Source organism: Pseudomonas sp. 22515, assembly GCF_052044625.1.
GTDB lineage: Bacteria > Pseudomonadota > Gammaproteobacteria > Pseudomonadales > Pseudomonadaceae > Aquipseudomonas > Aquipseudomonas alloputida.
The window spans coordinates 25,052-74,237 of record NZ_JBQENN010000030.1 but is presented as its reverse complement, the minus strand read 5'-3'; the positions used below and the strand labels follow the sequence as shown (position 1 = coordinate 74,237).

The window sequence follows — 49,186 nt, the reverse complement described above, 5'->3', positions numbered from 1 at the left end:
TGGTGCGCCAGGCATGGCGCGTTGCGCGATAGCGCAACCAGCTTGGCTGTGGTGGCCTCGCTGGTGACTTGGGGGTGAAAGTCCTCTACACACCCGGCAAGGGGAAGTGTTAGCCAGAGGCAAGGGTGTCGTGGGCGACTACGAATCTGAAGGAAGCCCGAGGCAAAATGCTGGCCTGACGAACAGGAAGCGGATCAGGCGGCGCAGCGGGGCAAGACGGCCATAATCGTCAAAGCCCAATACTTGCACGGAACGCTGCGACGTAAATCCGACAGGCATAAGCAGGAAGGTCACGCGAATTACCCTGGGAGATCTGTACGCTTGCCTTGGTGCTACCGAGCGTCGAGAGGCGACGGGATGAGCGTGCAGAAGTCAGCCGAGGCCGTAGTAAGTGGCGGTTAACCGCGTCACCAAGGGCCGAACAGGTTATGCCGCCAGTAGGCGTCACTGTCTCGTTGGTAGCCGCAATGCAGAAATTTCCTAAAACGGAATCTGTCACTCCGAATCCCGGCCAGAAGCCGAGGATGATGCCTGACAGCGCAAAGGTATCGACGGCGTCATCGGCGTGGACGAACGCAGAGCCGGACACGCTGATGGAGCGGGTGCTCGCACCGGCCAACCTCAGACGTGCGTATAAGCGCGTAGTCAGCAATAAGGGAGCGCCGGGTGCCGATGGCATGACGGTCGCCGACCTTGCAGGCTATGTGAATCAGTATTGGCCAATCCTCAAAGGCAGATTGCTGGCCGGTGAATACCATCCCCAAGCCGTACGTGCGGTTGAAATTCTCAAGCCGCAGGGCGGCACGCGGCAACTGGGAATTCCCAGCGTCGTGGATCGCCTGATCCAGCAGGCATTGCTGCAACAACTCACGCCATTCTTCGATCCTTTGTTCTCGGATTTTAGCTACGGCTTCCGTCCGGGCAGGAGCGCGCATCAAGCTGTCGAGATGGCCCGTGCCCATGTGGCATCGGGGCACCGGTGGTGCGTGGAAGTCGATCTGGAGAAGTTTTTTGATCGGGTCAACCACGACATCCTCATGGCCTGTATCGAGCGCCGGGTCAAAGATAAGTGCGTACTTAGGCTTATCCGTCGCTACCTTGAAGCGGGAGTCATGTCAGGCGGTGTCGTCAGTCCACGGCAGGAAGGGACGCCGCAAGGCGGCCCGCTCTCGCCGCTGCTGTCGAATATCCTGCTCGATGAATTTGACCGCGAACTGGAGCGGCGGGGCCATCGCTTCGTGCGCTATGCCGATGACGCGAACATTTATGTGCGCAGTCCTCGGGCTGGCGAACGGGTACTGGCTAGTGTCGAGCGCTTCCTGAGTCAACGTTTGAAACTGACGGTGAATCAGAAGAAGAGTCGAGTCGCGAGAGCCTGGAAGTGTGATTACTTGGGTTATGGGATGAGCTGGCATCAGCAGCCAAGGTTGCGGGTGGCAACGGTGAGCCTGAGTCGCCTGCGCGACCGGCTCGCAGAGCTGCTATGCGGCGCGCGGGGCCGCAAGATGGCAAACACCATCGAGCGGATAAACCCCGTACTACGAGGTTGGGCGGGTTACTTCAAGCTCAGCCAGAGCAAGCGGCCACTTGAGGAGCTGGATGGCTGGATCAGGCACAAACTCCGCTGTGCCATTTGGCGCCAATGGAAACAGCCCTCTACGAGGGCGCGCAACCTGATGCGTCTGGGCTTAAGCGAGGAGCGTGCCTGTAAATCGGCCTATAACGGCCGAGGCCCATGGTGGAACTCGGGGGCGCCACATATGAATCAGGCGCTGCCGAAGAAACTATGGGATCGACTCGGACTGGTCTCGATACTGGATACGATCAACCGGCTTAGCCGCATAGCTTGAACCGCCGTGTACGGAACCGTACGCACGGTGGTGTGAGAGGACGGCGGGTGTGAACCCGCCTCCTACTCAATTGCGTGTTTTAGGCCAGCACATCCAGCGGTGATGCCCCCAGCAGGCGGGCGTCCGTCTCTTCCTCAAGCAATGTGCGCAGCAGCTCTACAGAGGCCTGCTGGCGCTGGGCATCGCGAAATACCAGGCCAACCTTCAATGGCACGCGCGGCTCGCTCAACGGCTTCCACAGCAGCCCCTGATCATCTTCGGCGGCCTCCTTGGCGCGCCCCGGCAGAATGGTAGCCAGCGCCGTGTGCGCGAGGCTATCGAGAATCCCTGCCATATTGTTCATCTCTGCCTGCACCTGCGGCCGTCGGCCTTGGCTGGCCAGCTGCGCCTGCCAGATCTGGCGGATCTGGAACTCTTCGCCCAGCATCAGCATGGGCAATTCGGCGGCCTGACGGATGGACACCTTCTTGAAGTCCTTCAGCGGGTGGGTATCGGGTATGACCAGTTGCAGCTCATCTTCGTACAACAGCAGGCCATGCAGCCCTGGCTGGCGCGGCGGCAAGTAGCTGATGCCGATGTCCAGGTTGCCATTGAGCAGGCGCCGTTCGATCTCTAACCCTGACAACTCGTAAATCTGCACGACCAGGTGAGGTTGAGCCTTGCGCAGCCGTTCAAGCAGCTGCGGTATCAGGCTTGGCCGCACGGTCTGCAATACACCGATAGCCAAGGTGCGCAGCGACTGGCCCTTGAAGTTGCGCATAGCCTCATGGGCACGCTGCAGGCCGTCGAGCAACGGCAGGGCATGGTTGTACAAGGTGTGGGCGGCCAGGGTCGGCAGCAAGCGTTTGTTGCTGCGCTCGAACAGGCTCAGGTCGAGGCTGTGTTCCAACTGGCGAATCTGCTGGGAAAGCGCCGGCTGTGACAGCGACAGGCGCTCGGCGGCACGCCCTACGTGGCCTTCTTCGTACACCGCGACGAAATAACGCAGTTGGCGGAAATCCATAAGTAACACTTATCGAAAATGCTGGAAAAACGAAATGGTCGAAAACCCTGCTGAAGCCTAGTCTATCGCCGTATTCCAAAGGGTTACAGCGATGATTCTGTCGATTGTTACCCCGGATGAAAAACACTTTTGATAGGAAAGGCAAAATATCGAGTGCCGGCACCAAGACCGCACCGTGGCTGCCCTTTACCGTGATTGGTTGGAGCCCTTGATGAACCTGTTCAACCTGCGCCGCTCGGCTCCTGCCGCCGCCGAGCCCAAGCGTGCGCCGGTGATCGTGCCGCACGCGTCTGAGCTGTCGCCCGAGCGCCTGATGCCCGGCGCCGAACGTGCAGCGCAGGTATTCGTGCGTGGCCAGGGCTCGTGGTTGTGGGACAACGAAGGGCATGCCTACCTGGACTTCACTCAGGGCGGTGCGGTCAACAGTTTAGGCCACAGCCCCAGCGTGCTGGTCAAAGCGTTGGGCAACCAGGCTCAGGCGTTGATCAACCCGGGCTCGGGCTTCCACAACCGTGGCCTGCTGGGGCTGGTCAACCGGCTGTGTCAGAGTACCGGCAGTGACCAGGCCTACCTGCTTAACAGCGGTGCCGAGGCCTGTGAAGGGGCGATCAAGCTGGCGCGTAAGTGGGGCCAACTGCACCGCAACGGCGCCTATCACATCATTACTGCCAGCCAAGCCTGCCATGGCCGTAGCCTCGGCGCGCTGTCCGCGTCCGACCCGTTGCCGTGCAATCGCTGCGAACCTGGCCTGCCGGGTTTCAGCAAGGTGCCGTTCAATGACCTCGCGGCGCTGCACGCTGAGGTGGATTCACGCACCGTGGCAATCATGCTCGAGCCGATACAGGGTGAGGCGGGCGTTATTCCCGCTACTCAGGAATACCTCAAGGGCGTGGAAACGCTCTGCCGCGAACTGGGCATCCTGCTGATCCTTGATGAGGTGCAGACCGGTATTGGTCGCTGTGGTGCGCTGCTGGCCGAGGAGCTCTATGGCGTGCGCGCCGACATCATCACCTTGGGCAAGGGCCTGGGGGGCGGCGTGCCGCTGGCCGCCTTGTTGGCAAGGGGCAAGGCATGCTGCGCCGAGCCTGGTGAGCTGGAAGGCAGCCATCACGGCAACGCGCTGATGTGCGCCGCCGGCCTGGCAGTGCTGGACAGCGTGCTGGAACCTGGCTTTTTAGCCCAGGTACAGGACAACGGTCGTCACCTGCGTGAAGGCCTGAGCCGCCTGACCGGGCGCTATGGTCAGGGTGAAGTGCGCGGTCACGGGCTGCTATGGGCCCTGCAACTGAAAGAAAACCTGGCCCGCGAACTGGTGGCTGCGGCCCTGCACGAAGGCCTGCTGCTCAACGCGCCGCAAGCGGATGTAGTGCGCTTTTCACCGGCGCTGACTGTGAGCAAAGGCAACATCGACGAAATGCTGCTGCGCCTGGCGCGCGCTTTCGCCCGCCTGCATGCCCAGCAGCAGGCCCGTCGCGAAGTGCCGGCGTAGCGGCCTGGCAAAGAATTCAACGAACCGTCTGGCGTTCCTGCGCATCGCCCCTGGCCTGTTTCATTCGGCCCGGGGCGTTTTTTTTTGCCTGTGGAACCTCTAAGGCGGGCAGCTAGTCTTTGATGTAACCCTTAAGGAGAGACTCGCATGGACTTTATCCGCATCATCATCGCCATCATTCTGCCGCCGCTGGGGGTGTTCCTGCAGGTCGGGTTTGGTGGGGCGTTCTGGCTTAATATCCTGCTGACCCTGCTGGGGTACATTCCGGGGATCGTGCATGCGGTGTATATCATCGCCAAGCGTTGATACAGGCAGAGATTGGCCCCTACAGGAGCAGCACAAGGTTGCTCCTGCTCGGGGCGTCTGGAACTATTGCGCCAACACCCGGCAATAAAATTTCCACTCTTCTTCCAAGGCATGCGCCAGGTTCTCCGCCTTGCGGAACCCGTGCCGCTCTCCCGCATAAAAGTGCCCTTCAGCGTCGATCCCGTTGGCCTGCAGCGCTGCCAGCATGGACCGCGTCTGTTCCGGCACCACCACTGCATCCAGCTCACCCTGGAAGAAAATCACCGGCACCTTGATGCGCTCTGCATGCAGCAGCGGCGTGCGCTGGCGATAGCGGTCAGCGTCCCGCTGCGGGTCGCCGATCAACCAGTCCAGATAATCACCCTCGAACTTGTGGGTGGCATGGCCGAGGGCTATCGGGTCGCTGACCCCGTACAGGCTGGCGCCGGCGCGAAACACGTCTTGGAACGCCAAAGCGCACAGGGTGGTGTAGCCCCCGGCGCTGCCGCCGCGGATGAACGCCTTGCGTTTGTCGACCACGCCCTGAGCTGCCAGGTATTCGACTACCGCGCAGGCATCGGCCACATCGCTCTCGCCCCAGCGCTGGTGCAGTGCCTGGCGGTATTCCCGACCATAGCCGGTGCTGCCCCGGTAGTTGAGGTCGGCCACGGCAAAGCCGCGCTGGGACCAATACTGGATACGCGGGTCGAGCACGGGATAACAGGCTGAGGTTGGCCCGCCGTGGATGAACACCACCAGCGGTGCGGCGCCTTGCGGCTGCGCTGGCGGGTAGAAGAAACCATGGGCCTGCTCGCCGCCACTGTCGTAATGGATCGGCTGCGGCAGGCTGATTTGCCCTGCCGGCAGCATTTCGGCACCACCGGCCAGCACGCGTACTTCATGGTTGCTGCGGTCAATGGCAATGACTGCCGGGGGGCTGATGGGCGACGCGGCGATGGCATACAGGTGTTCGCTGTCCATGGCCAGGCTGCGAAAGCGTGTGTAGGCACTGGCGAAACGCTCCATACGGCCATCTTCACCACGCAGCCCCAATTGCCCGAAGCCGTCTTCGAACCAGCTGGCCAGGTAGCTTTGCGGGCCCAGTGCCAACCAGGTACAGGTGCCCAATTGCCAAGGCGCAGCAGCATGGTCTGCCGGTGCGGCAGGCAACGCCTGCCATTGGCCATCGACCTCACCCCAGGGTTGCCAGAAACCATTGCGGTCGGACAGGCAGTAGAGCCGACCTTCGGCATCGAAGCGTGGTTGTTGCAGCGATTCTTCTGCGGCGGCTACACATTGCGCCGGCCCCCAGTGGCCGCTGGCATCGCGCGCGCGATACATCAGCCGGGTGACGGTCCAGGGCTGCGCCGGGCGGTCCCATTCGATCCACGCCAGGCGCTGGCCATCGGCACTGACAGCAGGCGAGGCATAGAAGTCGGCGCCCTCGGCGAGCACCTCGCGGCTGCTGTCACCCAAAGCGATCAGGCGGTGCTCTACTTGCTCGGCATGGCGCTCTTCGACGGCCAGTACCTGGCCGTCGTGCCACTGCACATCGCCATAGCGGCAGCTGACATCGTGAGTCAGCGCACGCGGTAGCGAATCGTCCAGCGGCTGGGTGTAGACCTGCTGGTCCTTTTCGTTGACGAACACCAGCCCGTCGCCACCCAGGCAGAAGCTGCCGCCGCCATACTCATAAACCCGGCTGCGTACGCTGAAGCCGTCCGGGGTCAGGCAACGGGCCTGGTAGTGCAGCCAGTGCCAGATACGGCACGCTCCATCGGCCGGGCGGAATTCGTTCCAGAACAGCCCGTCGGCACTGACCTTGAGTTCAGCGAAGTCGGTGCCGGCGGCAACCGCCTGGGCCGCGCTGAACTCAGCCGCGGGCGATGACACGGGAGTTTCGATCATTGCGGAAGGTCATCTGTTCGATCGCGAGCTGGGCGGTTTCTGCCTCCTCGCGGGCCTTGAGGATGATGCCGTGCTCGGTCGATTTGGCGCACACCGGGTCTGCGTTGCTGGCATCGCCGGTCAGCATGAAGGCCTGGCAGCGACAGCCGCCGAAGTCCTTTTCTTTCTCGTCGCAGGAGCGGCAAGGTTCGCGCATCCACTCATAGCCACGGAAGCGGTTGAAACCGAACGACTCATACCAGATATGGTGCAAGTCGTGGTCGCGTACATTCGGAAACTGCACGGGCAGCTGGCGGGCGCCGTGGCAGGGCAAGGCGGTACCGTCCGGGGTGATGGTGAGGAACAGGTTGCCCCAACCGTTCATGCAGGCCTTGGGGCGCTCTTCGTAGTAGTCAGGGGTAACGAAAATCAGCTTGCACGGGTTGCCCTCGGCCTTGAGCTTGTCCCGGTATTCGTTGGTGATACGTTCTGCCCGCTCGAGCTGCGCGCGGGTTGGCAGCAGCCCAAGGCGGTTGAGGTGCGCCCAGCCATAGAACTGGCACGTGGCGAGTTCGACAAAGTCGGCCTCAAGGGCAATGCACAACTCGATGATGCGGTCGATCTTGTCGATGTTGTGCCGATGGGTGACGAAGTTGAGCACCATCGGGTAGCCATGGGCTTTTACCGCGCGGGCCATTTCCAGCTTCTGTGCAAAAGCCTTTTTCGAGCCGGCCAGCAGGTTGTTGACCTGCTCGTCGCTGGCCTGGAAGCTGATCTGGATATGGTCCAGGCCAGCCTTTTTGAAGTCGGCGATGCGCGCCTCGTTCAGCCCAATGCCCGAGGTGATCAGGTTGGTGTAGTAACCCAGGCGGCGGGCCTCTGCGATCAGCTGGGCAAGGTCCTGGCGTACCAGCGGTTCACCGCCGGAAAAGCCGATTTGTGCGGCACCCATTTCCCGCGCTTCAGCCATGACCTTGAACCACTGTTCGGTGCTCAGCTCCTGGCCCTGGGCGGCGAAGTCCAGCGGGTTGGAGCAATACGGGCACTGCAGCGGGCAGCGGTAGGTCAGCTCGGCCAGCAGCCACAGCGGCAGGCCGACCTCGGGCGTAGGTGGCAACTCAGGCGAGGACGATCCAGTGTTCGGCACGGGCCACCTCCATGAACTGCTCGATGTCATCGGCCACTTCCGGGACATCGGGGAATTGCTGTTCGAGTTCGCTGATGATGGCTGCCACGTCACGCTGGCCGTCGATCAGGCCACCGATCAGGCTCGCGCTGTCGTTGAGCTTGATCATGCCTTCGGGGTACAGCAACACATGGCCCTTTTGCGCCGGCTCGTACTGGAAGCGGTAGCCGGGGCGCCAGTTCGGCACTTGGTTACGGTCGAAACTCATAGGGTGATTCCCTTGTGCCACACCCGTTCCTGGGTGACGGAGTGATAGGGTGGGCGGTTCAGTTCGTAGGCCATGCTCATGGCATCGAGCATACTCCAGAGGATATCCAGCTTGAACTGCAGTATCTCCAGCATACGCTCCTGGCCCGCACGGGTGGTGTAGTGCTGCAGGGTAATCGCCAGGCCGTGTTCCACATCGCGTCGAGCCTGGCCCAGGCGGGTACGGAAATACTCATAGCCGGCGGGGTCGATCCACGGGTAGTGCTGCGGCCAGCTGTCCAGGCGTGACTGGTGGATTTGCGGGGCGAACAGCTCGGTCAGCGAACTGCTGGCGGCTTCCTGCCAGCTGGCGCGGCGGGCAAAGTTGACGTAGGCGTCCACGGCAAAGCGCACGCCAGGCAATACCAGTTCTTGCGAGCGCAATTGGTCCGGGTCCAGCCCGACAGCCTGGCCCAGGCGCAGCCAGGCTTCGATGCCGCCATCCTCGCCGGGCGCACCATCGTGGTCGAGCAGGCGCTGGATCCACTCGCGGCGCACTTCGCGGTCCGGGCAGTTGGCCAGGATTGCGGCATCCTTCATCGGGATGTTGACCTGGTAGTAGAAGCGGTTGGCTACCCAGCCCTGGATCTGCTCGCGGGTGGCGCGCCCCTGGTACATCGCCACGTGGTACGGGTGATGGATGTGGTAATAGGCGCCCTTGGCGCGCAGGGCCTGCTCGAATTCGGCAGGGGACATTGGCAGTGCGTCGCTCATTCGGCTGGCTCCTGTAGAACGATTATCTGGCCGGGCACATCCCTCTCCCTTGTGGGAGCGGGCGTGCCCGCGAACACCGGCGAAGCCGGTGTCATGGACCGTGTTGGCTTTTTCGCGGGCATGCCCGCTCCCACAGGGTCTGGTGTCGCCTCACAGACTGTTTTACAACGCGATGCTCATGCCATCGAAGGCAACTTCGACGCCTCGGCGCAGGACTTCGGCGCGCTCGGGTGAGTCTTCGTCGAGAATCGGGTTGGTGTTGTTGATGTGGATAAGTACCTTGCGCTGGCGCGGGAAGCCGTCGAGCACTTCCAGCATGCCGCCAGGGCCGTTCTGGGCCAGGTGACCCATCTCGCGGCCGGTGCGGGTGCCCACGCCACGGCGCTGCATTTCGTCGTCTTCCCACAGGGTGCCGTCGACCAGCAGGCAGTCGGCACCGTGCATCATCGCCAGCAGCTTTTCGTCTACCTGGCCCAGGCCCGGGGCGTAGAACAGCTTGCCGCCGGTGCGGGTGTCTTCGACCATCAAACCCAGGTTATCGCCCGGGTGCGGGTCGAAGCGGTGCGGGGAGTAGGGCGGCGCGGCGCTGCGCAGGGGGAAGGGGGTGAACTTGAGGTTGGGGCAGGCGTCGATCACGAAGCTGCCTTCCAGCTCGATACGGTTCCACTGCAAGCCACCGTTCCAGTGGCTGAGCATGTTGAACAGCGGGAAACCGGTGGTCAGGTCCTGGTGGACCATGTCCGTGCACCACACCTGATGTGGGCAGCCTTCGCGCAGGCTGAGCAGGCCGGTGGTGTGGTCAATCTGGCTGTCCAGCAGGACGATGGCGTTGATACCGGTGTCGCGCAGTGCCCGGGCCGGCTGCATCGGCGCAAAGGCCTGCAGTTGGGCGCGGATGTCGGGCGAGGCATTGCACAATATCCAGTGCACACCGTCGTCGGACAGGGCGATGGATGACTGGGTGCGCGCCGTGGCTTTCAGGGTGCCATCACGGTAGCCCTTGCAGTTGACGCAGTTGCAGTTCCACTGCGGGAACCCGCCACCGGCGGCGGAGCCGAGAACCTGGATGTACATGGCCACTCTCTATGCAGAAACCGGATCTGAAAAACGAAAACGCCCCGGCAGGCCGAGGCGTGAAACCCTAAGCCCGGCTTAGCGGTTAGCGAAGTACATGGTGACTTCGAAGCCGATACGCAGGTCAGTGTATGCAGGTTTGGTCCACATGGAATTACTCCTTCCGAATGAGGGTTGGGTTGTTCAGCTACTACTTGGGTACCGCCATGCGTTGGCAGTTCCGTGAAAACGGGATTGCGCTATCTTACAAGAAAAATTTGAACCGGAAGGTTAATTATTCGAGAAGCGCCGTTGCAGTTCGCGTAATAATCATCGATCTTCACCCAGCCAGGAAGTGTCTGGCGCGGCAGCGTTGGCCAAACATAGCCAAGCGGAACCTGGGTCGAGCAGGTCGCTCAGCAGGTGGTCCAGATCCGTCTGCCGCGTAGTCAGGATAGACCTGCGCAGTACATCCAGCCTATCGGCTTGTGTGCCCAAGTGTGTCTGCCACGCCCATTCGGCGACATCGGCATTGGCCATGGCGGGTTCGTCGAATTGCCCGGCCAACGCCTGGCGAGCGGCCGGGTCAAGGGTGACGCCATGGCGCAGCAGGCTGAGCAGGTGGTCGAGCACCTGTGCCTGACCGGTGTTGGGGGACTGCACACCGAACAGCAGCCCACCGACCCCCTCGACCTGACGAAAGGCGCTGAACACCGCGTAGCCGAGTTGCAAGTCTACCCGCAGGCGCTGGTAAACCGGCCCTTGCAGCAATTGGGCTAACAGGCGGCCTGCGGCCTCTTTTGCTGCCGGCAACGGGCAGAACAGCAGCAGGGCATGTTCGCTGCCTTGCACGTGGGCATGCTGCCAGCGGTGGTTGGCCCATGATGGCAAGGGCCCCGGCCGCGAGCCTTGCCCAGGGCACTGCAACAGCGCGGCGCCCAAGGCGTTTAGCGCGGTATCCTCGAAACCTGCAGCCATGCCATGCCACTCGGTGTGCAGCCACAGGCTGTCGAGCTGCTGCTGGGTCAGCGTGCAGGCAGGCACCGCTGCGGGCAGGCTACCCCGTACCGCGTCTGGCAGTTGCTTGAGCAGTGCCCTGATGGGGATCAGGGCCGGGGGCTGCGCCGTGTCGGGCAGCCAGCAACGGGCAGGTGGCTTGAGCATCAAGGCCAAGGCTTGTTCCACTGCCCGCAGCACTGCTGCTGGCAGGCCGGCGCAGCGCAACTGCCAGTATTCTCCGGCGCTGCTGTACTGCAGTTGCACGGAGGCGCGGTCACAGCGTTCCTGCAGTGGTGCCAGTGCCAGTTCCAGCACACGCTGTAGCTGCTGGCGCAAAGGCGAAGGTACATACCAGCGCAGGTACAGCGCAGCGTATTGGCGCGCCGGCGGGAGCTGGTCACTGATCTTCAGCGCTGCCGGCAGCGGCTGCGCCTTGGCATGGGGCAGGTCAGCCTTCAGCAATGGGTCGACTGGTAAAAGCTGCCAATCGCCATGGTCGCCACCTGGCAGGCTTTCCAGCAGGGCGCCAAGCGCCTGCAACCCTTGGGCATCCAGCTTGGCGAACGGCTGGCCTGTGCTGTCCCGGCGTGCCAGCTCGAGCGCGCTGGCACTGTGCGCACGGCTGTGCTGCAACAGGCCGAATTGGTGGTTCAACTGTTCGCGGTCGGCCTGGCGGATGAACCTGAACCAACCTTGCAGCAGGGCGCTGGCTTCGTCCGGGCAAGCGTCGGCACTGAGCTTCAGGTCAAGGTGCCACAGCAGCTGACCGGCGAACGCATACAACCTTTCGGCCGTGAAACGTTGTAGCCAGCCACGCTCGCGAAGCGCGCCCAGCCAGGTACCTGGGCGGCTGTCCTCCAGGTAAGCGATCAGCAGTTCCAGGGCGTGCTCGGCACCGCTGGGGAGGCTTTGGTGCGTGAAGGTCAAAGCGCTAGCCATTGCTGGCAGTGGCGGCGGCAGCACTTGCGGCACGCGCTCACCTGCGGCGAACAGTTCGGCCTGCTGCCGGGCAAGGCGTTCAAGTTCATCCAGCGGCTGCGGACCGCAAAGGCTCAGGCAGATCTGGCCGCCTTGGTAGAAGCGCTGATGAAAGCCCGCAAGCGCTTGCTGGAAGGCCGCATCGTGCAAGGCCAGGGTGTATCGATTGCCAGCATGAAAAGCGCCCAGTGGATGCTTGGCTGACACTGACTGCAGCAAGGCGAACTGCTGTTGTGCCGATGGATTGCGCGACCAGGCGATGAATTCGGCATGGATCACTTCGCGTTCACGGCGTTGGCGTTCGATGCCCAGATCCGGTTCTGCCAGCATTTGGCACAGGCGCTCGAGACCGCCACCGAGCGTGTTGGGGGGCACCTCGAAGAAAAAGTCGGTGGCGCGTTCCCGGGTGCTGGCGTTGACCTGACCGCCCAGGGCTTGCACGTAGCGCATCAGGCCGTCTTCCAGCGGGAAGCGCGGGGTACCGAGGAAGAACAGGTGTTCGAGGAAGTGCGCCAGACCGGGCCATTTGGCAGGCGCGTCGTGGCTGCCCGCGTGCACCCGCAGTGCGGCGGCCGAGCGCTTGAGGCGCGGGGCGTGGCGCAGGGTCAATTGCAAGCCGTTGGCGAGGGTGAGTTGGCGGATGGCGTCAGGCATGGGGGCTCCGGTGGCTGCGCTCCATGCTAACCGATTTGTTCGCAGGCCCGGCCTTTTCGCGGGTAGGGCGCCGGTATGAAAGGCAGCGCAGATCCCGTGGGAGCGGGCGTGCCCGCGAATGGGCCGCATAGCGGCCCCTGTCAGCCTTTACGCAGGTGCAGCTCCTGGCGCAAATCGGTCAGGTAGGGAAACGCCGTGCGCCCCTGTACCACCCGCTCATGCTCAAGCTCGGCCAACAACTGGCACTCATCCCGCCCGGCCATGGCCAGCAAGCTGCCATCCGGGCCGATGATGCTGCTCTGCCCGCAATACTCGATCTCGTCTTCCGCACCGCAGTAGTTGGCATATACCAGGTAGCACTGGTTTTCCTGTGCCCTCGCTCTCACGGTCACCTGGCAGGTAAAGTCGTACGGCGTCATGTTCGCCGTCGGCACCAGGATCAGCTCGGCGCCATCCAGCGCCAGGCGTCGGGCGTTCTCCGGGAACTCGATGTCGTAGCAGATCAGCAGGCCAACCTTCCAGCCTTCCAGTTCCACCACCGGGAAGTGGTCGGCACCTGGGCTGAACATCGAGCGGTCCAGTTCACCGAACAGGTGCGTCTTGCGGTAATTGCTCAGGCTGCGGCCATGCGCATCGATCAACTGCACGCTGTTGTAGATCGCCCCGTCGTCACCGCGCTCCGGGTAGCCATAGACAATGGTGATGCGGTGCGCCTGGGCGATCTCTACCACGGTCATGGCTGCCGGGCCATCGGCGGCCTCGGCCAGGCGCTCGACCTGGGCCAGGCCGATGTTGTAGCCGGTCAGGAACATCTCCGGGCACACCAGCAACTGTGCGCCGCGTTCGGCTGCCAGCTGCGCCTGGTGGCGCAGCCGTTGCAGGTTGCCGGGCACATCCAGTGGCTTGGGTGCGCCCTGGTACAGAGCGATGCGCATGATGCCTCCTTGTCTCAATCCGCCAGGGCGATCGGGCCGATTTCGTTGAACACATCGCCCGGGCCCGGGTTGTCGGGGTGGGTGTGGCCACCAAAGTGGTTCATGATACCCCACACTGCATTCAGCGACGTCTGCACCGCGCCTTCAACCCAGGCGGGGGTCCATGACACGTCGTCACCGGCAATGAAGATACCGCGCTGCTCCGCCGGCATGTCCTGCTGCATGAAGTGCGCGTACATGCGCTGGTTGTAGCGGTAATGGCCCGGAAGCGCGCCTTTGAAGGCGCCGAGGAAGTACGGGTCGGCCTCCCAGGAAACCGTGATCGGGTCGCCGATGATGTGGCCGGCGATATCGGTCTTCGGGTAGATCTTCTTCAGCGCATCCAGGGCCAGTTGTACGCGTTTCTCCACCGGGTGCGGCAGCATTTTCAGCGCGTCGCTCATCCACGAGTATGACAGGCAGATCACCCCGGGCTTGTCGTTGCCGTTGTCGAACAGGTAAGTGCCGCGGGTGAGGCGATCGGTGAGGGTCATGCTCAGCAGGTCACGGCCGGTTTCCGGGTCCTTGTCCTTCCAGAACGGGCGGTCGACCATGACGAAGGTTTTCGCCGATTGCATGTAGCGGGTACGGTCCAGGGCCATCCACATCTTTTGCGAGAACAGCGATTCTTCGCAGTCGATCTGGGTGGTCAGCAACCAGGTCTGGCAGGTGGCGAGTACTGCGCTGTAGTGGCGGGTATCGCCCCAGTTGTCGGTGACCGCCAGGCGGCCATCAGCGGCGCGGGCAATGCGCTTGACCCCGGTACGCGGTGCGCCGCCATGCAGCGTGCTCAGGCTGGTGCCCTCTGGCCAATGCACGCAGCGTTCCGGTACGTGGCGCCAGATGCCTTGTGGCACTTGTTCCACGCCCCCGACCACCAGGTGCTGGTGGTCGTCGCAGTTGGTCATCACCACGCGGAAGATTTCCAGCATCGAGTTGGGGAAGTCCGAGTCCCAACCGCCGGTGCCGAAACCGACCTGGCCGAACACTTCGCGGTGCTGGAAGCTCAGCTTGGCAAAAGAGCGCGAGGTGGCGACGAAGTCATAGAAGGTGCGGTCGTCCCACAGCGGCACCAGCTTGTTCCAAAGTTCCTTCAGGCGCGGTACATCACGGTCGCGGATGGCCTGCTGGATATCGGCGAACTGCGCACCGCTCTCCAGCGCATCGGCCCAGGCGTCGGCTACCTCATGAAACAGTTGTGGCAGGTCGGTGGGCTTCTCGGCGTAGTAGGTCTGGCCTTCCAGGTCGATCACCGTGCTGCCCGAAGCCGGGGTCAGCGGGTTGGGGAAGGGCTTGGTTTCCAGGCCCAGCTTGTCGACGTAGTGGTAGAAGGCGGTGGACGACACCGGGAAGCGCATGCCACCCAGCTCGGCAACGATCCCGTCAGTGCCATTGAAGGCTTGCGAGCGCAGCCGGCCGCCCAGCTTGGACGCCTCGTACACCACCGGCTTGAGGCCCAGCTTCATCAGCTCGTAGGCCGCTACCAGGCCGGCGATACCGGCACCGACAATGGCCACCTCTTCCCCATGGCGCTCAGCCGGAATGCTGCCCAGGCCTGCCGGGTGTTCCAGCCAGTCGTCGAAAGCAAAAGGGAAGTCCGGGCCGAAAATGGTGATCGGCTTCTTGCCGTCGGCGGGGTGGCGGTTCTTCTTTTTCATGAAATGACCTTGCCAGAGAGGCTGCGCGAGGAGCGGAGCCTGAGTATAGGAGATGCCTGGCGGTCATTTTAGGGAGTGAGGTGTTCGTTATTAAGGTGCAGAGTGTTGTCTGAATGTAGTTAGTTTCGTCGTAATGATTAAGCTTATGTTCATTAAGACGAGGCAGGCGGTCGAGGTACTTCACAAGCCGCCCTGGCCCTTTGTAGGAGCGGGTTCACCCGCGAATGCGTCGGTAGATTCTCTGCCCCATTCGCGGGTAAACCCGCTCCTACAACCGGCCTCATCGATAACCCCACCCGAGCGCCAGTCCGTTCAAAGCGGCTGTCCACGGTCCACCTTGCTGCTGAGAATGATCGACGTGGTGGTTTTCTCCACCCCGTCGACACTGCCAATCTGGTCGAGCAACTGATCCAGCTGCTCGGGCGAGTCCGTACGCAGCCAGGCCACATAGTCGAATTCGCCGCTTACCGCACACAGCTGCTGCACCTGGCCCATGGCACTCAGGCGCCGCACCACGTCCTTGCCGGAGCGTGGCTGCACCTTGATCCCGACATACGCCTGCAACCCGCCGCCTATCACACTCTGGCCCAGGCGTACGCCATAGCCGGAGATAACCTTGTTTTTCTCCAGCCGCTCCAGGCGCGAATTGACGGTAGTGCGGGCGATGCCCAACTGGCGGGCGAGGGTGGCGACGCTTTCGCGGGCGTTGATCTGCAGCAGGGCGATCAGCTGGCGATCGATTTCATCCAGCGTAATGGAGCGGGAGTCCGACATGGCGAGTCTCTACGGTTGGCCCGCTAGCCTAGCCAGCCTGTGCCAATCAGGGCAAGGCCAGGTACAGTCGATCACCGTTGACGGCGTCGGCTTGGCACTTTGGGTTAGAACGGCCGCGCATGTCCGAAGGCTGCGTCTTCGACACTAATTCGGCATGATGAAGTGCTAGTTCAACGGGAACCTCAGCGTGAACCTCGACCACCTGCTCGAATGCTGGCGACTGGAAGTCTCCAACAAGAAAAGGCCCGGACGCCCGATCAGCCTGCTGTTCAACGTGCTGCGCCGCGCACGCAAGGACAACAAACTGCGTTTCCTCTTCGCCTATCGCCTGGCCCAGTACCTCGACGCCCGCGGCGGCCTTGCCCGGCGTCACGCCCGGCGCATGCAACAGCGGCTCAACCTCAAGTATGGGGTGGACATCGACATCGGCGCCCAGATTGCCCCCGGCCTGCGCATCGCGCACCTGCCGGGGGTGGTGATTACCCGGTACGTCAGCATCGGGCGCAATTTCTTCATCCGGCAGAACTGCTCGATCGGCATCAAGACCCTGGGGTTGCAGGAGTACGCACTGCGCATTGGTGACAACGTGAGCATGGGCGCCAACAGTTGCATCGTTGCTGATCGCATCGACATTGGCGATGACGTGGTGATTGGCGCGATGTCGTTGGTTACGCGGGATATTCCGCCTGGCATGACCTTCTACAACCCACGGCAGGTCGAGATGCGTCCGGGAGGGGATTAACCAACAGCGGTACATTTGCGGACGTTGGCAGAGGGGGTGGTGGAGCAGGCTGGGAGGGTTCTTATGGGGTTGCCCATGGTTGATGGCCTCGCCCGATGGACTGGATCGTGCAGTGGTGCGGCCTTCTTCGTTTATCCCCAGGCGCCGCGCCAGTGATGAGCACGCCGAACGAATACGCAAAAGGCTTGAGGCAGTTGGCTCTGTAGCCAGCTTCTTGGCGTCCGTTGTCACGGGGCAGGCCCAGGTCATTCATAGGCTTGCTCATTTGTGAGCCGATTAGCGAGCATATTCGGCTCATTGTCTGATCCTCAAGCTAGGGTGTTTGGCTTGAAGTATCGATAGGGCACCTTTCCGCGATTATCGGCGTGCTGGGTGATCGGCTTCTTGGTGGGGCTGATTTCGCTGAGATGGTGTTTCAGCGCCACTTCCAAGGTCATGCGCTCGGCGCCGCTGCGCTGGATGTACACGCCCCGAACATTTATTTCTTGCGGGCATGAAAAAGCCGCGCAGTGCGCGGCTTCTAAGCTGGTGGGCCCACACGGACTCGAACCGTGGACCAAAGGATTATGAGTCCTCTGCTCTAACCAACTGAGCTATAGGCCCTCAGTAAGTGGGCGGATTATAACGAGGGTTTCGCACCTGTGCCATCTGAAAGATCCGATAGTGCTATGCGAAGAAACGCGGCCGCGAATTCCTCTGGCGGTAGCGGGAGGCTGACGATGTAGCCCTGGATCTGCTCGCAGCCCTCGGCCGCCAGAAAACGTTGCTGGGCCTGGTTCTCCACGCCTTCGGCAATGATGGTCAACTGCATGCTGCGGCCCAGGGCAATGATCGCCCGGGCAATGGCGGCGTCGTGTGGATCGTCGGGCAGGCCGCGGATGAACGACTTGTCGATCTTGAGGATGTCCAGCGGCAGGCGCTTCAGGTAGCTCAGCGACGAATAGCCGGTGCCAAAGTCGTCGATGGCTAGCTGTACACCCAGTTTCTTCAGTTGGTACAGCACGGCCAAGGCCTCCTCTGCCTGGCTCATGATGAAGTTCTCGGTGATTTCCAGCTGCAGGTCACCGGCCCTCAGCTGGTAGTGCTTGAGCAATTGTTCGATGCGCCGTGCCAGGTGTGGGTGGCGCAGCTGGGCGCCGGCAAGGTTGATCGACAGCGGGCCGAAGGGTTCGTAGTGCTGCTTCCAGGCCTGCATCTGCCGGCAGGCTTGCTCCAGTACCCAGTCGCCGAGCTGCAGGATAGTGCCGTTCTCTTCCGCCAAGTGGATGAAGTGTTCCGGCGGTACCTCACCAAAGGTCGGGTGGCTCCAGCGGATCAGCGCTTCGGCACCCACCAGGCTCTGGGTCTTCAGGCTGAGCTTGGGCTGGAAGCACAGGCTCATTTCGTTGCGTTCGACGGCCCGGCGCAGCTCATGCTCCAGGGCGATGCGCTCGCTGGCCTGGGCGGTGAGGTCGCGGGTGTAGGCTTCTACGCGGTTGCGGCCTTTGGCTTTGGAGCGGTACATGGCGGCGTCGGCGTTGCGGATCAGTGTGGAGACGTCAGTGCCATCCTGTGGGTAAAGACTGATGCCGATGCTGGCGCTGGTGAAAAACTCATGCTCGCCGGCCTGGAACGGTGCGTTGAAGCAGGCCAGTAGTTTGTTGGCGATAGTGCTGGCGTCACTGGGCTTGTGCAAGCCGGGCAGCAGAATGATGAATTCGTCGCCACCCAGGCGGGCTACGGTGTCAACGTCGCGTACCTGCTCTTTCAGGCGCTGGGCGATGCCCTTGAGCAGCAGGTCGCCGACCGGGTGGCCAAGGCTGTCGTTGATGTGCTTGAAGCGGTCGAGGTCCAGGAACAGCACTGCGCCCTGGCGGTTGGACACCTGCGCGCAGGTGAGTACGCCCTGCAGCCGGTTTTCGAACAAGGTGCGATTGGGCAAGCCGGTCAGCGGGTCGTGGTGGGCCTGATAGTCGAGTTTGGCCTGGGCGTGCTTGATGCTGGAGATGTCTGCAAAAACCGCCACGAAGTGCGTGATCTCGCGGTCGCTGTTGCGCACGGCGCTGATGGTCAGCCAGCTTGGGTAAAGTTCGCCGTTCTTGCGCTTGTTGTAGATTTCGCCCTGCCAGTGGCCCTCGGCGGTAAGCTGGTGCCACATGGCCAGATAGAAAGCGCTGTCGTGCTGGCCAGAGGCGAGCAGGCGCGGGGTCTGGCCGAGGGCCTCGATCTCGCTGTAGCCGGTGATTTCGCTGAAGGCGCGGTTGACGGCACTGATGCGCTGGTCAATGTCGGTAATCAGCACCCCTTCGGCAGTGTTCTCGAACACCGTGGCGGCCAGCTGCAGTTTTTCTTGCATCAGGTGACGCTCGGTGATGTCGCGAGCGATGGTCAGCATGCAGTCGACGCCGGTAATCGGCAGGGGCCGGGCGGACAGCTCGCACAGTCGGATCTGCCCGTCGCTGCGGCGGATATGGCAGGTGAAGTCGCGCACGAAGCCGTCACGGTTGAGCTGGTCGACCAGGCGTTTGCGCTCGTTGAGGTCGACCCAGATACCCAGGTCCAGCGAGGTCTGGTCGATGGTTGGGTTGAGGTCGTAGCCGGTGAGGCGGCAGAAGCCTTCGTTCACCTCCAGCAGCAAACCGTCGCTCTGGCGCGACAGCAGCAGGCCGTCGGGCGAAGCGTGGAAGGCCTTTGCGAACTTTTCTTCAGAAGTTTGAAGCTGCTGCTGGGTCTCCTTGAGCTGGCTGATGTCGCGTACCGCCACTACCAGCGCGGGTGTGCCGTCCAGTTCGAAGGTTTCAGCCGAAGTCAGGCCGGTGAACAGTTGGCCGTTGCTGCGGCGGAAGCTCATTTCCAGGTTACGGATACCCCCTTGGTGCAACCTTTGAAGCAGGAGCGGGCCACTGCCCTCTACGCCCCACAGGTCAAGGTCGGTGGCAGTGCGGCCTATGACCTGGTCTGGGGGCAGTCCGATCTGCTCTTCGAAAGCCTCGTTCACCTCCAGCAGGCAGCCATCGCTGTGGCGAGCGATCAGCAAGATATCGGGGCACTGCTGGAATACCGAGGCGAACTTCTGTTCGGACAGACGCAGGGCGTCCTCCGTGCGCTTGGTTTCGCTGATGTCGATCATCAGCCCGCGCATCACTGGCTGGTGGCCGTGCTCGATCATACTGACGATGTTGCGTATCCAAAGGGGCTGACCGTCAGCCCGGATCACCCGGTAGTCCAGGCTGTGGTCGCGCCCCGCTGCGGTCTCGCTGTCGCAGTAGGCCTGGGCCCAGAGCGCGTCCTCCGGGTGCAGGATACTGCGCCAGAAACCGGGCCTGAGCCAGTCACTCAATGGGTAGCCGAGCAGATCTTCGGCATGGGGTGAAACGTAGCTGTAGGTGAAGTCGTTGGCATCGGCTTCCCAGGCGATGGCTGACAGGCTCTCGACCAGGCCGCGGTAGTGGTACTCGCTGCTGCGCAGTTCTTGCTCAAGGGCGATGCGCCGGGAAATTTCCGAGCTGAGCCGGCGGTTGATGCGAATGACCACTGCCAGCACAGCCATCAGCAACAGCACCGTTGGCAGGCCATACACCAGCAGGTCGGACCAGAACATTCGCTGGTCGACCACATTGCCCACCCAGTGCTGCTGGATCTGGCTGATTTCGCTGCTGCTCATGTCGGCCATCACTTTGTCGAGAATGCCGACCAGCACGCTCTTGTCGCGGGGAACGGCCATCGCCAACTGGTAGCGGTAGGGCGTTTCGCCGCTGACGTAGAGGCCGTCGAGCTTGAGTTGGCGCAGGCTCCAGATACTGGAAGCGAGGTCGCCGACCACGGCATCCACTTGGTCGGTAGCCAGGGCTTGCAGCGTGGAGCTGACGTTTGGCAGGGCAACCAGGTTGAGGTCCGGGTGGTGGGTACGCAGCAACTCGTGCGGGGCGTAGTTCTCGACCACGGCAACTTTCAGGCCGTACAGGTCAGCCAGCTTGCGCGGTTGCGCGCCGCCTTTGTGCGCGAGGATGACAATGGGGAAGTCGAGGTACGGGCGAGTGAAAGCCAGGAAGCCTTGGCGTTCGGGGGTGGACATGATGCCGGGCAGCAGGTCGATACGGCTTTCCCGCGCCTGCGCCAGCACCTCGGTCCAGCTGCTGGGTTCGACCGGTTTGAACGTCACGCCCAGGCGCTGCTGGATCATGGCGATGTAGTCGGCGGCCAATCCCTGGTACCGGCCCTCCTGGTCGCGAAACTCGAACGGTGGCCAAGAGGCGTCTACACCCAGTTTCAGCTGCGGGTGGGCAGCCAGCCAGGCGTTCTCCTCATCTGTCAGGGTCAGGGCGCCGGCCGTTGTGTTCCACAAAATCAGGATCAGCAACAGAATGGCCGGCTTCAAGGACATGGCAGCCTCGCACTCAGGTGGTCTGCAGTCGAGTGTAGACGGGCATTGCTGCAGGTGTGCAACGGAAGGCGGGCTTTATGTCTCGGGCCACTAAAGAAAAACCCCGGCCTGGGCCGGGGTTTTGTCATCACTCGTCGAGGAAGGAGCGCAGGTGCTCGCTGCGAGTCGGGTGGCGCAGCTTGCGCAACGCCTTCGCTTCGATCTGACGGATCCGCTCACGCGTTACGTCAAACTGCTTGCCCACCTCTTCAAGGGTGTGGTCGGTGTTCATGTCGATACCGAAACGCATGCGCAGCACCTTGGCTTCACGTGCGGTCAGGCCCGAGAGCACGTCACGGGTGGCTTCCTTGAGGCTTTCGACCGTGGCTACGTCGATCGGGGACTGCATGGTCGAGTCCTCGATGAAGTCGCCCAGGTGCGAATCTTCGTCGTCACCGATCGGGGTTTCCATGGAGATCGGTTCTTTGGCGATCTTCAGTACCTTGCGGATTTTGTCCTCAGGCATTTCCATGCGCTCGCCCAGCTCTTCCGGAGTCGGTTCGCGACCCATTTCCTGCAGCATTTGGCGGGAAATACGGTTGAGCTTGTTGATCGTCTCGATCATGTGCACCGGAATCCGGATGGTGCGTGCCTGGTCGGCGATCGAACGGGTGATCGCCTGACGGATCCACCAGGTGGCATAGGTCGAGAACTTGTAGCCGCGACGGTATTCGAACTTGTCCACCGCTTTCATCAGGCCGATGTTGCCTTCCTGGATCAGGTCGAGGAACTGCAGGCCACGGTTGGTGTACTTCTTGGCGATGGAAATCACCAGACGCAGGTTCGCCTCGACCATTTCTTTCTTGGCGCGGCGGGCCTTGGCTTCACCGATCGACATGCGACGGTTGATTTCCTTGATCTCGGCAACGGTCAGGCCGGTTTCGGTCTCAAGGTCGATCAGCTTCTGTTGGCAAGCGACGATGGCAGCGTTCTTTTCACCCAGGGCGGCAGCCCACTTGGTGTTGCGCTTGGCCAGGTCACCGCTCCAGGTCTGGTCGGTTTCGTTGCTTGGGAACATGCGCAGGAAGTCGGCTCGCGGCATGCGGGCGTCACGTACGCAGAGCTGCATGATGGCGCGTTCTTGCTGCCGCAGACGGTTCAGGGCATCACGTACACGCTCGACCAGTACCTCGAACTGCTTCGGTACCAGCTTGATCGGCATGAACAGGTCAGCCAGGGCCTGCAGGGCCTCGATGCTTTCCTTGTGGTTACGACCATTTTTCTTCAGGACCTTGGAGGTCGCCTGAAGCTGATCGGATACCGCACCGAAGCGTTGGGCTGCGACTACCGGGTCCGGGCCGCTCTCGGCCTCTTCCTCGTCGTCACCGCTTTCGGATTCTTCTTCGTCGTCGTCGGACTCTTCCTTCGCCGCAGCGGCCTTGGCGCCTGGGATCGGCACTTCTTCGGTTGGCGCGGCAATGTTGTCGTCAGGGTCGATGTAACCGCTGAGAACGTCCGACAGGCGGCCACCCTCGGTGGTGACGCGATCATATTCGCCGAGAATGTAGTCGACAGTGCCCGGGAAGTGGGCGATAGCGCCCATGACTTCACGAATGCCTTCCTCGATACGCTTGGCGATTTCGATCTCGCCTTCGCGGGTCAGCAGCTCGACAGTACCCATTTCGCGCATATACATGCGCACCGGGTCGGTCGTGCGGCCGATATCGGTTTCAACTGCCGCCAATGCAGCAGCGGCTTCTTCGGCCGCGGCTTCATCGGTGTCGGCTTCCGCCAACAGAAGGGCATCCGCATCCGGAGCACTCTCGAATACGTTGATCCCCATGTCGTTGATCATGCGGATGATGTCTTCCACCTGTTCCGGATCTGAAATATCCTCAGGCAGGTGGTCGTTGACCTCCGCGTAAGTCAGGTAGCCCTGCTCACGACCGCGGGTGATCAACTCTTTGATACGAGACTGCTGTTGCGCTTTTCCGGACATAACACCCTATCCACTGAAGGTCTTGGCGGGCAAAAAACAAGCCGAGGATTATACCCGAGCATGGGCCTCACGCGCCAGATGAGGTCGGCGTTTGTGCGGGAACATTTCGGCTCAGCAGGGCGAGGAGCTGGGTTTTTTCCTCGCTGGTCAATTCGCTTTGACGTGATTTCCTGAGCAGTTGTTCCAGGCTGCGCTCGCGTTGGCGGGCGGACAAGCTAGTTATAGTGTCGAAAAACTGTTGTTCAAGGTTGTCGGCCACGATAAGCCATTCCTTTTCCGCCAGGGCTCGCAGCAGGCGGCCCTGTTCGGTGCCATGCCAACGTGCGATCAACTGCATTGAGCTTAGCCCAGGATTTTTCTGCGCGGCTTCGATCAGCGCCACCAGCAGCTGGCTGTACAGGTGTTCTTCGTCGGCGAAGTGGCTGGCATCCTCCACCTTGCCTGCCAGCAGTGGGTGGTGCAGCAGGGTGCGCAGCGCGGCCAGGGTGGGCGGCTCGACCGGTGCTGGCACGCGGGGAGGTGCTTCGTCGCGTTGCTGCCAGGGCTTGCTGCTCTTGCGGTTCTTGTCCCAGGGTTTGTCACTCCACGGCTTCTTGCTACCACCCTTGTTGGGCTTCCATGCCTGCTCCTGATGAACGGGGGCATAGTCGTGCTGTGGCATGTCGCCGTAGTCGGGGGTGTAGCTGGCCATGGCGTCGTAGTCGTAGCCAGGGTCGTAGTCCGGCATGCTGCTGGTCGCCGGCGCTTGTTGCGCCAGCTGCTCGACCTGCTGCGGGTCGAGGCCGGTGATTTCCTTCAGGCGGTTGCGCATCAGCTGACGCAGGTTGGCGCCGGGGATCTTTTCGATCAACGGTGCGGCCAAGGTCGCCATATGCGCCTTGCCTTCCAGTGAGCGCGGGTCGGCTTCGACGCCAAGTTGCTCGAAGAAGTAGTCGGCCAGCGGTTGGGCGTGCTGGTTGATACGGGCCATGAAGGCGTCGGTACCTTCGGCACGCACCAGGCTGTCGGGGTCTTCGCCTTCGGGCAGGAACAGGAAGCGCGCGCGACGGCCGTCCTGCAGGTTCGACAATGTCGATTCCAGTGCGCGCCAGGCCGCCTTGCGCCCAGCCTGGTCGCCGTCAAAACAGAACAGCACGCTGGGCACCACGCGGAACAGGCGCTTGAGGTGCTCTTCGCTGGTGGCGGTGCCAAGGGTGGCCACGGCATTGCGCAGGCCTTGCTGGGCCAGGGCAATGACGTCCATGTAGCCCTCGACGACGATGATCTCGTCGAGGTTGCGGTTGTGCTTGCGCGCCTCGTACAGCCCGTACAGCTCCTGTCCCTTGTGGAACACCGGGGTTTCCGGGGAGTTCAGGTACTTGGGCTTGTCGTCGCCGAGCACTCGGCCACCGAAGGCGATGATGCGCCCGCGGCTGTCACGTATCGGGAACATCACCCGGTCGCGGAAGCGGTCGTAGCGCTTGCCGCTCTCGGCGTTCTCGATCAGCAGGCCGGCATCGATCATCACCTTCTGCTGCAGGGTGTCGGCACCCAGGTGCTTGAGCAGGTTGTCCCAGCCGGGCGGGGCAAAGCCCAGGCCGAAGTCGCGGGCAATTTCCCCGGACAGGCCGCGGCTCTTGAGGTAGTCCACCGCTGCCTTGCGTGACGGGTGGCTGCGCAGGGCCTGGCGGTAAAACTCCGAGGCGGCGTCCAGTAGCGGGTACAGTGGCGAGTCAGTGGGCTGGCGCGGCTTCTGGTCACGGCGGCCTTGCTCGCGGGGGACTTCCATGCCAGCGGCGCGTGCCAGTTCCTCGACGGCCTGGGGGAAGTCCAGGTTGTCGTGGTCCATGACAAAGCCCAAGGCGTTGCCTCCGGCGCCACAGCCGAAGCAGTAGTAGAACTGCTTGTCTGGGCTGACCGTGAAGGACGGGGTTTTTTCTTTGTGGAACGGGCAGCAGGCCGAGTAGTTCTTGCCGGTTTTTTTCAGCTGGACGCGCGAACTCACCACGTCGACGATGTCGAGGCGGTTGATCAGGTCGTCAATGAAACTCTGGGGAATCAGCCCGGCCATGGCAGTCTCGTTATCTGGCAACTGGCAAGTCTAATCGCTCACGCGCCGAAGGGGGCGAGTGCTGCTTGGGGAAGTGCGAGGGAATGTGTGCTCGTCGCCAGCCCCTAAGGGCTCGTCAGTCGGACGTGCACGCCTGGTCATACAGCAAGGAGGACCAGCTCTGACGTTTCAGGCAGGTTGCCCATGATGCAGTTCGCATGAAGCTTGTGCAGGGCCTTGAGCTAGCTGCTCAAGTTTGAAACGACCACTGCCATCGCCCGGGGGTTAGCCGGGCAGGGCAGAAGCTTTGCGTTGAACGTCTGTATTAGTACAGACGAACGGCGCGGCGCTGTTCGCGCTGAACTTTCTTGGCGTGACGCTTAACAGCAGCAGCTGCTTTGCGCTTACGCTCTGCGGTCGGCTTCTCGTAAAACTCGCGGCTACGAACTTCAGCCAGTACACCGGCTTTTTCGCAGGAGCGCTTGAAACGACGCAGAGCTACGTCGAAGGGTTCGTTCTCTTTAACTTTGACGGCTGGCATCCAGGGCTACCTTAATTCATTACCGGGGTAGACGTGCTCCTGGCAAAACAAAGGTGTGCTGGAGAACGTCGGTTTTCAAGGGTTGCGGATGTTAACCCTTAGCAAGCCGGAATGCAAAGCCTCTGATCGAAAACCGCTGGTCGGCACCCGACACGGGGACTATCATGCGCGGCTTCGAATTCAGCCCCCACAAGGGACGAGCCCATGCTAGTACTGGGATTGGAAACATCCTGCGACGAAACCGGCGTCGCATTATACGACAGTGAACGCGGTTTGTTGGCCGACGCACTGTTCAGCCAGATCGACCTGCACCGCGTCTTCGGCGGCGTGGTGCCCGAGCTTGCCTCGCGTGATCACGTCAAGCGAATGCTGCCGCTCATCCGCCAGGTGCTGGACGAGGCAGGCTGCGTTGCCACCGAAATCGACGCCATCGCCTACACCGCGGGTCCCGGCCTGGTCGGTGCCTTGCTGGTCGGCGCTTCCTGCGCCCAGGCGCTGGCCTTTGCCTGGGACATCCCGGCGATCGGTGTGCACCACATGGAGGGGCACCTGCTGGCACCCATGCTGGAAGAAAACCCGCCAGCGTTTCCGTTCGTCGCTTTGTTGGTTTCCGGTGGCCATACCCAGCTGGTTCGGGTCGATGGCATCGGTCAGTACGAACTGTTGGGCGAGAGCCTGGACGATGCTGCCGGTGAAGCGTTCGACAAGACCGCCAAGCTGATCGGCCTCAATTACCCAGGCGGTCCGGAAATTGCGCGTCTGGCCGAACAAGGTGTGGCCGGGCGCTTCGTCTTCCCGCGGCCAATGACCGATCGGCCAGGCCTGGAATTCAGCTTCAGTGGCCTCAAGACCTTCGCCCTGAACACTTGGCAGCAATGCAAGAATGCTGGCGACGACAGTGAGCAAACCCGTTGCGACCTGTCCCTGGCATTCCAGCAGGCGGTGGTGGAGACTTTGACCATCAAGTGCAAGCGGGCGCTCAAGCAGACCGGCCTCAAGCGGCTGGTCATCGCGGGTGGCGTGAGTGCCAACAAGGCCCTGCGCGCGTCCCTGGAGGACATGCTCGGTAGCATCAAGGGCAACGTGTACTACGCGCGCCCGCAATTCTGTACCGACAATGGTGCGATGATCGCCTACGCCGGTTGCCAACGCCTGCTGGCCGGGCAGCAGCAAGACCTGGCGATCAGCGTGCAGGCACGCTGGCCGATGGAACAGTTGCCGCCGCTGTAAGGCAGCGCGTCGAAGGTTCAGAAATGCCGTTCGCGCCCTGCAAACAAGTCGCGCAGGTTGTTGCGGTGGCGCCACACGATCATCACAGTCAGTACGCTGATCGGCAGCAGGGCTTCGGGCTCGCGCCAGGCCAGCAATGGCAAGGTGAGTGGCGTGGCAATCAGCGCGGCCAGTGAGCTGGTGCGCGTGAGGTAGAAGGTCAGCAGCCAGGCGCCGATGGCCAGCAGCGCGGCCGGGAAATACAGGCCCATGAGCATGCCGGCAGCCGTCGCCACGCCCTTGCCGCCCTTGAAACGGAAGTACAGGGGGAACAGATGGCCCAGCACCGCGCATATGCCGACCCAGGCCTGCGCGTGCAGGTCCAGCCCGGCAACGCGGGCGAGCAATACCGGCAAAAGGCCCTTGCACAGGTCGCCAAGCAGGGTCAGGATCGCCAGTTTACGGCCTGCCAGGCGTAGCATGTTGGTGGCGCCGGCATTGCCTGAGCCGCTGGAACGCGGGTCCGGGCTGCCCGAGAGGCGGCTGAGAACAATGGCGAAGGACAGCGAGCCGAGCAGGTAGGCGAGCAACGCCAGTAACCAAAACATGCTAACTATTCCGGGCGAGGACGCCCTGATTCTAACGGCGCCAGTCGCCCTTGTCGTGCTGTGGAGAGAAGTGCTTGGACAGAGTGTTCATCGAAGGCCTGGAAGTCGATACCGTTATCGGTGCCTATGACTGGGAGCGGGATATTCGCCAGTGCTTGCGCCTGGACCTGAGCTTTGCCTGGGACAACCGCCCGGCCGCCGCCGGAGACGACCTGAACCTGGCGCTGGATTACGCCAGTGTGTCGGCGCGCATCCAGGCGTTTGCCGAACAGGCCCGTTTCGAGCTGGTTGAAACATTTGCCGAGCGCCTGGTGGCCACCCTGATGGACGAGTTCCACATCCCTTGGGTGCGCTTGAAGCTGACCAAGCCGGGCGCGGTGCCGGCGGCCCGTGGTGGTGTAGGCGTGGAGATCGAGCGCGGATGTCTTTGAGCACGGTTTACCTGGGCCTGGGCAGCAATATCGACCGTGAGGCGCATTTGTGCGCCGGGCTCGATGCGTTGGCTGGCATCCTGACCGACATGCGCTGTTCGCCGGCATTCGAAAGCCAGGCGGTGGGCATCAAGAGCGGGCCGTTCATCAACTTCGTGGTGACCGGGCAAACCGCGTTGCCGTTGATCGAGCTGGACCGCCGGCTGAAGTTCATCGAGGCCGACAATGGCCGCTATGCCCCGGACCGCAAAGGGTTGCCGCTGGATATCGACGTGCTGATGTATGACGATTTGCACGGTACCTTCGATGGGCTGGTATTGCCCCGTGCCGAGATCCTGAAGAACGCTTTTGTGCTGTGGCCGCTGTCGTTGCTGGCACCCGACCTGGTGCATCCGGGGGTGGGCAAGCGCATGGCGCAGCTGTGGCAGGAAGCGCAGATCGATCAGGTGCTGGCCCCGGTCGCCTTTGAGTGGCGCGGGTTGCAGTTGACGCCCGCTTAAGCCTGTATCGGCCTCTTCGCGGGTTTACCCGCGAATACGGTGGCGGCTGCGACGGTGAACCGCGGGTGGAAATTGGCCAGCAGGTCTGGCCCTTTCGCGGGTAAACCCGCTCCTACAACGGGCTGTGCCCAACCCTCGATGTGTGCCCCTGTAGGGGCGGGTTTACCCGCGAAGAGGCCGGTAGGTCTAACCGCGCTGGTAAGCTTCGAGCGCTTTCAGCCGTTCACCTTTGAGTGCTTCGCCCAGTGCCTGACCCGTCAGCCCGGCTTGCACCAACGGCTTCACATCCACCGCTCGCGCCGCCGCTGCTGCGCCTCGCAGGTAATCGGCCTGTGGGTAACCCTGCTCGCCATCGCCCCGCGCCGCCATCTCGCAAACGACCAAAAAATCCTCAAATCGCTGCGGCCGTCGGTACACATCGAACTTCTGCAACAGCTCCAGCAGTGCCGTGGCAGGCAGTTCGAGCGCCTGATTGCCCTGCGCCAGGCATTCCCCTGTCAGCATGGCCAGTTCCTGGCACTCACGCGGTGCCTTCAGGCGCTGGTTGACGGCTTTGATTGATGTCGGTGACAACCCCCGCAACAGGCAGGCCCAGCGCACGTGCAGCGGTTGTTCGTGCACCGCTGCCTGCTCGAGCGCCGCCAATGTCCGGGAGCTGTCATCGAGCTCTGGCAGCAGCTCCTGCAGGGCCCCGCACGCGCTCAGCACCTTGAAGAACACCTGCGGTTGCACTTCCATCAGCGCGCGCTCGATTTCCTTCCAGCTGCGCTCGGCAGTGAGTGCCTGCAGTTCGCCCGAGGCGCTGATCTGACGCATCAGCGCCAAGGTTTCATCGGCAACCCGGAACCCCAGTGGTGCGTAACGGGCAGCAAAGCGTGCAACACGCAGCACACGCAAAGGATCTTCGGCGAATGCCGGGGAAACATGGCGTAGCAGGCGTTTATCCAGGTCTTGCTTGCCTTGGTAGGGGTCGTATACCGTGCCGGCCTCATCCTCGGCCATCGCATTGATGGTGAGGTCGCGACGGATCAGGTCCTCTTCCAGGGTTACGTCGGGGCTGGCGTGAAAGGTGAACCCGCCGTAGCCTCGCCCACTCTTGCGCTCGGTGCGCGCCAGGGCGTATTCCTCGCCGGTTTTCGGGTGCAGGAACACCGGGAAATCGGCACCCACCGGCCGATAGCCCTTGGCGAGCATTTCTTCGACGGTGGCGCCCACCACCAGCCAGTCGATATCGCTGACAGGGCGGCCGAGCAGGCGGTCGCGCACGGCGCCGCCAACTTTGTAGATGTGCATGTGCAGCTCTCCATAACTGCCGACAGGATAACCCGTCGGCGGTCATGGGGTTGCATCAGAGGTGGTGGATAACGGCCAGGTCCATGCGACCGTAATCGGCGCTTTCGCTATGCTCGCCGCGCGGCGGCATGTGGTGAGTACTCATCACTTGCTCGCCTTGCACGGTCTCCAGGTGGATATCGAAGCCCCACAGGCGATGCAGGTGCTTGAGCACTTCGTCGGTCGAGTCGCCCAGCGGTTTGCGGTTGTGTTGCTGGTGTCGCAGGGTCAGCGAGCGGTCTCCGCGGCGGTCGACGCTCCAGATCTGTACGTTCGGTTCACGGTTGCCCAGGTTGTACTGCGCTGCCAGCTGCTCACGAATCACCCGGTAGCCGGCCTCATCATGGATGGCGGGCACCAGCAGGTCGTCGCGCTGGTCGTCATCGAGGATGCTGAACAACTTGAGGTCGCGCATCACCTTGGGCGACAGATACTGCAGGAGGAAGCTCTCGTCCTTGAAGCTGCTCATGGCGAACTTGATGGTAGAAAGCCAGTCACTGCCGGCAATGTCGGGGAACCAGTGGCGATCTTCTTCGGTGGGGTTTTCGCACATGCGGCGGATGTCGGTGTACATCGCAAAGCCCAGCGCGTAGGGGTTGATGCCGCTGTAGTACGGGCTGTCGAAGCCGGGCTGGAACACCACGCTGGTGTGCGACTGCAAGAACTCCATCATGAAGCCTTCGGTAATCAGCCCCTCGTCGTACAGGTCGTTCATCAGGGTGTAGTGCCAGAAGGTTGCCCAGCCTTCGTTCATCACCTGGGTCTGGCGCTGCGGGTAGAAGTACTGGGCGATCTTGCGCACGATGCGCACTACTTCACGCTGCCAGGGTTCAAGCAGCGGGGCGTTCTTCTCGATGAAATACAGGATGTTTTCCTGCGGTTCGGCGGGGAAGCGCCCCTCATCGCGGTCGTTACCCTTTTCGGCGTTTTTCGGAATTGTCCGCCAAAGGTCGTTGATCTGACGCTGAAGGTGCTCTTCGCGCTCCTGTTGCCGGCGCCGCTCTTCTTCGGCAGAAATAGGGTAAGGCCGTTTGTAGCGGTCGACACCGTAGTTCATCAGGGCATGGCAGGAGTCGATCAAGTCCTCCACAGCATCGATACCGTGGCGCTCCTCGCACTGGGCGATGTACTGCTTGGCGAACACCAGATAGTCGATGATCGAACTGGCGTCAGTCCAGGTACGGAACAGGTAATTGCCTTTGAAAAAACTGTTATGGCCGTAGCACGCGTGCGCAATCACCAGTGCCTGCATGCACATGGTGTTTTCTTCCATCAGGTAGGCGATACAAGGGTCGGAGTTGATCACGATCTCGTAGGCCAGGCCCATCTGGCCGCGGCTGTAGGACTTTTCCGTACTGAGGAACTGCTTGCCGTAGGACCAGTGGTGGTAGCCCAGCGGCATGCCGACCGAGGCGTAGGCGTCCATCATCTGTTCGGCAGTGATGACCTCGATCTGGTTGGGGTAGGTGTCCAGGGCGTAACGCTCGGCCAAGCGGCTGATTTCCCGGTCGTAGGTCTGGATCAGCTCGAACGTCCACTCGGACCCAGTGGAAATGGGTTGGCGTCTCTGTGCTCTGGCGGTCATGTGGCTAACCTGCGCTGGAAGAGTTCACGGAAGACCGGGTAGATATCGCCGGCCGATACCAACTGCTGCTGGGCGAACGTGTCGGGGAAAGCATCTCCGATACGCTCGTATTCATACCACAGCGCCTGGTGTTCACGGGGGGTGATCTCAACGTAAGTGTAGTACTGCACATGCGGCATGATCTGTTTGGAGAGGATGTCGCGGCAGATGGGCGAGTCGTCGTTCCAGTTGTCGCCATCAGAAGCCTGCGCGGCATAGATGTTCCAGTCGCTGGCCGGGTAGCGCTCGGCCATGATCTCCTGCATCAGCTTGAGGGCACTGGAGACGATGGTGCCGCCGGTTTCCCGCGAGTAGAAGAACTCTTCTTCATCGACTTCCCGAGCACTGGTGTGGTGGCGAATGAACACGACTTCGATGCGCTCGTAGTTACGCTTGAGGAACAGGTACAGCAGGATGAAGAAGCGCTTTGCGATGTCCTTGGTGGCCTGGGTCATCGAGCCGGATACGTCCATCAGGCAGAACATCACTGCCTTCGAGCTGGGGTTGGGTTGCTTGACCAGCAGGTTGTACTTGAGGTCGAAGGTGTCGAGGAAGGGCAGGCGGTTGATACGTGCCTTCAGGCGCTCGATTTCCTGTTCGACTTCCTGGATATCGGTGAAATTATCTGGCTCTTCGACCCGCAGGCGATCGAGTTCCTTTTGTGCTTCGCGCAGCAGGGCGCGGCTGCTGCCGGTCAGGGCGATACGCCGGGCATGGGCCGAGCGCAGGGTGCGCACGATGTTGATGCGTGACGGGTTGCCTTCGTTGGCGATGCCGGCGCGAACAGTCTTGAAGGTATCGGCGCCAGTCAGGTGACGTTTGACCAGGTTGGGTAACTCGAGGTCTTCGAACATGAATTCGAGAAATTCTTCCTGGGTGATCTGGAAGACGAACTCGTCCATGCCCTCGCCGGAATTGCCGGCCTTGCCGCGACCGCCACCGCCTCCACCGCCTTGCGGCCGTGGGATGTGTTCACCGGCAGTGAACTCTTTGTTGCCAGGATGCACGATGGTCTGTTTGCCCCCGCGACCATGATGCAAGACGGGTTCGTCGATGTCGCGCCCGGGAATACTGATCTGCTCGCCGTGTTCCATATCCATGATGGAACGGCGGCTCACCGCCTCTTCGACGGCCTTCTTGATATGTTCGCGGTACCGCCGCAGGAAGCGCTGGCGGTTGACCGTGCTCTTGTTCTTGCCGTTCAGGCGTCGGTCTATAACGTAGCTCATGGTCCCTCCGGTGACTGGATGCAGCTGCAACCCACAAGCTGCAAGCCACAAGCTTCAAGCTGCAAGAAAGAGCAGCCACCGCCGCTGCAAGCTGTGACGCGGGCAGCAATGCCAACGCCAGGCAGCTTGCAGCTTGCGGCTCGTAGCTTGCCGCTTTATTGCGATTTCCTGACCCGCAGGTACCATTCCGACAGCAGGCGCACCTGTTTGTCGGTATAGCCACGCTCCACCATCCGGGTGACGAAGTCGTTGTGTTTCTTCTGGTCCTCTTTGCTGGCCTTGGCGTTGAAGCTGATGACCGGCAGCAGGTCTTCGGTGTTGGAGAACATTTTCTTCTCGATCACGACCCGCAGCTTTTCATAACTCAGCCAGCTTGGATTCTTGCCATTGTTGTTAGCGCGTGCGCGCAGTACGAAGTTGACGATCTCGTTGCGGAAGTCTTTCGGGTTGCTGATGCCAGCCGGTTTCTCGATCTTTTCCAGTTCCTCGTTGAGCGCAATGCGGTTGAGAATTTCGCCGGTTTCCGGGTCGCGGTATTCCTGATCCTGGATCCAGAAGTCTGCATACAACACGTAGCGGTCGAAGATGTTCTGGCCGTATTCGCTGTAGGACTCCAGGTAGGCGGTCTGGATTTCCTTGCCGATAAACTCGATGTAGCGCGGTGCCAGGTATTCCTTCAGGTAGCGCAGATAGCGTTCGCGCACTTCAGCCGGGAATTGTTCCTGTTCGATCTGCTGTTCGAGGACATACAGCAGGTGCACCGGGTTGGCGGCAATTTCGTGTGGGTCGAAGTTGAACACCTTGGACAGGATCTTGAAGGCGAAGCGCGTCGACAGGCCGTTCATGCCTTCGTCGACACCCGCAGAGTCCCGGTATTCCTGGATCGACTTGGCCTTTGGATCGGTGTCCTTGAGGTTTTCCCCGTCGTAAACGCGCATCTTGGAATAGATATTGGAGTTCTCTGGCTCTTTCAGGCGGGAAAGCACCGTGAACTGAGCCAGCATCTTGAGCGTATCGGGCGCACAGTGGGCCTTGGACAGCGAGCTGTTGACCAGCAGTTTGTCGTAGATCTTTATTTCATCGCTGACCCGCAGGCAGTACGGCACCTTGACGATATAGATCCTGTCGATGAACGCTTCGTTGTTCTTGTTGTTACGGAAGGTGTGCCACTCCGATTCGTTGGAGTGCGCCAGCAGAATCCCGGTATAGGGAATCGCCCCAAGGCCTTCAGTACTGTTGTAGTTGCCTTCCTGGGTGGCGGTGAGCAAGGGGTGCAGGACCTTGATCGGCGCCTTGAACATTTCGACGAATTCCATCAGGCCCTGGTTGGCCCGGCACAGCGCGCCCGAGTAGCTATAAGCATCGGCGTCGTTCTGTGGGTATTCCTCAAGTTTGCGGATATCGACCTTGCCGACCAGGGCCGAGATGTCCTGGTTGTTTTCATCGCCGGGTTCGGTCTTGGCAATGGCGATCTGGTTAAGAATCGACGGGTACAGCTTCACCACCTTGAACTTGGAGATGTCCCCGCCAAACTCCTGCAGGCGCTTGGTGGCCCAAGGCGACATGATGGTATTGAGGTAGCGCCGTGGGATGCCGAACTCTTCCTCGAGAATGGCCCCATCTTCGGTGGCATTGAACAAGCCCAGAGGTGACTCGAATACCGGCGAGCCCTTGATCGCGTAGAACGGCACCTTTTCCATCAGCTGCTTGAGTTTTTCCGCCAGCGAGGACTTGCCGCCGCCTACCGGGCCCAGCAGATAGAGGATCTGTTTCTTCTCTTCCAGGCCTTGGGCGGCGTGGCGGAAGTACGACACGATCTGGTCGATGCACTCTTCCATGCCATGGAAGTCGGCAAAGGCCGGATAGCGGCGGATAACCTTGTTGGAGAAGATGCGCGACAGCCTGGAGTTGGTAGAGGTGTCGATCAGTTCTGGCTCACCGATGGCCAGCAACAGCCGTTCGGCCGCCGATGCGTAGGCACTGCGATCCTCTTTGCACAGCTCGAGGTACTCCTGCAGCGAGAGTTCTTCCTGGCGCGTAGACTCGAAACGTTGTTGGAAGTGGCTAAAAATACTCATGACGTCACCTCGCTCGATACGTGGAGACGACGCCGGATCAGTCAGCTGATGCTGGCATGCAACCGGGTTGGCCGATTGCTGTATACCCCCCAGAACACCCTGTAACGCTACCGATGACCCGCACGCCGGTGTACCGGCTCTCCCCTTTTTTGGATGGCCTGAGCTTAAGCGTAGTTGGTTATCTGCAAGGTCAAGGGGCGAGGAGGGCAGAAGTTACGAATGACCGTTCGTCAGATAAGCCGCAAGCCCGCACGGGGCGCGGGCTGCAGGAAAAATTAAAAAAATTATTCAGTGCTGCCTTGGGCGGTCTCGGCCGGGTAGGTCGCACGCCACAGTTCGAAGCCGCCGTCCACGCTGTACACGTCGGAGAAACCCTGGCCTACCAGGTAGGCGGCAGCGCTTTGGCTGGAATTGCCGTGATAGCAGACCACCAGGGTTGGCGCGTCGAGGTCGGCGTTGCGGATGAAATCGGCGACCGAGTGGTTATCCAGGTGCCGGGCGCCGGTGATGTGGCCGGCGGCGAAGGCCTGTGGGTCGCGAATGTCGACGACGACCGCACCTTCTTTCTTGCGAAGCTCCAAGGCCTGCTCAGGAGGGATGCGCTTGAATTCGCTCATGGGTACTACTTCCTTCAGGTGTGGTCGTTGAGTGTAGTGGGTTGTGCCGGCTGGCGCAGGGTGCCGTCGTCGGCGCAGTCGCAGCGGTGGTATTCGCCGCTGTCGACGTTGTACAGGGTCATGGCGCCGCCCCATACGCAGCCAGTGTCCAGGGCGATGACGTCGGGCTCGGTGACCTCACCCTGCAGAGCGGCCCAATGGCCAAAGATGATCTTCACATGGCGTGAGCGGCGGTCCTTGTGCGCGTACCAGGCTTTGTAGCCTTTGGGCGCGCTACCCAGGCCTTCCTTGCTCTTGAGGTCGAGTTTGCCATCGGCCGTGCAGAAGCGCATGCGGGTGAAGTAGTTGGTGATGACCCGCAGGCGTTCGACGCCGGCGAGGTTCTTGCTCCACTTGTTCGGCTCGTTGCCATACATGCCGTCGAGGTACAGCTGCAGGCGGTTGTCGTCACGCAGCACTTCCTCGACCTCGGCAGCGAGCTCCAGGGCTTTGCCAAGGGTCCATTGTGGCGGTATGCCGGCATGAACCAGGGCGATGCCGCGGGGCTCGTCGTAATGCAGCAGCTTCTGCTGGCGCAGCCAGTCGAACAGCTGGTCGGCGTCCGGCGCTTCGATGATCTCGCGCAGTGTGTCGCTTTTCTTGAGGCGCTCGACGTTGTGCCAGGCGGCCAGCAGGTGCAGGTCATGGTTGCCCAGCACGCAGACCAGTGAATGACGGATCGAGTACAGGAAGCGCAGGGTTTCCAGTGACTCGGGGCCGCGGTTGACCAGGTCGCCGACCAGCCACAGGCGGTCGACGGCGGGGTTGAAACTGACGCGATCGAGCAGGCATTTGAGTGGCTGCAGGCAGCCCTGCAGGTCACCGACGGCGTAGGTGGCCATCAGTGCAGCGCTCCGGGCACTGCCAGCCGGAAGGGGGCAATCTCGGCGTCGAAGCGCTTACCGTCTTCGGCGAACATCTGGTAGCTGCCCTGCATGGTGCCAACGCGGGTGCTGATGACGGCACCACTGCTGTAAGTGTGGCTCTGACCAGGGTCGATGTTGGGTTGCTGGCCGACCACGCCGGCGCCGCGTACTTCCTCAACCTCGCCGTCACCGTTGGTGATCAGCCAGTGGCGCGACAGCAACTTGGCACTGAGCGAGCCGTTGTTCTGCACGGTAATGGTGTAGGCGAAAGCGAAGCGACTGTTTTCGGGGTCGGATTGTTCTTTCAGGTAGCGGGTCACGACGCTGACGTCGATTTGATAGCGGGGGTCGGACATGCAAGGGCCTTGGGCGAACTGACGCAATAATGCAGTCTAGGCCATTGGGAGGGGGGAGGGCCAGCGGTGATCGGGCTTGGGGGGGTGTGTTGTCTGTGCCGGCCGCTTCGCGGGTAAACCCGCTCCTACAAGGGGTCGCACAGGATTTGAGGGTTGTGCGATCCCTTGTGGCCCGCGAAGCGGCCGGTACAGGCTAAATCAGGCTTGTTGCTGATCCGCCAGCTGGTCTGCCAGGCGCACGAAGGCTGCCAGGTCGAGCTGTTCAGGGCGCAGGCTGCCATCAACGCCTGCAGCCTCGATGGCGGCGCTGTCCAGCAGGCCTTTCATGGTGTTGCGCAGCGTCTTGCGGCGCTGGTTGAACGCTTCGCGAACGACACGCTCCAGCAGCAGGTGGTCCTTGGCCGGGAACGGCAGCACTTCGTGCGGCACCAGGCGGACGATTGCCGAATCCACTTTCGGGGGTGGGTTGAAGGCTCCAGGGCCGACATTGAACAGGTGCTCCACGCGGCAGTGGTACTGCACCATGATCGACAAGCGCCCCCAGTCACCGCCGCCAGGGCCGGCGGCCATGCGCTCGACCACTTCCTTTTGCAGCATGAAATGCATGTCGCGGATCAGCCCGGCGTGGCTGAGCAGGTGGAAGATCAGCGGGGTGGAGATGTTGTAGGGCAGGTTGCCAACCACCTTGAGGCTGCGCGGCGGCACGCCCAGCTGGTTGAAGTCGAACTTCAGGGCGTCACCCTGGTGCAGGCGGAAGTTGCTGCGATCAGCGAACTTGTGCTGCAGGATCGGCACCAGGTCTTTGTCCAACTCCACCACGTCCAGCTGTGCGCCACTGCCCAGCAGGCCTTCGGTCAGGGCGCCCTGGCCCGGGCCGATTTCCAGCAGGTGTTCGCCGGCCTTGGCGTTGATGGCACGCAGGATGCGGTCGATGATACCGGCGTCGTGCAGGAAGTTCTGGCCGAAGCGCTTGCGCGCCCGGTGTTGGTATTGCTCGTTCATGGTCGGTTCTCGGCCATCTGGTAGGCGGTTTCCAGTGCGACGCGCAGGCTGCCGGTGTCGACTTTGCCAGTGCCGGCCAGGTCCAGGGCGGTGCCGTGGTCAACCGACGTGCGGATGATTGGCAGGCCCAGGGTCACGTTCACTGCTGCGCCGAAGCCTTTGTACTTGAGTACGGGAAGGCCCTGGTCGTGGTACATCGCCAGCACCGCATCGCAGTGCTCCAGATATTTGGGGGTAAACAGGGTATCGGCTGGCAGCGGCCCGCGCAGGTCCATGCCTTCGGTGCGCAGGCGGGCCAAGGTCGGCTCGATGATGTCGATTTCTTCGCGGCCCAGGTGGCCGCCCTCGCCCGCGTGCGGGTTGAGGCCGCACACGAGGATACGCGGGTTGGCAATGCCGAACTTGTCGCGCATGTCGGCATGCAGGATACGGGTTACACGTTCAACGCGCTCTGCAGTGATAGCGTCGGCAACATCACGCAGTGGCAGGTGCGTGGTCACCAGGGCCACGCGCAGGCCGCGGGTGGCCAGCATCATTACCACTTGTGCGGTGCGGGTCAGTTCGGCAAGGAATTCGGTATGCCCGGAAAAGGCGATACCGCTTTCGTTGATCACACCCTTGTGAACCGGGGCCGTGATCATCCCGGCGAAGTGGCCGTCCAGGCAACCTTGGCCAGCGCGGGTCAGGGTTTCCAGCACGAACGCTGCGTTGGCCTTGTCGAGCTGGCTTGGCACCACCGGAGCCGCCAAGGGGGTATCCCAGACGTACAGGCTACCTGCGGGTGCCGGGAGGTCAGGCCATTGGCCCGGGGCTACCGGCAGCAGGCTGACGGCCAGCCCCAGCTGCGTGGCCCGCTCGGCGAGCAGGTCACGGCTGGTGATGGCGATCAGGGGGTGGGGCTGGGCGTCTGCGGCGAGCAGCAGGCACAGGTCGGGGCCTATGCCGGCCGGCTCGCCGGGGGTGACGGCGAAGCGCAGGGGCTTCACTGGGCGGCCTGGTCAGCGCCAGGCAGCTTGATTTCAACGTAGGCTTCGTCGCGGATCTGGCGCAGCCAGGTTTGCAGCTCTTCGTCGTACTTACGGTTGCGCAGTACGCTCAGGGCCTGCTGTTCGCGAGCCTGCTCGGTGCTGTCGGTGGCGCGGCGGCCCAGCACTTCCAGAACGTGCCAGCCGTACTGGGTCTTGAACGGTTTGGTCACCACGCCTTGCTGGGCATTGGCCATCTGTTCACGGAACTCCGGTACCAGGCTGTTCGGATCGACCCAGTTGAGGTCGCCGCCGTTGAGTGCCGAACCCGGGTCTTCCGAGAAGCTCTTGGCCAGTTCGCCGAAGTCTTCGCCGTTCTTGATCCGATCGTACAGACGCTCGGCCAACTGCTGGGTGGCCGCCTCGCTGCGGATCTCGCTTGGCTTGATCAGGATGTGGCGCACATGCACTTCGTCACGCAGAACGTTCTCGCTGCCGCCGCGCTTCTCCTCGAGCTTGAGGATGATGAAGCCGTTGGGGATGCGAATAGGCTGGGTAATTTCGCCCACCGGCATGCTGCTGAGCATCTTGGCGAAGTCGGGTGGCAGCTGACCGGCTTTACGCCAGCCCATCTCGCCGCCTTCCAGGGCGTTTTCGCTGGCCGAGTTGGCAATCGCCATCTGGCCGAAGTCAGCACCCTGGCGCAGTTGCTGGTAAACGTCACCGACCTTGCGCGCAGCCTTCTGGATATCGTCCGAGTTGGCGGCTTCCGGGGTCGGGATGAGGATGTTGGCCAGGCGGTACTCTTCCGACATCTGCATCTTGCCCAGGTCCGAGGCCAGGAAGTTCTTCACTTCCTGCTCGGACACCTGAATGCGTTCGGCAACGCGGCGTTGGCGCACGCGGCTGATGATCATCTCGCGCTTGACCTGCTCGCGAGCGTCGTCGAACGACAGGCCGTCACGGGCCAGCGCCGCGCGGAACTGGTCCAGCGACATGCCATTGCGCTGGGCAATGGTGCCAATGGCCTGGTTCAGCTCTTCGTCGGTGATGCGGATGCCAGAGCGCTCGCCGATCTGCAGCTGCAGGTTCTCGACGATCAGGCGCTCCAGGACCTGCTGTTCCAGGGCGCTGGTCGGCGGCACGCCGCCGCCGCGCTTGGCGATGGTTTGCTGGACCTCATGGACACGCTGGTCCAGCTGGCTTTGCATGACCACGTCGTTGTCGACGATAGCCACCACGCGATCAAGAGGTTGCACCGCGGCATGCACCGCGCCACTCAGCAAAGCGACGCCCAGCAACACTGGGCGCAGACGATCAATAAGCTTGGTCTTCACGTTCACGGTAACCTTGAATGCCTTGGTCGAGGAAAGACTCGACCTTGTTGCCAACTACGCCGCCGAGGCCTTTCAGGACGATCTGAAGGAAGACACCGTGGTCGCCTTTTTCGTTCTGTGGAAGGGCCTGGCTGAAATCGTCGTAGTCGATCCAGTAACGGTTGATCAGGCGCAGCTTCCAGCAGCAGTTGTCGTATTCGAAACCACCCATGGCTTCCAGGGTGCGGTTGCGGTTGTAGTCATGCTGCCAGCGAGCGATAACGTTCCATTGCGGCACGATCGGCCAGATGACCGAGAAGTCGTGCTGCTGGATCTTGTAGTAATCCTTGATGTAGTTCGGATCGCCCGGGGTGCCATAGTCACCGCCGCCCACTTTCCAGGTACCCGTGGTCGAGTCGTAGGCAATGGTGTCGTTACGGTAGCGATAACCGAGGTTGACGATCTTGTTCGGGTTGTCTTCAGGCTGGTAGTGGAACATCGCGCTGCCCGAGCGGGTGCTGCGGCTGTCCGGGTCCCAGTTGAAGTCCGAATTGAAGCGCCAGTCGCGGTTGAAGTAGTAGTTGTACACCAGAGCGTATGGCGATACATCGGACTGCGCGTCCTTGCGGGTGCGGTAGTCGATGCCTGGCAGCTGGACCTTGCGGTCTTTGAAGTAGTAGGCCTGGCCGATGCTGAAGTTCTGGCGCTCGAAGCCGTTGTCTTCGATCCAGCGGGTGGTCACGCCCAGCGACAGTTTGTTTTCGTCGCCGATACGGTCAGTGCCGCTGAAGCGGTTGTCGCGGAACAGCGAATCGTAGCTGAACAGGGTTTCGCCGGTATCGAACAGCGGGATGTCCTTCTGGTCCTTGTACGGAACATAGAGGTAGAACATGCGCGGTTCGAGGGTTTGACGGTAATTGTTGCCAAACAGCGAGGTGTTGCGGTCGAAGTACAGGCCGCTGTCGACGCTGAAGATTGGCACGTCGCGGCTAACAGAGCTGTCGTAGCTTCCGTACGCGTCTGGATTGGCGGTTTGCAAGGCGATTGCATCGGCTTTGCCTTTGCTGTCCAGATCAAGATCGTACTGGGTGTAGGCATATTTCAGCTTGGGTGTGAGGAACCCATAGCTGGCTGTCATTGGATAGCTGATTGACGGCGCGACATTCAGGCGCGTGCCGTTGGCCCGCTCGATACCTTGAATATTTTCGTCAAGCCGACGACCATCGGGCCCTGCTGTGAGGTCCAGGTTGCCGTCCTTGTCGAACACGGTGTCGTTCTTCAAGTCACGTTCGAAGCGCGCGGCCTCGGTTTCGTAAGCGAAGTTCAACCCCCCTGGCTGATAAGGCAGTACGCCATTGAGGGTAATCTGCGGCAGTCGATCATAAGGCGTGATCTGCGAAATGGTCGCCGCCTCGTAGGCATGTACATTCAGCCGTGCGGTGTAGCTATCGCCCCGGTAGGTCAATGCACCCTGCTGATTCAGGAAGTCGCGGCTTTCCACGCCAATCTGGTCAGATTCCAGGTCCTGGAAGTAGAACGGGTCGCTGATGTCGGTGTAGTCCACCTCGGTCATCAGGCGTTCGTCCAGGCCACCCTTGTGCTGCCAGTTGACCATCCAGCGCTGATCTTCGTAATCCGTCTGATCTTTGCGGTCGTCGTTCTTGTCGTTCAGGTAGGCGCCGCCGAACTGGCCTTCGCTGGAAGGTGTCAGGTAGCGGAACTCGCCTTCCATCAGCAGGCCGCGCTTGGCCATGTAACGCGGGTACAACGTGGCGTCGTAGTTAGGCGCCAGGTTGAAGTAGTACGGCGTGACCAGCATGAAGCCGGTGTCGCTGCTGGTGCTGAACGAGGGCGGCAGGAAACCGGACTGGCGACGGTCGTCAATCGGGAAGTAGATGTACGGTGTATAGAACACCGGGAAATCCTTGACCCGTAGCGTAACGTTGGTCGCAGTACCGAAACCGGTGGCCGGGTTCAGGGTGATGTTGTTGCCCTTCAGCTGCCAGGCGTTGCTACCCGGTTCGCAGGTGGTGTACGTACCGTCTTTGAGGCGGATGATGGCGTTTTCGCCACGCTTGGCGTACAGGGCACTGCCGCGGATGTGCGACTTGTGCATCACGTATTCGGCGTTGTCGACCTGGGCTTCGCCAGTGTCGAGCTGGATCTGGGCCTCGTCACCGACCACCAGCGAACCGTTGTCACGGATCTTGACGTTGCCCTTGAGCTCGCCACGGTTTTCGGCCTGGTAGAGGTTGGCCTCGTCGGCTTCGGCCTGCATGCTGCCCTGGCGCATCACCACGTCACCGGCGAGGGTAGCGACCTGCTGCTCCTGCTGGTACTTGGATACCTTGGCATTGATGTAGGTTGGCGACTCGTCCTTCGGCGTGGTGTCGGCCATGCCCGGGCGGGTTGGCTCGATATACGCGCCACCGCAGTACGGGCCGGTTTCAGCCAGCTGCGCGGCGGTGAGCTTTTCACGCGGAACCCAGTCCAGGTGGCTGTAGTCTTCGCTGCGCGACTTCAGACCACGGCCCTTGGCCTCGGTAACCAGCACGGGCCGGTCCGCAGTTTCGGCTTCGCCCGCCGCTTCGGTACCGGAGCTGACGGCTGCACCTTCGTGCACCGGGCGCGGTGGCAAGTTGTTGACTGGGGTTTTGGGCTTGCAGTCCCAACCACCGGCGGCGGACACTTGGCAGTCGAACTGTTCGGCTGCCACTACGTATGAGGTGGCCAGAGGTTGCAGGGCCAGCAGACCGCCGGTTACCAGCAACGGAAACTTTCTACGAAACGCGGGGGATTTCAATGCCATCTTATTAGTCCGGGCTTCCTGCGTGCCATCTGCCCGCGTGTGGGGCCGCACGCCTCTCGATGGTCTGAAAAAGATGCTGGATAATAAAGCATGACCCGCTTGACGGCTAGGGCCGTCGGAGACCCTTGCAATGCCTGAACACGATGTACGCCTGCAACAACTGACGGTCTGGCTCGATGAACAGCTCAATGATCTTTTCCGTGACAACGCCTGGGGCGAGGTGCCTGCAGGCAGCTTGACCGCTGCCAGCAGCGACGCCAGCTTCCGCCGCTATTTCCGCTGGCAGGGCGCTGGCCACAGTTTCGTGATCATGGATGCGCCCCCCCCGCAGGAAAACTGCCGACCGTTCGTCGCCATCGACCACCTGCTGGCCAGCGCTGACGTCCATGTGCCGCTGATCCACGCCCAGGACCTGGAACGCGGCTTTTTGTTGCTTGGGGATCTGGGCACTCAGACATACCTTGACATCATCAATGCCGACAACGCCGATGGCCTGTTCGCCGACGCCATCGATGCCCTTCTGAAGTTCCAGCGTTTGCCGATGGACGCGCCGCTGCCCAGCTACGACGACGCCCTGCTGCGCCGTGAAGTGGAACTGTTCCCCGAATGGTACGTGGGGCGTGAGCTGGGCCTGACCTTCACCGATGCACAGAAGGCCACCTGGCAGCGCGTCAGCCAGTTGCTGATCGACAGCGCCCTGGCGCAACCCAAGGTGTTGGTACACCGTGACTACATGCCGCGCAACCTGATGCAGAGCACCCCCAACCCTGGTGTGCTGGACTTTCAGGATGCGGTATACGGCCCGGTCACCTACGACATTACCTGCCTGTTCAAGGACGCCTTTGTCAGCTGGCCGCAGGCGCGGGTCGAAGGCTGGCTGAGCGACTACTGGCAGCAGGCGCAGGCGGCTGGCATCCCGGTGCACGCCGAGTTCGAAGCCTTCCACCGCGCCAGTGACCTGATGGGCGTGCAGCGGCACCTGAAGGTGATCGGTATCTTCGCCCGTATCTGCCACCGCGACGGCAAGCCGCGTTACCTGGGCGACGTGCCGCGTTTCTTCGCCTATATAAATGAAGTGATCGGTCGCCGGCCCGAATTGGCGGAGCTGGGTGAGCTGATTGCCGAGTTGCAGGCCGGAGCGCGTGCATGAAGGCCATGATCCTGGCTGCGGGGAAGGGCGAGCGTATGCGCCCGCTGACCCTGCACACCCCAAAACCGTTGGTCCCGGTCGCCGGCCAGCCGCTGATCGAGTACCACCTGCGCGCCCTGGCGGCAGCGGGCGTGACCGAAGTGGTGATCAACCATGCCTGGCTTGGCCAGCAGATCGAGGACCATCTGGGCGACGGTAGCCGCTTCGGCCTGAGCATCCGCTATTCACCTGAAGGTGAACCGCTGGAAACCGGCGGCGGCATCTTCAAGGCCTTGCCTTTGTTGGGTGATGCGCCGTTCCTGCTGGTGAATGGCGATGTGTGGACCGACTACGACTTCGCGCGTCTGCAGGCTCCCCTGCAAGGCCTGGCTCACCTGGTGCTGGTCGACAACCCTGGCCATCACGGCCGCGGTGACTTCCGCCTGATGGGCGAGCAGGTCGTTGACGGCGATGACGCGCCAGGCACGCTGACCTTCAGCGGCATTTCGGTGCTGCACCCGGCGCTGTTCGAAGGTTGCCAGGCGGGTGCCTTCAAGCTGGCACCGTTGCTGCGCCAGGCGATGGCGGCCGGCAAGGTATCTGGCGAACACTACCGTGGGCACTGGGTGGATGTTGGCACGCTTGAACGCCTGGCCGAGGCTGAGTCTCTGATTGGCGAGCGCGCCTGACATGTGGTGGCCAGGCACGGTGATTGGTGTGAGTGCCGGTTTTGCCGTTGCGAGCATACCGGGTGCCTTGCTCGGTGCGTTGCTTGGGCAGGCCATTGACCGCCGGCTGCGCTTGCAAGGCTGGGAAGACATGCGCGAACGCCTGGGTGGGCGCCCTGCATTACGCGACGACGAGTTGTTGTTCGTGATGCTTGGGCGCTTGGCCAAGTGCGATGGCCGGGTAGCCGAGCAGCATATCCAGCAGGCGCGTCAGGAGATGGTGCGCCTGGACCTGGCCGAGGCAGCCCGGCTGCGCGCCATCAATGCGTTCAACCGTGGCAAGGCGGGCAAGGACCGGCTTGGCGGGCACCTGCGGCGCATCAGTCAGCAGCCCCACGCGGCGGAAGGTACCTTGCGGGCGTGTTGGCGCATGGTGTGGGCTGACGGCAAGATGGGCAACAAGGAGCGTGAGTTGCTGCTGGACTGGGGGCAGAAGCTGGGCATGAGCCGACGCCAGGTGCAGGCCATGTCGCTGGAGTACGAGCCGCGCAAGGCCACGGGCGCAGAAAGCGTGCCCATGACCTACGCGGCAGCGTTGCGCTTGCTGGCGGTGGACGCAGACACCGACACCGATAAGGTCAAGCAGGCGTATCGTCGGCTTGTCAGTCGGCATCACCCGGACAAGCTGGCGGGTACTGGTGCCAGCGAGGCGCAGGTGCGTGAAGCAACCGCGCGTACCCGTGAGTTGCACCAGGCCTATGCCATGATCCGCAAGCGGCGCGGCCTTTGACGCCCCGCCACAAGGATCAAGCCTGACTCAGCCCTGAGGGCTCATCCACCCCCGCACCCGGCGGAACAGTTGCTCTTGTTCCGCCGCTTTGTTTGCTGGCATGGCAATCAATGACAATTGTCGGTACTGGCTATCCTTCTGCCGCTTGCTGGCCTGCAGCCGTTGCTGGGCTGCGTTGCGGTCAGCGCTGCGGGTGGCGTAGTAGATATCGGCCGTGGGTACCTTCAAGGTTGGGGCCAGGCTTTCCAGGTCCTGCTCCACCCGTGCAGGGGTCTGTGCAGCGACCATCACCAGTTTTTGTACCTGCGGTGGCTGTTTCTCGCTCAGGTAGCGCGCCGCCCAATATGCACCGCTACCATGGCCGATCAGTACGATGCTGCGGGCATTGTGTTGTTGGGCGAACGCCACGGCGGCATCCAGGCGGGCGAAGATGCGTTCGGCATCTGCCGGGTCGGCCTGCTCGCTGGCTTGTTCGGCATCGGTGCTTTCTGCTGTGTCGGCATCGGCCGCGGTGGCTTGGGCCACGTTGGCGTTGGCGTCGGCCGGCACGTCCTTGACCGGTGCGCTTTCGCCTTTTTCTGGCGCAGGCGCTGCCGGTGGTGTGGCTTCGACCCGTGCTTGCGGGCTGTCTGCGAGCAGGTCGGGCAGGCTGATGCTCAGGCTGTGCCAGCCGATATCAGGGAATTTTTGCCGCAGTGGGCCGACTGCATTTGGCCAGTCGGCCGTTTCGCCTGCACCGGGGACAATGATCACTGCCCCTTGCGGATCGTTGTCGTTTGCCGGCTTCCACAGGGCCAGGAAGCTGTCGGTACCGGCCTGCAGGGTCTGCTGCTCAGCCTTGGGCAGCAGCCGCTCCAGCGCCAGTGCATCCTCCTGGCTGCGTTCCAGCAAGGGTGGGCGTGGGGCCTCGGCAGCCGGTGCCATGGTATTTGTAGGTGGTTTTTCGGCATCTGCGGCCAGGGCGCCGAGTGGAAGGACCGAGGCCAGGCAGCACATTGCCAGCGTCGTGCGATAAAGTGTGGACATGAGTCAACCCAAGGCCAGAATGAAACCGGCAGCCTAATAGTATTTGCCCGTGACGGCCATGCTGCATGACCGTCTTTGCCAAGTCGAGCGTATAGATGAAGCGAGTGCGTCGCCTGTTGGTTATCGGCTGCTTGTGGCTGCCCTTGATTGCCTGGGCCAAGCCCGAGGCGCTGCCCTCTGTGGTGCTGGAGCCTGACCAGCAGCAGTGGCTGGACACCCACCGCAGCCTGCGTGTCGGCTTGGTGTTGCAGGCGCCCTACGCCCAGTTCGACCGGCGTCTGCAGCAACTGTACGGGGCCAATGTGGAGCTGGTGAACAGCCTGGCGCAGGCGCTGCGGCTGGACCTCACCTGGCGTAACTTCAGTGACCAAGCCAGTTTGGAACATGCCCTGCAAAGCGGCGAAATCGACTTCGCCCCTGGCCTTACCCAGACGCCGGCCAGCCTGCGCCTGTGGCTATTTAGCGACCCGTACATGCGCGTGCCACAGCTGGTGGTGGGGCCGCGCACCGGGGCCATGGCCGTGGAGCTGGAAAAGCTTGAAGCCGAGCAACGCGTGGCGGTGCGCATGCCCAGCCCGCTGGCGGATTACCTGCGCGGCAACTACGGCAACCTCAACCTGCAGGGGGTGCCCGACGATCGTGAGGCCTTGCAACTGGTGGTAGGCGGCCAGGCCAGTTTCGCCGTGCTGGATGAAGCGCAGCTCAGCCGCCTGTCGCGCGAGAGCGAGTTCGGTGAGCTGGCGGTGGTCGGCGATATTGGCCTGCCGCAGCTGTTGCGTATCGGTTCGCGGCGCGACTGGCCGCTGCTGGCCGATGTACTTGAACGTGGCTTGCAGGCCGTGCCGGCCAAGGAGCTGGAACAACTGCATCAACGCTGGTTGCAGCCGAAGTACCCGCGCCTGAGCGAGTCGCCGGGCTTCTGGCAGAACATGGCCTTGCTGTTCGGTCTGTTGCTGTTGTGTGCCTTGGCCACGCTGGTGTGGCAACGCCGTCAGCAACGTCAGCTGGAGCGCAGCCTGTTGGCCGCGCGGGAAAGCCTTGTTGAGCGCCAGGTGCGCGAAGAGGCGTTGCGCCTGAGCCAGTTCGCCATCGATCAGAGCACCGTGGGTATCCTCTGGGTCAACTGGGATAGCCATGTGCGTTACGCCAACCATGCCGCCGAGCGCATGTTGGGCTACAGCGAAGGGGCGTTGCTGGAGCGGCCGCTGAGCGACTTCGAGCCGAGCCTGAACATGGACCGTTGGCTGGAGCTGTGGAAGGGGGCGCGGACAGGGGCGGGGGGTGTCGGTCAGTTTGAGACGCAATGCCGGCGGGCTGATCAAAGTTTGCTACCCGTGGAGCTGTCGCTGAGCTTTCTGCGCTTTCGTGATTCCGAATATCTGGTGGTCTACCTCGCCGATGTCACCGAACGCCACCGTGCCCTGGCGGCCCTTCGCGAAAGCGAGGCGCGGCTCAAGGGCATTGCTGGCAACGTACCAGGGTTGGTGTTTCGCCTGGAACGTGACCCGGCCGAGGGCGATCTGGAGTTCCCCTATATCAGTGAGGGTAGCGAGGCTTTGGTAGGTTATGCACCCAGCGAGATCCAGCACCCGCAGATGGGCCTGCGCAACCTGGTGCACCCCGAGGACCGTGCTGATTATCACCGGGTTCAGGACCTGGCCCTGGCCAGCGACCAGGACTGGTCCTGGCAAGGGCGCATCCTCACCCGGCAGGGCGAACAGCGCTGGGCCGATATCAAGGCCAGCGCCCGGCATCTGGGCAACGGCCAGGTGGTGTGGGACGGTGTAGTCTGGGACATCACACAGGGCAAGCGGGCCGAGCTGGCGCTGGCAAAGTCCCAGGAGCAGCTGCGCGAACTCTCGGCCCACCTGGAGAGCGTGCGTGAAGAAGAAAAAGCCCGTATCGCCCGGGAAGTGCATGATGAGCTGGGGCAGATGCTGACCGTGCTCAAGCTGGAAGTGTCGATGTGCGAGCTGGCCTATGCCGAGCTGGACCCTGGCCTGAATGATCGGCTGGCGAGCATGAAACGCCTGATTGCCCAGTTGTTCCAGTTGGTACGCGATGTCGCCACTGCCTTGCGTCCGCCGATCCTCGATGCCGGCATTGCCTCGGCCATCGAATGGCAGGCGCGGCGTTTCGAGGCACGCACGCAAATCCCCTGTCTGGTGCAAGTACCCGATAATCTGCCAGCATTGAGTGATGCCAAGGCCACCGGGCTGTTTCGTATCCTCCAGGAAGCGCTGACCAATGTGATGCGTCACGCCCAGGCGCACAGCGTAGAGATTGAGCTGGTACGTGAGGGCGGACAGTTGCGCATGACGGTCAGTGATGATGGCCAAGGCTTTTGCCGCGAGCAGACCCGGCCCTCCTCATTTGGCCTGGTGGGTGTGCGCGAGCGGGTGCTGATGCTGGGGGGGAGCATGACGCTGGAAAGCGAGCCGGGCGAAGGCACCAGCCTGAGCGTGGCCATTCCGTTGGAGTAGGAGAGCAATCGTGATTCGAGTACTGGTGGCCGAAGACCACACCATTGTCCGTGAAGGCATCAAGCAGTTGATTGGCCTGGCCAAGGACATGCAAGTGGCGGGGGAGGCCGGTAATGGCGAGCAGTTGCTCGAAACCCTGCGCCACACACCGTGCGAGGTGGTACTGCTGGATATCTCGATGCCGGGTGTGAACGGCCTGGAGGCGATCCCGCGTATCCGTGCGCTGCACGATGCTCCAGCGATCCTGATGTTGTCGATGCACGATGAGGCACAGATGGCGGCGCGGGCGCTGAAGGCCGGTGCGGCGGGCTATGCCACCAAAGACAGTGATCCGGCGTTGTTGTTGACAGCGATTCGTCGGGTGGCCGGTGGCGGGCGTTATATCGACCCGTCGCTGGCCGACCGCATGGTGTTCGAAGTAGGCCTCACCGAATCCCGGCCGTTGCACACACTGCTCTCGGAGCGCGAGTTTTCAGTGTTCGAGCGCCTGGCCCAAGGCGCCAACGTCAACGACATCGCCCAGCAGTTGGCGCTGTCGAGCAAGACCATCAGCACCCACAAGGCACGCCTGATGCAGAAGTTGAAAGTGAACTCGCTGGCGGAGCTGGTGAAGTACGCCATGGAGCACAAGCTGGTCTGATTGCGACATACGGGTGCCCGAAACTTCCCGAATCCTCTGTGGGAGCGGGCATGCCCGCGAACGGGC

41 protein-coding genes and 1 tRNA gene are annotated in these 49,186 nt (G+C 62.0%); 12 read left to right on the top strand and 30 right to left on the bottom strand.

The features are described 5' to 3' along the window. Positions 1–428 precede the first annotated feature (428 nt). Positions 429–1,850, top strand: a complete 1,422-nt coding sequence (gene ltrA, locus ACTJJN_RS23210; RefSeq protein WP_221101214.1) for a group II intron reverse transcriptase/maturase — start codon at positions 429–431, stop codon at positions 1,848–1,850. A gap of 79 nt (positions 1,851–1,929) precedes the next feature. Here ltrA and ACTJJN_RS23205 read toward each other — a convergent pair whose 3' ends face one another. Next, positions 1,930–2,853, bottom strand: a complete 924-nt coding sequence (locus tag ACTJJN_RS23205) for a LysR family transcriptional regulator (RefSeq protein WP_003255599.1) — start codon at positions 2,851–2,853, stop codon at positions 1,930–1,932. 211 nt (positions 2,854–3,064) lie between these two features. Between ACTJJN_RS23205 and ACTJJN_RS23200 the strand changes: the two genes are divergently transcribed. Together ACTJJN_RS23200 and ACTJJN_RS23195 are read left to right on the top strand one after the other, a co-directional pair. Beyond that, on the top strand, positions 3,065–4,342 hold the full coding sequence (locus ACTJJN_RS23200; protein WP_014860211.1) for an aspartate aminotransferase family protein: 1,278 nt from the start codon (positions 3,065–3,067) through the stop codon (positions 4,340–4,342). Between the two features lie 147 nt (positions 4,343–4,489). Beyond that, positions 4,490–4,648, top strand: a complete 159-nt coding sequence (locus ACTJJN_RS23195; RefSeq protein WP_009681539.1) for a YqaE/Pmp3 family membrane protein — start codon at positions 4,490–4,492, stop codon at positions 4,646–4,648. A 63-nt stretch (positions 4,649–4,711) separates the two neighbouring features. Here the strand turns inward: ACTJJN_RS23195 and ACTJJN_RS23190 are convergent, their stop codons facing one another. The 10 genes from ACTJJN_RS23190 to ACTJJN_RS23145 form a co-directional block, all read right to left on the bottom strand. Continuing rightward, a complete protein-coding gene (locus tag ACTJJN_RS23190) occupies positions 4,712–6,535 on the bottom strand; it encodes a prolyl oligopeptidase family serine peptidase (protein WP_440781659.1) in 1,824 nt (607 codons plus the stop codon). After that, a complete protein-coding gene (gene pqqE, locus ACTJJN_RS23185) occupies positions 6,501–7,661 on the bottom strand; it encodes a pyrroloquinoline quinone biosynthesis protein PqqE (protein WP_017148053.1) in 1,161 nt (386 codons plus the stop codon). The genes ACTJJN_RS23190 and pqqE overlap by 35 nt, the downstream gene beginning before the upstream one ends. Then, on the bottom strand, positions 7,633–7,908 hold the full coding sequence (gene pqqD, locus ACTJJN_RS23180) for a pyrroloquinoline quinone biosynthesis peptide chaperone PqqD (protein WP_003255595.1): 276 nt from the start codon (positions 7,906–7,908) through the stop codon (positions 7,633–7,635). The genes pqqE and pqqD overlap by 29 nt, the downstream gene beginning before the upstream one ends. Continuing rightward, positions 7,905–8,660, bottom strand: a complete 756-nt coding sequence (gene pqqC, locus ACTJJN_RS23175; RefSeq protein WP_003255592.1) for a pyrroloquinoline-quinone synthase PqqC — start codon at positions 8,658–8,660, stop codon at positions 7,905–7,907. Before pqqC ends, pqqD begins: the two co-directional genes overlap by 4 nt. 162 nt (positions 8,661–8,822) lie before the next feature. Beyond that, positions 8,823–9,734 (bottom strand): pyrroloquinoline quinone biosynthesis protein PqqB, encoded by a 912-nt coding sequence (gene pqqB, locus ACTJJN_RS23170; RefSeq protein ID WP_003255590.1) that lies wholly within the window; start codon positions 9,732–9,734, stop codon positions 8,823–8,825. A 78-nt stretch (positions 9,735–9,812) separates the two neighbouring features. Next, on the bottom strand, positions 9,813–9,884 hold the full coding sequence (pqqA, locus tag ACTJJN_RS23165) for a pyrroloquinoline quinone precursor peptide PqqA (RefSeq protein ID WP_003243383.1): 72 nt from the start codon (positions 9,882–9,884) through the stop codon (positions 9,813–9,815). Between the two features lie 159 nt (positions 9,885–10,043). After that, positions 10,044–12,344 carry a pyrroloquinoline quinone biosynthesis protein PqqF gene (pqqF, locus tag ACTJJN_RS23160; protein WP_440781658.1) on the bottom strand — a complete coding sequence of 767 codons (2,301 nt, stop codon included), beginning with the start codon at positions 12,342–12,344 and terminating at the stop codon, positions 10,044–10,046. Positions 12,345–12,484: 140 nt separating this feature from the next. Further along, on the bottom strand, positions 12,485–13,279 hold the full coding sequence (locus ACTJJN_RS23155; RefSeq protein ID WP_324737490.1) for a carbon-nitrogen hydrolase family protein: 795 nt from the start codon (positions 13,277–13,279) through the stop codon (positions 12,485–12,487). Between the two features lie 14 nt (positions 13,280–13,293). After that, on the bottom strand, positions 13,294–14,976 hold the full coding sequence (locus ACTJJN_RS23150; protein ID WP_440781657.1) for a flavin monoamine oxidase family protein: 1,683 nt from the start codon (positions 14,974–14,976) through the stop codon (positions 13,294–13,296). Positions 14,977–15,288: 312 nt separating this feature from the next. Next, on the bottom strand, positions 15,289–15,750 hold the full coding sequence (locus tag ACTJJN_RS23145) for an Lrp/AsnC family transcriptional regulator (RefSeq protein ID WP_003255583.1): 462 nt from the start codon (positions 15,748–15,750) through the stop codon (positions 15,289–15,291). Positions 15,751–15,937: 187 nt separating this feature from the next. Here ACTJJN_RS23145 and ACTJJN_RS23140 point away from each other — a divergent pair, with 187 nt between their 5' ends. Then, the gene (locus ACTJJN_RS23140; protein WP_003255582.1) at positions 15,938–16,492 is read left to right on the top strand and encodes a serine acetyltransferase; all 555 of its coding nucleotides are present in this window, start codon (positions 15,938–15,940) and stop codon (positions 16,490–16,492) included. A 308-nt stretch (positions 16,493–16,800) separates the two neighbouring features. Here the strand turns inward: ACTJJN_RS23140 and ACTJJN_RS23135 are convergent, their stop codons facing one another. The 6 genes from ACTJJN_RS23135 to rpsU all read right to left on the bottom strand — a co-directional run bounded on the left by ACTJJN_RS23135 (position 16,801) and on the right by rpsU (position 25,403). Further along, the gene (locus tag ACTJJN_RS23135) at positions 16,801–16,959 is read right to left on the bottom strand and encodes a hypothetical protein (protein ID WP_004576185.1); all 159 of its coding nucleotides are present in this window, start codon (positions 16,957–16,959) and stop codon (positions 16,801–16,803) included. Positions 16,960–17,018: 59 nt separating this feature from the next. Next, a tRNA-Ile gene (locus ACTJJN_RS23130) sits at positions 17,019–17,095 on the bottom strand. Positions 17,096–17,111: 16 nt separating this feature from the next. Beyond that, positions 17,112–20,855 (bottom strand): bifunctional diguanylate cyclase/phosphodiesterase, encoded by a 3,744-nt coding sequence (locus tag ACTJJN_RS23125; RefSeq protein WP_011953300.1) that lies wholly within the window; start codon positions 20,853–20,855, stop codon positions 17,112–17,114. A gap of 127 nt (positions 20,856–20,982) precedes the next feature. Then, on the bottom strand, positions 20,983–22,833 hold the full coding sequence (rpoD, locus tag ACTJJN_RS23120) for an RNA polymerase sigma factor RpoD (RefSeq protein WP_003255578.1): 1,851 nt from the start codon (positions 22,831–22,833) through the stop codon (positions 20,983–20,985). A 67-nt stretch (positions 22,834–22,900) separates the two neighbouring features. Continuing rightward, positions 22,901–24,883, bottom strand: coding sequence for a DNA primase (gene dnaG / locus ACTJJN_RS23115; protein ID WP_440781656.1), 1,983 nt, complete (start codon positions 24,881–24,883; stop codon positions 22,901–22,903). A gap of 304 nt (positions 24,884–25,187) precedes the next feature. After that, positions 25,188–25,403: a 30S ribosomal protein S21 gene (gene rpsU / locus ACTJJN_RS23110; protein ID WP_003255575.1), complete on the bottom strand. Its 216-nt coding sequence runs from the start codon at positions 25,401–25,403 to the stop codon at positions 25,188–25,190. Between the two features lie 204 nt (positions 25,404–25,607). Here rpsU and tsaD point away from each other — a divergent pair, with 204 nt between their 5' ends. Next, on the top strand, positions 25,608–26,633 hold the full coding sequence (gene tsaD / locus ACTJJN_RS23105; RefSeq protein WP_011953302.1) for a tRNA (adenosine(37)-N6)-threonylcarbamoyltransferase complex transferase subunit TsaD: 1,026 nt from the start codon (positions 25,608–25,610) through the stop codon (positions 26,631–26,633). Between the two features lie 17 nt (positions 26,634–26,650). On the opposite strand, the gene plsY is transcribed toward tsaD, so the two are convergent. Then, on the bottom strand, positions 26,651–27,220 hold the full coding sequence (gene plsY, locus ACTJJN_RS23100) for a glycerol-3-phosphate 1-O-acyltransferase PlsY (RefSeq protein WP_004576187.1): 570 nt from the start codon (positions 27,218–27,220) through the stop codon (positions 26,651–26,653). Between the two features lie 74 nt (positions 27,221–27,294). Between plsY and folB the strand changes: the two genes are divergently transcribed. Together folB and folK are read left to right on the top strand one after the other, a co-directional pair. Further along, entirely contained in the window at positions 27,295–27,651 is a 357-nt protein-coding gene (gene folB, locus ACTJJN_RS23095) for a dihydroneopterin aldolase (RefSeq protein ID WP_004576188.1), read from the top strand. Further along, the gene (gene folK, locus ACTJJN_RS23090) at positions 27,642–28,151 is read left to right on the top strand and encodes a 2-amino-4-hydroxy-6-hydroxymethyldihydropteridine diphosphokinase (protein ID WP_003255569.1); all 510 of its coding nucleotides are present in this window, start codon (positions 27,642–27,644) and stop codon (positions 28,149–28,151) included. The genes folB and folK overlap by 10 nt, the downstream gene beginning before the upstream one ends. 186 nt (positions 28,152–28,337) lie before the next feature. Here the strand turns inward: folK and ACTJJN_RS23085 are convergent, their stop codons facing one another. The 11 genes from ACTJJN_RS23085 to ACTJJN_RS23035 all read right to left on the bottom strand — a co-directional run bounded on the left by ACTJJN_RS23085 (position 28,338) and on the right by ACTJJN_RS23035 (position 42,384). Next, positions 28,338–29,444: a multifunctional CCA addition/repair protein gene (locus ACTJJN_RS23085; protein WP_440781655.1), complete on the bottom strand. Its 1,107-nt coding sequence runs from the start codon at positions 29,442–29,444 to the stop codon at positions 28,338–28,340. 55 nt (positions 29,445–29,499) lie between these two features. Then, complete coding sequence (locus ACTJJN_RS23080) at positions 29,500–31,068, bottom strand: SpoVR family protein (RefSeq protein ID WP_440781654.1); 1,569 nt, start codon at positions 31,066–31,068, stop codon at positions 29,500–29,502. Beyond that, positions 31,065–32,336, bottom strand: coding sequence for a YeaH/YhbH family protein (locus ACTJJN_RS23075; protein WP_003255564.1), 1,272 nt, complete (start codon positions 32,334–32,336; stop codon positions 31,065–31,067). The genes ACTJJN_RS23080 and ACTJJN_RS23075 overlap by 4 nt, the downstream gene beginning before the upstream one ends. A gap of 155 nt (positions 32,337–32,491) precedes the next feature. Then, the gene (locus ACTJJN_RS23070) at positions 32,492–34,414 is read right to left on the bottom strand and encodes a PrkA family serine protein kinase (RefSeq protein ID WP_003255563.1); all 1,923 of its coding nucleotides are present in this window, start codon (positions 34,412–34,414) and stop codon (positions 32,492–32,494) included. Positions 34,415–34,698: 284 nt separating this feature from the next. After that, entirely contained in the window at positions 34,699–35,031 is a 333-nt protein-coding gene (gene glpE, locus ACTJJN_RS23065) for a thiosulfate sulfurtransferase GlpE (protein ID WP_003255562.1), read from the bottom strand. A 14-nt stretch (positions 35,032–35,045) separates the two neighbouring features. Next, complete coding sequence (locus tag ACTJJN_RS23060) at positions 35,046–35,912, bottom strand: symmetrical bis(5'-nucleosyl)-tetraphosphatase (RefSeq protein WP_230064804.1); 867 nt, start codon at positions 35,910–35,912, stop codon at positions 35,046–35,048. Beyond that, entirely contained in the window at positions 35,912–36,292 is a 381-nt protein-coding gene (apaG, locus tag ACTJJN_RS23055; RefSeq protein WP_003255559.1) for a Co2+/Mg2+ efflux protein ApaG, read from the bottom strand. Before apaG ends, ACTJJN_RS23060 begins: the two co-directional genes overlap by 1 nt. A gap of 198 nt (positions 36,293–36,490) precedes the next feature. Beyond that, positions 36,491–37,294, bottom strand: a complete 804-nt coding sequence (gene rsmA, locus ACTJJN_RS23050) for a 16S rRNA (adenine(1518)-N(6)/adenine(1519)-N(6))-dimethyltransferase RsmA (protein ID WP_003255558.1) — start codon at positions 37,292–37,294, stop codon at positions 36,491–36,493. Beyond that, a complete protein-coding gene (pdxA, locus tag ACTJJN_RS23045) occupies positions 37,291–38,280 on the bottom strand; it encodes a 4-hydroxythreonine-4-phosphate dehydrogenase PdxA (protein ID WP_088513520.1) in 990 nt (329 codons plus the stop codon). The genes rsmA and pdxA overlap by 4 nt, the downstream gene beginning before the upstream one ends. After that, positions 38,277–39,596: a peptidylprolyl isomerase SurA gene (gene surA, locus ACTJJN_RS23040; RefSeq protein ID WP_011953306.1), complete on the bottom strand. Its 1,320-nt coding sequence runs from the start codon at positions 39,594–39,596 to the stop codon at positions 38,277–38,279. Before surA ends, pdxA begins: the two co-directional genes overlap by 4 nt. After that, entirely contained in the window at positions 39,577–42,384 is a 2,808-nt protein-coding gene (locus ACTJJN_RS23035) for an LPS-assembly protein LptD (RefSeq protein ID WP_014755128.1), read from the bottom strand. The genes surA and ACTJJN_RS23035 overlap by 20 nt, the downstream gene beginning before the upstream one ends. 130 nt (positions 42,385–42,514) lie before the next feature. Here ACTJJN_RS23035 and ACTJJN_RS23030 point away from each other — a divergent pair, with 130 nt between their 5' ends. From ACTJJN_RS23030 to ACTJJN_RS23020, 3 genes are read left to right on the top strand one after another with little or no spacing between them, the layout of a single operon-like run. Beyond that, entirely contained in the window at positions 42,515–43,534 is a 1,020-nt protein-coding gene (locus ACTJJN_RS23030) for an aminoglycoside phosphotransferase family protein (RefSeq protein ID WP_014755129.1), read from the top strand. Next, positions 43,531–44,202, top strand: coding sequence for an N-acetylmuramate alpha-1-phosphate uridylyltransferase MurU (gene murU, locus ACTJJN_RS23025; RefSeq protein WP_014755130.1), 672 nt, complete (start codon positions 43,531–43,533; stop codon positions 44,200–44,202). The genes ACTJJN_RS23030 and murU overlap by 4 nt, the downstream gene beginning before the upstream one ends. A gap of 1 nt (position 44,203) precedes the next feature. Next, positions 44,204–44,971 (top strand): TerB family tellurite resistance protein, encoded by a 768-nt coding sequence (locus tag ACTJJN_RS23020; RefSeq protein WP_003255552.1) that lies wholly within the window; start codon positions 44,204–44,206, stop codon positions 44,969–44,971. 27 nt (positions 44,972–44,998) lie between these two features. Here ACTJJN_RS23020 and ACTJJN_RS23015 read toward each other — a convergent pair whose 3' ends face one another. After that, positions 44,999–45,997 (bottom strand): alpha/beta hydrolase family protein, encoded by a 999-nt coding sequence (locus ACTJJN_RS23015; protein ID WP_440781653.1) that lies wholly within the window; start codon positions 45,995–45,997, stop codon positions 44,999–45,001. Between the two features lie 95 nt (positions 45,998–46,092). Between ACTJJN_RS23015 and ACTJJN_RS23010 the strand changes: the two genes are divergently transcribed. Both ACTJJN_RS23010 and ACTJJN_RS23005 read left to right on the top strand, forming a co-directional pair. Next, positions 46,093–48,480 (top strand): PAS domain-containing sensor histidine kinase, encoded by a 2,388-nt coding sequence (locus ACTJJN_RS23010; protein WP_221101127.1) that lies wholly within the window; start codon positions 46,093–46,095, stop codon positions 48,478–48,480. Between the two features lie 7 nt (positions 48,481–48,487). Beyond that, a complete protein-coding gene (locus ACTJJN_RS23005; RefSeq protein WP_173401663.1) occupies positions 48,488–49,120 on the top strand; it encodes a response regulator in 633 nt (210 codons plus the stop codon). Positions 49,121–49,186 lie beyond the last annotated feature (66 nt).

What these genes read in the sequence shown, in the direction of transcription:
- dnaG (WP_440781656.1), bottom strand. Translation starts at nt 24,883, where the DNA reads ATGGCCGGGCTGATTCCCCAGAGTTTCATTGACGACCTGATCAACCGC.
- pqqC (WP_003255592.1), bottom strand. Translation starts at nt 8,660, where the DNA reads ATGAGCGACGCACTGCCAATGTCCCCTGCCGAATTCGAGCAGGCCCTG.
- rpoD (WP_003255578.1), bottom strand. Translation starts at nt 22,833, where the DNA reads ATGTCCGGAAAAGCGCAACAGCAGTCTCGTATCAAAGAGTTGATCACC.
- ACTJJN_RS23190 (WP_440781659.1), bottom strand. Translation starts at nt 6,535, where the DNA reads ATGATCGAAACTCCCGTGTCATCGCCCGCGGCTGAGTTCAGCGCGGCC.
- ACTJJN_RS23195 (WP_009681539.1), top strand. Translation starts at nt 4,490, where the DNA reads ATGGACTTTATCCGCATCATCATCGCCATCATTCTGCCGCCGCTGGGG.
- ltrA (WP_221101214.1), top strand. Translation starts at nt 429, where the DNA reads ATGCCGCCAGTAGGCGTCACTGTCTCGTTGGTAGCCGCAATGCAGAAA.
- ACTJJN_RS23015 (WP_440781653.1), bottom strand. Translation starts at nt 45,997, where the DNA reads ATGTCCACACTTTATCGCACGACGCTGGCAATGTGCTGCCTGGCCTCG.
- pqqD (WP_003255595.1), bottom strand. Translation starts at nt 7,908, where the DNA reads ATGAGTTTCGACCGTAACCAAGTGCCGAACTGGCGCCCCGGCTACCGC.
- apaG (WP_003255559.1), bottom strand. Translation starts at nt 36,292, where the DNA reads ATGTCCGACCCCCGCTATCAAATCGACGTCAGCGTCGTGACCCGCTAC.
- ACTJJN_RS23060 (WP_230064804.1), bottom strand. Translation starts at nt 35,912, where the DNA reads ATGGCCACCTACGCCGTCGGTGACCTGCAGGGCTGCCTGCAGCCACTC.
- folK (WP_003255569.1), top strand. Translation starts at nt 27,642, where the DNA reads ATGTCTTTGAGCACGGTTTACCTGGGCCTGGGCAGCAATATCGACCGT.
- ACTJJN_RS23125 (WP_011953300.1), bottom strand. Translation starts at nt 20,855, where the DNA reads ATGTCCTTGAAGCCGGCCATTCTGTTGCTGATCCTGATTTTGTGGAAC.
- plsY (WP_004576187.1), bottom strand. Translation starts at nt 27,220, where the DNA reads ATGTTTTGGTTACTGGCGTTGCTCGCCTACCTGCTCGGCTCGCTGTCC.
- tsaD (WP_011953302.1), top strand. Translation starts at nt 25,608, where the DNA reads ATGCTAGTACTGGGATTGGAAACATCCTGCGACGAAACCGGCGTCGCA.
- murU (WP_014755130.1), top strand. Translation starts at nt 43,531, where the DNA reads ATGAAGGCCATGATCCTGGCTGCGGGGAAGGGCGAGCGTATGCGCCCG.
- ACTJJN_RS23010 (WP_221101127.1), top strand. Translation starts at nt 46,093, where the DNA reads ATGAAGCGAGTGCGTCGCCTGTTGGTTATCGGCTGCTTGTGGCTGCCC.
- pqqB (WP_003255590.1), bottom strand. Translation starts at nt 9,734, where the DNA reads ATGTACATCCAGGTTCTCGGCTCCGCCGCCGGTGGCGGGTTCCCGCAG.
- ACTJJN_RS23070 (WP_003255563.1), bottom strand. Translation starts at nt 34,414, where the DNA reads ATGAGTATTTTTAGCCACTTCCAACAACGTTTCGAGTCTACGCGCCAG.
- rsmA (WP_003255558.1), bottom strand. Translation starts at nt 37,294, where the DNA reads ATGAACGAGCAATACCAACACCGGGCGCGCAAGCGCTTCGGCCAGAAC.
- ACTJJN_RS23035 (WP_014755128.1), bottom strand. Translation starts at nt 42,384, where the DNA reads ATGGCATTGAAATCCCCCGCGTTTCGTAGAAAGTTTCCGTTGCTGGTA.
- ACTJJN_RS23030 (WP_014755129.1), top strand. Translation starts at nt 42,515, where the DNA reads ATGCCTGAACACGATGTACGCCTGCAACAACTGACGGTCTGGCTCGAT.
- ACTJJN_RS23080 (WP_440781654.1), bottom strand. Translation starts at nt 31,068, where the DNA reads ATGACCGCCAGAGCACAGAGACGCCAACCCATTTCCACTGGGTCCGAG.
- ACTJJN_RS23085 (WP_440781655.1), bottom strand. Translation starts at nt 29,444, where the DNA reads ATGCACATCTACAAAGTTGGCGGCGCCGTGCGCGACCGCCTGCTCGGC.
- ACTJJN_RS23200 (WP_014860211.1), top strand. Translation starts at nt 3,065, where the DNA reads ATGAACCTGTTCAACCTGCGCCGCTCGGCTCCTGCCGCCGCCGAGCCC.
- ACTJJN_RS23205 (WP_003255599.1), bottom strand. Translation starts at nt 2,853, where the DNA reads ATGGATTTCCGCCAACTGCGTTATTTCGTCGCGGTGTACGAAGAAGGC.
- ACTJJN_RS23150 (WP_440781657.1), bottom strand. Translation starts at nt 14,976, where the DNA reads ATGAAAAAGAAGAACCGCCACCCCGCCGACGGCAAGAAGCCGATCACC.
- ACTJJN_RS23145 (WP_003255583.1), bottom strand. Translation starts at nt 15,750, where the DNA reads ATGTCGGACTCCCGCTCCATTACGCTGGATGAAATCGATCGCCAGCTG.
- rpsU (WP_003255575.1), bottom strand. Translation starts at nt 25,403, where the DNA reads ATGCCAGCCGTCAAAGTTAAAGAGAACGAACCCTTCGACGTAGCTCTG.
- pqqF (WP_440781658.1), bottom strand. Translation starts at nt 12,344, where the DNA reads ATGCCTGACGCCATCCGCCAACTCACCCTCGCCAACGGCTTGCAATTG.
- ACTJJN_RS23075 (WP_003255564.1), bottom strand. Translation starts at nt 32,336, where the DNA reads ATGAGCTACGTTATAGACCGACGCCTGAACGGCAAGAACAAGAGCACG.
- ACTJJN_RS23020 (WP_003255552.1), top strand. Translation starts at nt 44,204, where the DNA reads ATGTGGTGGCCAGGCACGGTGATTGGTGTGAGTGCCGGTTTTGCCGTT.
- ACTJJN_RS23155 (WP_324737490.1), bottom strand. Translation starts at nt 13,279, where the DNA reads ATGCGCATCGCTCTGTACCAGGGCGCACCCAAGCCACTGGATGTGCCC.
- glpE (WP_003255562.1), bottom strand. Translation starts at nt 35,031, where the DNA reads ATGAGCGAATTCAAGCGCATCCCTCCTGAGCAGGCCTTGGAGCTTCGC.